Source organism: Pantoea sp. C2G6, from assembly GCF_051336815.1.
Lineage (GTDB): Bacteria > Pseudomonadota > Gammaproteobacteria > Enterobacterales > Enterobacteriaceae > Pantoea.
In genome coordinates, this window is record NZ_JBGMNJ010000005.1 from 1 (window position 1) to 55,720 (window position 55,720).

At 57.9% G+C, this 55,720-nt stretch carries 58 protein-coding genes (1 of these 58 cut by a window edge); 18 read left to right on the forward strand and 40 right to left on the reverse strand.

The features are described 5' to 3' along the window. The 9 genes from ACCW71_RS08715 to fkpA all read right to left on the reverse strand — a co-directional run. A partial coding sequence (locus ACCW71_RS08715; protein WP_240323539.1) for a GTP-binding protein occupies positions 1-311 on the reverse strand: 311 nt, incomplete at its 3' end. A 68-nt stretch (positions 312-379) separates the two neighbouring features. Beyond that, a complete protein-coding gene (gene fusA, locus ACCW71_RS08720; protein WP_436370799.1) occupies positions 380-2,494 on the reverse strand; it encodes an elongation factor G in 2,115 nt (704 codons plus the stop codon). 93 nt (positions 2,495-2,587) lie between these two features. Then, positions 2,588-3,058, reverse strand: coding sequence for a 30S ribosomal protein S7 (gene rpsG, locus ACCW71_RS08725; RefSeq protein WP_006120576.1), 471 nt, complete (start codon positions 3,056-3,058; stop codon positions 2,588-2,590). A 96-nt stretch (positions 3,059-3,154) separates the two neighbouring features. Continuing rightward, positions 3,155-3,529: a 30S ribosomal protein S12 gene (gene rpsL, locus ACCW71_RS08730; protein WP_003852912.1), complete on the reverse strand. Its 375-nt coding sequence runs from the start codon at positions 3,527-3,529 to the stop codon at positions 3,155-3,157. A gap of 124 nt (positions 3,530-3,653) precedes the next feature. Further along, positions 3,654-3,941, reverse strand: coding sequence for a sulfurtransferase complex subunit TusB (tusB, locus tag ACCW71_RS08735; protein ID WP_436370800.1), 288 nt, complete (start codon positions 3,939-3,941; stop codon positions 3,654-3,656). A 9-nt stretch (positions 3,942-3,950) separates the two neighbouring features. Then, the gene (gene tusC, locus ACCW71_RS08740) at positions 3,951-4,310 is read right to left on the reverse strand and encodes a sulfurtransferase complex subunit TusC (protein WP_436370801.1); all 360 of its coding nucleotides are present in this window, start codon (positions 4,308-4,310) and stop codon (positions 3,951-3,953) included. After that, on the reverse strand, positions 4,310-4,696 hold the full coding sequence (gene tusD / locus ACCW71_RS08745) for a sulfurtransferase complex subunit TusD (RefSeq protein ID WP_436370802.1): 387 nt from the start codon (positions 4,694-4,696) through the stop codon (positions 4,310-4,312). The genes tusC and tusD overlap by 1 nt, the downstream gene beginning before the upstream one ends. After that, entirely contained in the window at positions 4,696-5,418 is a 723-nt protein-coding gene (locus ACCW71_RS08750) for a helix-turn-helix transcriptional regulator (RefSeq protein ID WP_436370803.1), read from the reverse strand. The genes tusD and ACCW71_RS08750 overlap by 1 nt, the downstream gene beginning before the upstream one ends. A 165-nt stretch (positions 5,419-5,583) precedes the next feature. Then, on the reverse strand, positions 5,584-6,432 hold the full coding sequence (gene fkpA / locus ACCW71_RS08755) for an FKBP-type peptidyl-prolyl cis-trans isomerase (protein WP_436370804.1): 849 nt from the start codon (positions 6,430-6,432) through the stop codon (positions 5,584-5,586). 269 nt (positions 6,433-6,701) lie between these two features. Here fkpA and ACCW71_RS08760 point away from each other — a divergent pair, with 269 nt between their 5' ends. Beyond that, positions 6,702-6,920: a SlyX family protein gene (locus ACCW71_RS08760; RefSeq protein WP_436370805.1), complete on the forward strand. Its 219-nt coding sequence runs from the start codon at positions 6,702-6,704 to the stop codon at positions 6,918-6,920. A 115-nt stretch (positions 6,921-7,035) separates the two neighbouring features. Here the strand turns inward: ACCW71_RS08760 and slyD are convergent, their stop codons facing one another. From slyD to kefG, 4 genes are all read right to left on the reverse strand, one after another. Further along, positions 7,036-7,596: a peptidylprolyl isomerase gene (slyD, locus tag ACCW71_RS08765; protein WP_436370806.1), complete on the reverse strand. Its 561-nt coding sequence runs from the start codon at positions 7,594-7,596 to the stop codon at positions 7,036-7,038. 197 nt (positions 7,597-7,793) lie between these two features. Next, a complete protein-coding gene (locus ACCW71_RS08770; RefSeq protein ID WP_061063527.1) occupies positions 7,794-7,988 on the reverse strand; it encodes a YheV family putative zinc ribbon protein in 195 nt (64 codons plus the stop codon). Positions 7,989-8,011: 23 nt separating this feature from the next. Further along, a complete protein-coding gene (gene kefB / locus ACCW71_RS08775) occupies positions 8,012-9,817 on the reverse strand; it encodes a glutathione-regulated potassium-efflux system protein KefB (protein ID WP_436370807.1) in 1,806 nt (601 codons plus the stop codon). Continuing rightward, positions 9,818-10,369: a glutathione-regulated potassium-efflux system ancillary protein KefG gene (gene kefG / locus ACCW71_RS08780; RefSeq protein ID WP_436370808.1), complete on the reverse strand. Its 552-nt coding sequence runs from the start codon at positions 10,367-10,369 to the stop codon at positions 9,818-9,820. 112 nt (positions 10,370-10,481) lie between these two features. Between kefG and ACCW71_RS08785 the strand changes: the two genes are divergently transcribed. Further along, entirely contained in the window at positions 10,482-12,386 is a 1,905-nt protein-coding gene (locus ACCW71_RS08785; RefSeq protein WP_436370809.1) for an ABC transporter ATP-binding protein, read from the forward strand. A 42-nt stretch (positions 12,387-12,428) separates the two neighbouring features. Here the strand turns inward: ACCW71_RS08785 and tauD are convergent, their stop codons facing one another. Genes tauD through tauA form a run of 4 tightly spaced genes read right to left on the reverse strand, consistent with a single transcriptional unit; the run spans position 12,429 to position 15,846 of the window. Continuing rightward, positions 12,429-13,268: a taurine dioxygenase gene (tauD, locus tag ACCW71_RS08790; protein WP_436370810.1), complete on the reverse strand. Its 840-nt coding sequence runs from the start codon at positions 13,266-13,268 to the stop codon at positions 12,429-12,431. Continuing rightward, positions 13,265-14,092, reverse strand: a complete 828-nt coding sequence (gene tauC / locus ACCW71_RS08795; RefSeq protein WP_436370811.1) for a taurine ABC transporter permease TauC — start codon at positions 14,090-14,092, stop codon at positions 13,265-13,267. Before tauC ends, tauD begins: the two co-directional genes overlap by 4 nt. Further along, positions 14,089-14,856: a taurine ABC transporter ATP-binding subunit gene (gene tauB, locus ACCW71_RS08800; protein ID WP_436370812.1), complete on the reverse strand. Its 768-nt coding sequence runs from the start codon at positions 14,854-14,856 to the stop codon at positions 14,089-14,091. Before tauB ends, tauC begins: the two co-directional genes overlap by 4 nt. 9 nt (positions 14,857-14,865) lie before the next feature. Beyond that, on the reverse strand, positions 14,866-15,846 hold the full coding sequence (tauA, locus tag ACCW71_RS08805) for a taurine ABC transporter substrate-binding protein (RefSeq protein WP_436370813.1): 981 nt from the start codon (positions 15,844-15,846) through the stop codon (positions 14,866-14,868). Positions 15,847-16,082: 236 nt separating this feature from the next. Here tauA and ACCW71_RS08810 point away from each other — a divergent pair, with 236 nt between their 5' ends. Continuing rightward, positions 16,083-17,063, forward strand: coding sequence for a LacI family DNA-binding transcriptional regulator (locus tag ACCW71_RS08810; protein ID WP_436370814.1), 981 nt, complete (start codon positions 16,083-16,085; stop codon positions 17,061-17,063). Between the two features lies 1 nt (position 17,064). On the opposite strand, the gene ACCW71_RS08815 is transcribed toward ACCW71_RS08810, so the two are convergent. Continuing rightward, the gene (locus ACCW71_RS08815; protein ID WP_436370815.1) at positions 17,065-17,667 is read right to left on the reverse strand and encodes a LysE family translocator; all 603 of its coding nucleotides are present in this window, start codon (positions 17,665-17,667) and stop codon (positions 17,065-17,067) included. Between the two features lie 57 nt (positions 17,668-17,724). Here ACCW71_RS08815 and ACCW71_RS08820 point away from each other — a divergent pair, with 57 nt between their 5' ends. The 3 genes from ACCW71_RS08820 to ACCW71_RS08830 all read left to right on the forward strand — a co-directional run bounded on the left by ACCW71_RS08820 (position 17,725) and on the right by ACCW71_RS08830 (position 19,895). Continuing rightward, positions 17,725-18,741 carry a hydrolase gene (locus ACCW71_RS08820; RefSeq protein WP_436370816.1) on the forward strand — a complete coding sequence of 339 codons (1,017 nt, stop codon included), beginning with the start codon at positions 17,725-17,727 and terminating at the stop codon, positions 18,739-18,741. Positions 18,742-18,745: 4 nt separating this feature from the next. Continuing rightward, the gene (locus tag ACCW71_RS08825) at positions 18,746-18,964 is read left to right on the forward strand and encodes a YheU family protein (RefSeq protein ID WP_009087640.1); all 219 of its coding nucleotides are present in this window, start codon (positions 18,746-18,748) and stop codon (positions 18,962-18,964) included. A gap of 61 nt (positions 18,965-19,025) precedes the next feature. After that, positions 19,026-19,895, forward strand: coding sequence for a phosphoribulokinase (locus tag ACCW71_RS08830; RefSeq protein WP_436370817.1), 870 nt, complete (start codon positions 19,026-19,028; stop codon positions 19,893-19,895). 369 nt (positions 19,896-20,264) lie between these two features. Here ACCW71_RS08830 and ACCW71_RS08835 read toward each other — a convergent pair whose 3' ends face one another. Continuing rightward, on the reverse strand, positions 20,265-20,669 hold the full coding sequence (locus tag ACCW71_RS08835; protein WP_436370818.1) for an OsmC family protein: 405 nt from the start codon (positions 20,667-20,669) through the stop codon (positions 20,265-20,267). A gap of 303 nt (positions 20,670-20,972) precedes the next feature. On the opposite strand from ACCW71_RS08835, the gene crp reads away from it, so the two are divergent. Together crp and ACCW71_RS08845 are read left to right on the forward strand one after the other, a co-directional pair. Next, positions 20,973-21,605, forward strand: a complete 633-nt coding sequence (crp, locus tag ACCW71_RS08840; protein WP_000242758.1) for a cAMP-activated global transcriptional regulator CRP — start codon at positions 20,973-20,975, stop codon at positions 21,603-21,605. Between the two features lie 57 nt (positions 21,606-21,662). Continuing rightward, entirely contained in the window at positions 21,663-23,738 is a 2,076-nt protein-coding gene (locus ACCW71_RS08845) for a YccS/YhfK family putative transporter (protein WP_436370819.1), read from the forward strand. On the opposite strand, the gene argD is transcribed toward ACCW71_RS08845, so the two are convergent. The 5 genes from argD to ppiA form a co-directional block, all read right to left on the reverse strand. Continuing rightward, a complete protein-coding gene (gene argD / locus ACCW71_RS08850) occupies positions 23,735-24,952 on the reverse strand; it encodes a bifunctional acetylornithine/succinyldiaminopimelate transaminase (RefSeq protein WP_436370820.1) in 1,218 nt (405 codons plus the stop codon). The two genes, ACCW71_RS08845 and argD, sit on opposite strands and share 4 nt — an antisense overlap. Positions 24,953-25,033: 81 nt before the next feature. Beyond that, on the reverse strand, positions 25,034-25,609 hold the full coding sequence (locus tag ACCW71_RS08855; RefSeq protein ID WP_436370821.1) for an aminodeoxychorismate/anthranilate synthase component II: 576 nt from the start codon (positions 25,607-25,609) through the stop codon (positions 25,034-25,036). Between the two features lie 41 nt (positions 25,610-25,650). Continuing rightward, positions 25,651-26,244 carry a putative adenosine monophosphate-protein transferase Fic gene (locus tag ACCW71_RS08860; protein ID WP_436370822.1) on the reverse strand — a complete coding sequence of 198 codons (594 nt, stop codon included), beginning with the start codon at positions 26,242-26,244 and terminating at the stop codon, positions 25,651-25,653. Continuing rightward, a complete protein-coding gene (locus ACCW71_RS08865) occupies positions 26,234-26,404 on the reverse strand; it encodes a YhfG family protein (RefSeq protein WP_436370823.1) in 171 nt (56 codons plus the stop codon). Before ACCW71_RS08865 ends, ACCW71_RS08860 begins: the two co-directional genes overlap by 11 nt. Positions 26,405-26,503: 99 nt before the next feature. After that, entirely contained in the window at positions 26,504-27,076 is a 573-nt protein-coding gene (gene ppiA, locus ACCW71_RS08870; RefSeq protein ID WP_436370824.1) for a peptidylprolyl isomerase A, read from the reverse strand. 261 nt (positions 27,077-27,337) lie between these two features. On the opposite strand from ppiA, the gene tsgA reads away from it, so the two are divergent. Beyond that, complete coding sequence (gene tsgA / locus ACCW71_RS08875) at positions 27,338-28,516, forward strand: MFS transporter TsgA (protein WP_436370825.1); 1,179 nt, start codon at positions 27,338-27,340, stop codon at positions 28,514-28,516. Between the two features lie 36 nt (positions 28,517-28,552). Here tsgA and ACCW71_RS08880 read toward each other — a convergent pair whose 3' ends face one another. Then, the gene (locus ACCW71_RS08880) at positions 28,553-29,830 is read right to left on the reverse strand and encodes a cytosine deaminase (RefSeq protein ID WP_436370826.1); all 1,278 of its coding nucleotides are present in this window, start codon (positions 29,828-29,830) and stop codon (positions 28,553-28,555) included. A 221-nt stretch (positions 29,831-30,051) separates the two neighbouring features. On the opposite strand from ACCW71_RS08880, the gene nirB reads away from it, so the two are divergent. The 3 genes from nirB to cysG are packed head-to-tail and all read left to right on the forward strand — an operon-like array spanning position 30,052 to position 34,323. Further along, the gene (gene nirB, locus ACCW71_RS08885; protein WP_436370827.1) at positions 30,052-32,589 is read left to right on the forward strand and encodes a nitrite reductase large subunit NirB; all 2,538 of its coding nucleotides are present in this window, start codon (positions 30,052-30,054) and stop codon (positions 32,587-32,589) included. Next, positions 32,589-32,915, forward strand: a complete 327-nt coding sequence (gene nirD / locus ACCW71_RS08890; RefSeq protein ID WP_436370828.1) for a nitrite reductase small subunit NirD — start codon at positions 32,589-32,591, stop codon at positions 32,913-32,915. Before nirB ends, nirD begins: the two co-directional genes overlap by 1 nt. Before the next feature lie 43 nt (positions 32,916-32,958). Next, complete coding sequence (cysG, locus tag ACCW71_RS08895) at positions 32,959-34,323, forward strand: siroheme synthase CysG (RefSeq protein ID WP_436370829.1); 1,365 nt, start codon at positions 32,959-32,961, stop codon at positions 34,321-34,323. A gap of 57 nt (positions 34,324-34,380) precedes the next feature. On the opposite strand, the gene trpS is transcribed toward cysG, so the two are convergent. From trpS to pilM, 12 genes are all read right to left on the reverse strand, one after another. Beyond that, complete coding sequence (gene trpS / locus ACCW71_RS08900; protein ID WP_436370830.1) at positions 34,381-35,382, reverse strand: tryptophan--tRNA ligase; 1,002 nt, start codon at positions 35,380-35,382, stop codon at positions 34,381-34,383. A 16-nt stretch (positions 35,383-35,398) separates the two neighbouring features. After that, positions 35,399-36,076: a phosphoglycolate phosphatase gene (locus ACCW71_RS08905; RefSeq protein ID WP_436370831.1), complete on the reverse strand. Its 678-nt coding sequence runs from the start codon at positions 36,074-36,076 to the stop codon at positions 35,399-35,401. Beyond that, entirely contained in the window at positions 36,060-36,743 is a 684-nt protein-coding gene (gene rpe, locus ACCW71_RS08910) for a ribulose-phosphate 3-epimerase (protein ID WP_014594778.1), read from the reverse strand. The genes ACCW71_RS08905 and rpe overlap by 17 nt, the downstream gene beginning before the upstream one ends. A gap of 67 nt (positions 36,744-36,810) precedes the next feature. Further along, entirely contained in the window at positions 36,811-37,620 is an 810-nt protein-coding gene (gene dam, locus ACCW71_RS08915; protein ID WP_436370832.1) for an adenine-specific DNA-methyltransferase, read from the reverse strand. A 94-nt stretch (positions 37,621-37,714) separates the two neighbouring features. After that, positions 37,715-38,749 carry an SPOR domain-containing protein gene (locus tag ACCW71_RS08920; RefSeq protein ID WP_436370833.1) on the reverse strand — a complete coding sequence of 345 codons (1,035 nt, stop codon included), beginning with the start codon at positions 38,747-38,749 and terminating at the stop codon, positions 37,715-37,717. A gap of 72 nt (positions 38,750-38,821) precedes the next feature. Continuing rightward, on the reverse strand, positions 38,822-39,910 hold the full coding sequence (gene aroB, locus ACCW71_RS08925; RefSeq protein ID WP_436370834.1) for a 3-dehydroquinate synthase: 1,089 nt from the start codon (positions 39,908-39,910) through the stop codon (positions 38,822-38,824). Between the two features lie 38 nt (positions 39,911-39,948). After that, a complete protein-coding gene (aroK, locus tag ACCW71_RS08930; protein ID WP_003852989.1) occupies positions 39,949-40,470 on the reverse strand; it encodes a shikimate kinase AroK in 522 nt (173 codons plus the stop codon). 362 nt (positions 40,471-40,832) lie between these two features. Further along, a complete protein-coding gene (gene hofQ, locus ACCW71_RS08935; protein WP_436370835.1) occupies positions 40,833-42,104 on the reverse strand; it encodes a DNA uptake porin HofQ in 1,272 nt (423 codons plus the stop codon). Then, positions 42,043-42,426: a HofP DNA utilization family protein gene (locus tag ACCW71_RS08940; protein WP_436370836.1), complete on the reverse strand. Its 384-nt coding sequence runs from the start codon at positions 42,424-42,426 to the stop codon at positions 42,043-42,045. Before ACCW71_RS08940 ends, hofQ begins: the two co-directional genes overlap by 62 nt. Further along, entirely contained in the window at positions 42,416-42,913 is a 498-nt protein-coding gene (locus ACCW71_RS08945) for a hypothetical protein (RefSeq protein ID WP_436370837.1), read from the reverse strand. The genes ACCW71_RS08940 and ACCW71_RS08945 overlap by 11 nt, the downstream gene beginning before the upstream one ends. Beyond that, on the reverse strand, positions 42,906-43,448 hold the full coding sequence (locus tag ACCW71_RS08950; protein ID WP_436370838.1) for a PilN domain-containing protein: 543 nt from the start codon (positions 43,446-43,448) through the stop codon (positions 42,906-42,908). Before ACCW71_RS08950 ends, ACCW71_RS08945 begins: the two co-directional genes overlap by 8 nt. Beyond that, on the reverse strand, positions 43,448-44,254 hold the full coding sequence (gene pilM, locus ACCW71_RS08955; RefSeq protein WP_436370839.1) for a type IV pilus biogenesis protein PilM: 807 nt from the start codon (positions 44,252-44,254) through the stop codon (positions 43,448-43,450). Before pilM ends, ACCW71_RS08950 begins: the two co-directional genes overlap by 1 nt. Before the next feature lie 117 nt (positions 44,255-44,371). Between pilM and mrcA the strand changes: the two genes are divergently transcribed. Further along, positions 44,372-46,924, forward strand: coding sequence for a peptidoglycan glycosyltransferase/peptidoglycan DD-transpeptidase MrcA (gene mrcA / locus ACCW71_RS08960; protein ID WP_436370840.1), 2,553 nt, complete (start codon positions 44,372-44,374; stop codon positions 46,922-46,924). Positions 46,925-46,971: 47 nt separating this feature from the next. Here the strand turns inward: mrcA and nudE are convergent, their stop codons facing one another. Beyond that, the gene (gene nudE / locus ACCW71_RS08965; protein ID WP_436370841.1) at positions 46,972-47,538 is read right to left on the reverse strand and encodes an ADP compounds hydrolase NudE; all 567 of its coding nucleotides are present in this window, start codon (positions 47,536-47,538) and stop codon (positions 46,972-46,974) included. 404 nt (positions 47,539-47,942) lie between these two features. Here nudE and ACCW71_RS08970 point away from each other — a divergent pair, with 404 nt between their 5' ends. The 5 genes from ACCW71_RS08970 to pckA all read left to right on the forward strand — a co-directional run bounded on the left by ACCW71_RS08970 (position 47,943) and on the right by pckA (position 54,066). Continuing rightward, the gene (locus tag ACCW71_RS08970; RefSeq protein WP_436370842.1) at positions 47,943-50,078 is read left to right on the forward strand and encodes an intracellular growth attenuator family protein; all 2,136 of its coding nucleotides are present in this window, start codon (positions 47,943-47,945) and stop codon (positions 50,076-50,078) included. A gap of 55 nt (positions 50,079-50,133) precedes the next feature. Further along, on the forward strand, positions 50,134-50,784 hold the full coding sequence (yrfG, locus tag ACCW71_RS08975) for a GMP/IMP nucleotidase (protein ID WP_436370843.1): 651 nt from the start codon (positions 50,134-50,136) through the stop codon (positions 50,782-50,784). Between the two features lie 13 nt (positions 50,785-50,797). Continuing rightward, positions 50,798-51,199 (forward strand): ribosome-associated heat shock protein Hsp15, encoded by a 402-nt coding sequence (gene hslR / locus ACCW71_RS08980; protein ID WP_436370844.1) that lies wholly within the window; start codon positions 50,798-50,800, stop codon positions 51,197-51,199. A gap of 33 nt (positions 51,200-51,232) precedes the next feature. Next, entirely contained in the window at positions 51,233-52,099 is an 867-nt protein-coding gene (gene hslO, locus ACCW71_RS08985; protein ID WP_436370845.1) for an Hsp33 family molecular chaperone HslO, read from the forward strand. Positions 52,100-52,446: 347 nt separating this feature from the next. Further along, a complete protein-coding gene (gene pckA, locus ACCW71_RS08990) occupies positions 52,447-54,066 on the forward strand; it encodes a phosphoenolpyruvate carboxykinase (ATP) (RefSeq protein WP_436370846.1) in 1,620 nt (539 codons plus the stop codon). A 40-nt stretch (positions 54,067-54,106) separates the two neighbouring features. Here the strand turns inward: pckA and envZ are convergent, their stop codons facing one another. Next, positions 54,107-55,474, reverse strand: coding sequence for a two-component system sensor histidine kinase EnvZ (gene envZ, locus ACCW71_RS08995; protein WP_436370847.1), 1,368 nt, complete (start codon positions 55,472-55,474; stop codon positions 54,107-54,109). Further along, a protein-coding gene (ompR, locus tag ACCW71_RS09000) for an osmolarity response regulator transcription factor OmpR (RefSeq protein ID WP_003853014.1) crosses the window boundary here: on the reverse strand, positions 55,471-55,720 show its 3' end. The gene runs 470 nt beyond the window's last position; the window shows 250 of its 720 coding nt (coding positions 471-720); its start codon lies beyond the right edge, outside the window — the gene reads right to left on this strand; the stop codon is at positions 55,471-55,473. The genes envZ and ompR overlap by 4 nt, the downstream gene beginning before the upstream one ends.

Consider the following 55,720-nt stretch of genomic DNA (forward strand, 5'->3'; position numbering starts at 1 on the left):
AGGATCGCGCCGTCCATCTGCGCAGCACCGGTGATCATGTTTTTAACATAGTCGGCGTGGCCTGGGCAGTCTACGTGTGCGTAGTGACGAGTCGGGGTTTCATACTCAACGTGTGAAGTGTTGATGGTGATACCACGTGCTTTCTCTTCTGGTGCGTTATCGATCTGATCGAATGCACGCGCCTGGCCGCCGTAAGTTTTAGACAGTACGGTGGTGATAGCTGCGGTCAGGGTGGTTTTACCGTGGTCGACGTGACCGATGGTGCCCACGTTTACGTGCAGTTTGTTACGCTGAAATTGCTCTTTCGCCATGGCGATAATTCCTTACGTTGTGCCTTCACCATCTGGGTGAAGGCATCAGTTCAAATTTAAACCGTAGCTTATTTGCTACGAGCTTCAATAACGGCCTGCGCTACGTTGTTCGGCGCATCGTCATACTTCAGGAACTCCATGGAGTACGAAGCACGACCTTTGGTCAGAGAACGCAGCTGAGTTGCGTATCCGAACATTTCAGACAGCGGAACTTCAGCGTGAATCTGAACGCCAGTAGCGTTGGATTCCTGCCCTTTGAGCATACCACGACGACGGCTAAGGTCACCGATGACATCACCCGTGTTCTCTTCAGGCGTTTCAACTTCAACCTTCATGATAGGCTCAAGCAGAACAGGTTTCGCTTGTTTAAAGCCTTGTTTAAAGGCAATAGACGCGGCCAGTTTAAACGCCAGTTCTGAGGAGTCGACATCATGGTAAGAACCAAAGTGCAGACGAACACCCAGATCCACTACCGGATAGCCAGCCAGTGGGCCTGATTTCAGCTGCTCCTGGATACCTTTGTCAACCGCAGGGATGTATTCACCAGGAATCACACCACCTTTGATGTCGTTGACAAATTCGTAGCCTTTCGGGTTCGAACCTGGCTCCAGTGGGTACATGTCGATAACAACATGACCGTACTGACCACGACCACCAGACTGCTTGGCGTGTTTACCTTCAACGTCGGTAACTTTAGAGCGAATCGCTTCACGGTAAGCAACCTGTGGTTTACCCACGTTTGCTTCAACGTTGAACTCACGCTTCATACGGTCAACGATGATGTCGAGGTGCAGCTCACCCATACCGGCGATGATGGTCTGGTTAGATTCTTCATCAGTCCATACGCGGAATGATGGGTCTTCTTTCGCCAGACGGCCCAGAGCCAGACCCATTTTTTCCTGGTCAGCTTTGGTTTTTGGTTCAACGGCGATAGAGATTACCGGCTCCGGGAATTCCATACGCTCCAGAATGATTGGCGCGCTTGGATCACACAGGGTGTCACCAGTGATAACGTCTTTCAGACCGATTGCAGCCGCGATGTCGCCTGCGCGAACTTCGCTGATCTCTTCACGCTTGTTAGCGTGCATCTGAACGATACGACCGAAACGCTCACGTGCAGATTTCACGGAGTTCAGCACGGTATCGCCCGAGTTAACCACACCAGAGTAAACGCGGAAGAACGTCAGGTTACCCACGAATGGGTCGGTAGCGATCTTAAACGCCAGCGCAGAGAACGGCTCTTCATCACTTGCGTGACGCTCAGCTGGGGTATCTTTACCATCGTCCAGCATACCGTTGATTGCCGGTACGTCGGTTGGCGCTGGCAGATACTCAACGACTGCGTCCAGCATCGCCTGAACACCTTTGTTCTTAAATGCAGAACCACAGGTAACCAGGATGATTTCGTTTTTCAGCACGCGCTGACGCAGGGCTTTCTTGATCTCTTCTTCAGTCAGCTCTTCACCGCTGAAGAATTTCTCCATCAGCTCTTCTGAAGCTTCTGCTGCCGCTTCGATCAGCTTGCCGCGCCACTCTTCAGCCAGTTCTTGCAGGTTAGCTGGGATCTCTTCGTAATCGAAGGTCACGCCCGCATCCTGGTCGTTCCAGTTGATGGCTTTCATTTTGATCAGGTCAACAACGCCGGTGAAGTTCTCTTCAGCGCCGATAGCGATCTGCAATGGAACCGGAGTTGCACCCAGACGTGATTCGATCTGACCAACTACTTTCAGGAAGTTTGCACCCATGCGGTCCATTTTGTTAACGAACGCAATGCGTGGAACTTTATATTTGTTAGCCTGACGCCATACGGTTTCAGACTGTGGCTGAACACCACCTACAGCACAGTAAACCATTACTGCGCCATCGAGCACACGCATGGAACGTTCTACTTCGATGGTGAAGTCAACGTGTCCTGGGGTGTCGATGATGTTGATGCGGTGTGGCTCAAACTGCTTAGCCATACCAGACCAGAAAGCTGTGGTCGCTGCAGAAGTGATGGTAATACCACGTTCCTGCTCCTGAGCCATCCAGTCCATGGTCGCTGCGCCATCATGCACTTCACCGATTTTGTGGTTAACACCGGTGTAGAACAGGATACGCTCGGTAGTAGTGGTTTTACCGGCGTCGATGTGTGCGCTGATACCGATATTACGGTAGCGCGCAATGGGTGTTGTACGAGCCATTTTATTCCTCGGTTTTTAGGACGTTCAAAGTTAGTCGACCCCAGCGGGTTGGCTGTTTGAGCGCCCGCTGGTTTAACAACAACTACCTTTCTGTTACCAGCGGTAGTGAGCGAACGCCTTGTTGGCTTCAGCCATACGGTGAACGTCTTCACGTTTCTTCACTGCAGTACCTTTGTTTTCTGCAGCATCAGAAAGTTCGTTCGCCAGGCGTAAAGCCATAGATTTATCACCGCGTTTACGAGCAGCTTCTACGATCCAACGCATTGCCAGGGCATTACGACGAACCGGACGGACTTCAACTGGAACCTGGTAGGTTGAACCACCAACGCGACGTGACTTAACTTCGACAGTCGGACGTACGTTTTCGAGAGCAACCTCGAACGCTTCCAGGCCATCTTTACCAGCACGTTGAGCCAGGGTCTCAAGCGCGGTATAGACGATAGATTCAGCAGTAGATTTTTTACCATCTACCATCAGGATATTTACAAATTTGGCCAGCAGCTCTGATCCGAACTTAGGATCTGGCAGAATTTTACGCTGACCAATGACGCGACGACGTGGCATGGAAATACTCCGTTGTTAATTCAGGATTGTCCAAAACTCTATGAGTTTGTTTTGACATTTAATTTAAAACGTTTGGCCTTACTTAACGGAGAACCATTAAGCCTTTGGCTTCTTCACGCCGTACTTGGAGCGAGCCTGCTTACGGTCTTTAACACCTGAGCAGTCAAGCGCGCCACGAACGGTGTGGTAACGCACACCTGGCAGGTCTTTTACACGACCGCCACGGATCAGGATCACGGAGTGTTCCTGTAAGTTATGACCTTCACCACCAATGTAGGAAGTCACTTCAAAACCGTTGGTCAAACGCACACGGCAGACTTTACGCAGTGCGGAGTTTGGTTTTTTAGGAGTGGTGGTGTACACACGAGTACAAACGCCACGTTTTTGCGGGCAAGCTTCCAGCGCCGGCACGTTGCTCTTTGCAACTTTGCGGACGCGTGGTTTGCGAACCAGCTGGTTAACTGTTGCCATTAAATAGCTCCTGGATTTGCTTTTGCTTCGTAAACACGTAATAAATCGCCTCGTAGAATTACGAGGAGGCAGAATTTTAGGGCTGAGTCAAAGGGGTGTCAAGAAATAACCAGGTTTTAGCCGATTACCAGACCATTTGCTGCTGATGCCTGACCGTTAGCGTGACGAAACCAGTATAGTCCACCGAACGCACATTGGTCGAAATTTGTCCAGCCAGGCCGCGCGCCTGAACATCTTCGTCCAGCACCCACAGCGTCGCTTTACAGGCTGAGAGCTGCGCCAGCGCCCGGCTGCCCGCTAATGCGGCCAGTACGCCATCCTGCAACAGCAGCAGATCATCCCCTTCACTCGCCATCAACAGCAGGGTCTCAAGGTCACTGTGGGCCGGGGAGTGGAATAAGGTATGCAGCATCAACGCCTCTTAAAAGGTCACAATACGGTCGTAACCGGCCAGCGTCTGACGCAGCTCCGGTGCATCCAGCAGCGTCACCGCCAGCAGACGGTCGGCATCAGGCGACAATCCGCGCGCCAGCAGCGACGTCCGGCAGAGATAGCACTGTTCAATATCGTAGAGCGCCAGCACGCCAAAGGTGGCGGCATAGTGACGGCTGTTTATCGCGTCCGGCTGCTGATGGAGATTAAGCTGTAGCACGCCGTCGCCAATAAAGAACAGACCGATGTCGTCACTGAGCGCCCCGGTCGCCAGCACAGCGTCCAGCCCTTCGCGTCCTGCGCTGCTGCCATGCGGCGCCTGGGTAAAGACAAAAGCGACCCGATTCATCAGAACTGCACCATACGTTCACAGCTCAGCGCCGCTTCAGCCAGCGCACCGAGGCCACTCAGGGTAAAGCCTGGCTGGAGATTACTGGCCGGCAGTTGCAGTCGTGCCGCTTCCTGCACATCGGTAACCCCGCGCCGCAGCGCGGCCGCCACACAGATGTTAAGCGCCACGCCCTGCTCCTGATGCAGCGTCTGCCAGCCCCGCACCAGATCGAACTCATCACTGGCCGGTGCGGTGAGCTGGTTAGCGTTGAGCACTCCTTCCCGATAAAAGAAGACGCTTTCAAGCTGATGGCCCGCCGCGATCAGGGCGCGGGCAAACAGCAACGCGCTGGTCGCCTGCTGCGTCCCGTAAGCCGGGCCGGTCACCAGCAAGGTATAACGCATTACCGATCCTGCCCCTGAAAGTCGCCATTTTTGAACTGACGAATATAGAGATAGACGGTGTGCTTTGAAATGTTCAGCCGATCCGCCACCTGGTTGATAGCGTCCTTGATGTCGAAGATCCCTTTCTCATAGAGATTCAGCACGATCTGACGATTCTTGGCGTTGTTTGAGACATTGCGATCGGCGCTCACCTCTTCAATGGTGAACTCCAGCGTCTGCATCACCAGGTCATCCACCGAGCTGGCAAAGTTAACGTTAGAGTCGACCTGCTGCATCTCCGGCGGCATAAAGGTCGACATAATCTGGGAGAACGGCACATCAAGGTTCATGTTAATGCACAGCAGGCCAATCACCCGCTGCTGACGATTACGAATCGCGATAGTGACCGACTTCATCAGCACGCCGCTTTTGGCGCGGGTGAAGTAAGCCCGGGAGACATTGCTGTCGGTGCCATGCATATCATGCAGCATCCGCAAGGCTAAATCGGTGATAGGCGATCCCACTTTACGGCCGGTGTGTTCACCATTGGCGATGCGCACGGCCGAGCACTTAAGATCTTCCAGTGAATGCAGGACAATTTCACAATGCGAGCCGATCAACATTGCCAGGCCATCCACGACAGCCTCGTACGATTTCAGAATATCGTAATCAGTAGGTTCGAACGGATGCTGCTCCAGCAGATCGAAGTCGCTCAGTTCACCCGGATTGAATGGATTAGACATTGAAGAGATCACCCTGAATGGCTGGAGCCTGTCACAGCGGCTTATGGGCAGACTCAATATTGGGATAATTAGGCAGGCGCTAGTCTGGCAAATGTCGTCGGCTTATGCCAGGGGTTTGTCGTGACGCAGGAAGGAAACCGCCGCCCGAAGGCGGCGGTGAGCAGATTACTGCGCTTTTTCAGCCGCAGCGGCAGGAGCAGGTGCCTGCGCTTTTTCGTCTGCTTTCGGTGCTGGTTTGATGTCAAGCAGCTCAACATCGAACACCAGCGTGGAGTTAGCCGGAATACCCGGAACGCCATTTTTGCCGTATGCCAGCTGCGGTGGGATCACCAGCTTGATCTTGCCGCCTTTTTTCACGTGCTTCAGACCTTCAGTCCAGCCTGGGATCACACCATCCAGACGGAATGAGAGCGGCTCGCCACGGGTGTAAGAGTTATCGAACTCAGTACCGTCAATCAGCGTACCTTTGTAGTTTACCACCACGGTATCGCTGTCTTTCGGTGCGTCACCGGTGCCCTCTTTCTCAACTTTATACAGCAGGCCGCTGTCGGTTTTCTTCACGCCGCTCTCTTTAGCAAATTTGGTGGCGTAAGCAGTACCCTTGTCGGCGTTCTCTTTCGCATCTTTTTCCATTTTCGCTGAGGCTGCGCCTTTCACGCGGCCCTCAAAAGATTGCAGCGTCTGCTCGATCTCTTCATCAGAGAGTTTGCTCTTGCCGCCAAACGCATCCTGAACACCGGCAATCAGCTGTTGCTTATCCAGTTTGATACCCAGTTTTTCCTGCTCCTTCAGGGAGTTGTCCATGTAGCGACCCAGTGAAGCACCCAGCGCGTAAGCAGACTGCTGATCTTCATTTTTGAAGGCAGCATTCTTCGGTGCCTGTGGCGCGGATTGCGGTGCCGCTGCCGGTGCAGCCTGTGGCGCAGCAGCGGTTTCTGCCGCCATTGCCAGCGGAGCATTCAGCGCAACAGCCATAGTGGTAGCTAACAATGTGACTTTAAACAGTGATTTCATCCATTCTCCAAAACCGAAGCGTCTAACCTCGGGAATCATTGCGGACTTCAGGGTCCACACTATAACTTTACGTGGCAGTGGCGAACACTCCCACAATGTAATTACCCGGTCAACTTCAGACCTTTTTTGCGTCAGGAAGTTTCATCAGAGATGATACCGCGCGGCGCTTTTTCAAGCGTAACGCCAGAGAGAGTGAAAAAAACAGGTGATTCCCCATATTCAGGTCGTAGAATCACGCCCCGAGTCGCACCTTAACAGAGGAACAGGTCATGCAACAATCTGAGTGGGAACAGCGTCTGGAGACGCTTGAGAGTAAACTGGCCTTTCAGGAGATGACCATTGAGCAGCTGAACAGCGCGGTGGTTCAGCACGAGCTGGAGATGAATAAACTGCGTGAGCAGATGCGCATTCTCACCGACAAGCTCAAAGCCAATGCGCCCTCGATGGTCGCCGAACAATCTGAAGAGACGCCACCGCCACACTACTGATGGCGGGTCAGCTGGCAGCCTGATCAGGCTCTGGCCGCGACGCTGTCAGGTCCGCCCTAACGCTGCCAGCAATAAAAAGGCCACCCGGAGGTGGCCTTTAAACGTACGCTGAGACTTAGTGGCTGCAACCGCAGCCGCCATTGCCACAACCGCCTTTACCGTGATCGTGGTCATGACCGTGATCATGGTCGTGGTCGTGATGATGACCATCTGCGCCGTGAACGTGGCCATGAGCCAGTTCTTCTTCAGTTGCTGCGCGGATAGCGACCACTTCAACGTTGAAGTTCAGGTTCTGGCCCGCCAGCATGTGGTTACCATCCACCACGACGTGGTCATCTTCCACTTCGGTGATTTCAACCGGTACCGGACCCTGGTCAGTTTCCGCCAGGAAACGCATGCCAACCTGTAATTCATCCACGCCCATAAAGACATCTTTAGGCACACGCTGCACCAGGTTGTCGTCATACTGACCGTACGCATCGTTCGCCGGGATATGCACATCAAACTTGTCGCCGGCAACGTGGTTTTCCAGCGCATTTTCCAGACCAGAAATCAGGGAACCATGACCGTGCAGATAGTCTAACGGTGCGCTCACCGGTGACTCGTCAACTAACACGCCGTCTTCTGTACGTACCTGATAGGCCAGGCTTACCACCAGGTCTTTTGCTACTTTCATGATATCTCCTAACCGTTGAGAGCTGAGATCCCGTCTCATTGGTCTATTCTTGCGTGCAATAACACCAACCAGAAAGGTTCGGGGCTGGGTACAAGAGGTTATTGGCTTTCTCTTGCGACCACAGCGTTAATGGCGCCAATTGTAACGGAATTCAATCCCGCTGTAAGTTTAAGCTTAAAAAAAGCTGCGCCATTCCGCTACTCAGGATGGAAAATACCGATCACCTGCTCGTGGGTACGCACCTGATCGCGCGCCTGCTTATCCGCCTCACGCATCTGATGACCACACTTCACGCACTCCACCACATCAACATTATTTTCACGCCACATCGCCAGCGTGTCCTTCTCCTGGCAGTGCGGGCATGTCGCACCAGCAATAAAACGTTTACGCATTATCGTCTGCCTGTTTCATTAAGTTATTGATCATCATCCCAGCCGTCGATCTGCCGCTTTTCATGCTGCATTTCACGCTGGAAAATATCTTCCAGTTCACGCCGTGCTTCACGCACGCGGGACGCCTGGGCACTCTCCGAGAGATTCGGCATCAGCTCGCGCAGCATCCGCATATCGAGCCGACGGAAATGCTGCTGAGCACGATGCGCCTGATGAGGATGCATCCCCAGCGTCATCAGCGTTTTGCGCCCTAACTCCAGCGCACTGGAGAAGGTTTCACGCGAGAACTGCGTCACACCCGCCTGTAACAGCTCATGGGCTTCAACACGCCCGCGCGCCCGCGCCTGAATCTGCAACTGCGGGAAGTGCTGCTGGCACAGATGCACAATAGTCATCACATCTTCCGGTTCATTGCAGGTGATAACAATCGCCTGAGCACTGCCCGCACCGGCCGCCCGCAGCAGCTCCAGCTCGGTGGCGTCGCCGTAATAGACCTTATAGCCATATTTACGCATCAGGCTCACCGCACTAATATCGCGCTCCAGCACGGTGATGCGTTTGTTATTGGCCATCAGTAAGCGCCCTACTACCTGTCCGAAGCGGCCAAAGCCGACCACAATCACCTGCGGCTGATCGTCCTCCACAAAATGCTTCTCGGCCTGATCGTCCGGTTCGTTGAAGCGGCGCGCCAGCAGTCGGTCGACTCCCTGCATCAGCAGCGGCGTGGTCATCATCGACAGCGTGACCGTCACCAGCAGCATCGGCAGCTGATCGCCGGAAAAGAGCTTCGCGGAGGAGGCCGCTGAAAACAGCACAAAGGCGAACTCGCCGCCCTGACTCAGTACCCCCGCAAACTGCTGTCGCTCGGAACTGCGTAAGCCATAAATACGCGCCAGCAGGTAGAGCACCAGGGTTTTTACCGCCACCAGCGTCACTACGCCCAGCAGAATGGTCACAATATGGGTATAGAGCACGCCGAGGTTGAGCGCCATGCCAACCGAGATAAAGAACAGTCCCAGCAGTAACCCTTTAAACGGGTCGATGGCGACCTCCAGCTCATGGCGATATTCACTCTCCGCCAGCAGGATCCCGGCGATAAAGGTTCCCAGCGCCATCGACAGTCCCAGCGCATCCATAAACAGCGCCGAACCCAGCACCAGCAGCAGTGAGGCCGCGGTAAAGACTTCGCGCACCCCTGACGCGGCGATGTAGCGGAAGATCGGCCGCAGCAGATAGCGGCCTCCCACCAGCATGCCGGCAAAGGCCAGCACCTTCATGCCCACTTTCATCCAGTCGATATGGCCACTGTCGGTGCCAGCCAGCAGCGGGATCAGCGCCAGCGCCGGGATCACCGCGATGTCCTGAAACAGCAGCACGGAAAAGCCCAGCTGCCCCGCTTCACTGCGGTTCATGCCTTTATCCAGCATCAGCTGTAACGCCATGGCGGTGGAGGACATCGCCAGACCAATGCCGCCAATCACCGCCGCCTGCCAGCTAAAATCAGTCAGCCACAACAAGCCGCCCAGAATGGCCGCCGAGAAGATCACCTGCGCCGCGCCGACGCCAAAAATAGAGCGGCGCAGCGCCCACAGCTTTGCCGGGTTCAGCTCCAGCCCGATGATAAACATCAGGAACACCACGCCGAGTTCCGAAAAGTGCAGGATCTCGTCGACGTCGCTGATAAAGCCTAATCCCCAGGGACCGATGGCGATACCCGCCACCAGATAGCCCAGAACCGCACCAATACCGAGGCGCGCCGCCACCGGTACGATCAAGACCGCCGCGACCAGATAGATCACCCCGGCGGTCAGCAGCGTTTGTCCTTCCATTTATACCCCTCCATTCGGCAGCGGCGCTGCCAGCCAGTCGCCATAAGCGCGGGCATAATTTTTCATGACGTCAGCACTCTGCCGACGCGCCCAGTAGACAATCATTGGTGGCATCCAGTGCATACGGCACATCTGCGCGGTCAGCTCAAACGGTCGCATAATGTCATTCAGTGAATAGCGGTTCAGTCCATGCTGCTTAAAGGCGCTCTCTGGTTCGCCGGTGGTGACCACGCTACGCCAGTATTTCCCTTCCAGCGCATTGCCATCCACACCGTTGGCGAAACCGCGCGACAGCACCCGATCCAGCCACTCTTTCAGCAGCGCCGGACAGCTATAGGTGTAGAGCGGGTGCTGGAAAATAATGACGTCATGGTCGCGCAGCAGCTGCTGTTCATGGTGAATATCGATAAAAAAATCGGGATAGGCCGCGTAGAGATCGTGCACGGTCACATGCTCCAGCGCCTGAGCCGGCTGGAGTAAAATCCGATTCGCAATTGAATCCTGTGATTCAGGATGAGCGAAAAGCAGTAAAACGCGGGGTGGCTGCGACATCCTTTCCCTCCAGGGCGTCGTCATTGGTGCGGTTTTCCGCTACCATGCACGACGCAGCAAAATCTCATTATGTTGCCAGTAAATTAACATATTCTGACGATACGGCGCTTACATGATTGTCTTCTCTGCCTTACAAATTCGCCGCGGCATCCGCGTACTGCTCGACAACGCCACCGCCACCATCAATCCCGGTCAGAAAGTCGGGCTGGTGGGTAAAAACGGCTGCGGTAAATCCACGCTGCTGTCGCTGTTAAAAGGTGAGATCACCAGCGATGCCGGCACCGTAAACTTCCCTGCTCACTGGGCGCTGGCCTGGGTGAATCAGGAGACGCCAGCGCTGGATAAAGCCGCGCTGGAGTATGTGATTGATGGCGATCGCCACTATCGCCAGCTTGAAGCTCAACTGGCGGAGGCCAATCAGCGGGATGACGGCAACGCCATTGCGCTGCTGCACGGCCAGCTTGACGCGGTGCAGGCCTGGAGCATCCACGCACGCGCCGCCAGCCTGCTGCACGGCCTGGGCTTCAGTCAGGAGCAGCTGCAACGCCCGGTCAGCGACTTCTCCGGCGGCTGGCGGATGCGCCTGAACCTGGCGCAGGCGCTGATCTGCCGCTCCGATCTGCTGTTACTGGATGAACCGACCAACCACCTCGATCTCGATGCGGTGATCTGGCTGGAGCGCTGGCTGAAGAGCTATGAAGGCACGCTGATCCTGATCTCCCACGATCGCGACTTCCTCGATCCGGTGGTCGACAAAATCATCCATATCGAACAGCAGTCGATGTATGAATATACCGGCAACTACAGCTCGTTTGAGCGGCAGCGCGTCGCCAAGCTGGCTCAGCAGCAGGCGCTGTATCAGAGCCAGCAGGAGAAAGTGGCGCACCTGCAAAGCTACATCGATCGCTTCCGCGCCCAGGCCACCAAGGCGAAACAGGCGCAGAGCCGCATCAAGATGCTGGAGCGAATGGAGATGATCGCCCCGGCTCATGTCGATAACCCCTTCAGCTTCAGCTTCCGCAAACCGGAAAACCTGCCCAATCCGCTGCTGAAGATGGAGAAGGTGACGGCGGGTTACGGCGATCGCATCATTCTTGACGCCATCAAGCTCAACCTGGTGCCGGGTTCACGTATCGGCCTGCTGGGACGTAACGGTGCCGGTAAATCGACGCTGATCAAGCTGCTGGCGGATGAACTGGAGCCGATGGCGGGCAAAATTGGTCTGGCGAAAGGGATCAAGCTCGGTTACTTCGCTCAGCATCAGCTGGAGTTTCTGCGGGCCGATGAGTCTCCGCTCCAGCATCTGGCGCGCATCGCGCCCAACGTGCTGGAACAGCAGCTGCGCGACTATCTGGGCGGCTTCGATTTCCGCGGCGATAAAGTCACCGAAATCACCGAGCGCTTTTCCGGCGGCGAAAAAGCGCGGCTGGTGCTGGCGCTGATCGTCTGGCAGCGCCCTAACCTGCTGCTGCTCGATGAACCCACCAACCACCTGGATCTCGATATGCGCCAGGCGCTGACCGAAGCGTTAATCGACTTTGAAGGCGCGCTGGTGGTGGTGTCGCACGACCGGCATCTGCTGCGCGCCACCACCGACGATCTCTACCTGGTGCATGATGGCAAAGTAGATGTGTTTGAGGGCGACCTCGAAGATTACCAGCAGTGGCTGAGCGATCTGCAAAAGCAGCAGGCGCAACAGGATGCCGCACCAAAGCAGGACAACGGCAACAGTGCCCAGGCGCGTAAAGATCAGAAACGGCGGGATGCCGAGCTGCGCACCCAGACCCAGCCACTGCGTAAAGAGATCGAGAAGCTGGAAAAACAGATGAGCAAATGGCAGAGCCAGCTGGCCGAGGCGGAGGCGCAGCTCTCCGACAGCGCTATCTATGAGCAAAGCCGTAAAGCGGATCTCACCGCCGCGCTTCAGCGTCAGGCCGAAAGTAAATCGGCGCTGGAAGAGGTGGAAATGGCGTGGCTGGAGGCGCAGGAACAGCTGGAACAGCTAATGGCGTCATAAACCACCGGGGTTCTCTCTGGCCTCAGGGAGAACCCCGGCGTGTCAGAAGGGTTTGTCACCCAGTACCGTCGCCCGTTGCATCACCCGGCGGGCGGGATAGTAGTCGGCATTGGCATAATGCTGCGTCACCCGATTATCCCAGATCGCCAGATCGTCTGGCTGCCAGCGCCAGCGCACCTGAAACTCCGGTTTGGTGGCGTGCGCAAACAGCAGGTTCAGCACGGCCTCACTCTCCTTCTCGCTTAAATCCACGATGCGCGTCGTAAAGCCCTCATTCACAAACAACGCTTTTTTGCCGCTGACCGGATGGGTGCGGATCACCGGATGCTGCACCGGCGGATGTTTTGCCACCGCCTGCTGCCAGCGCTGATGCTCCGCTTCCGTTTTACGGTATTTGTACTCCTGGAATGACTTTTTGAAATCATGCTCAGCGCGGAGACCGTCCAGCAGCTGCTTAAAGGGCTCTGAGAGCGCCTCATAAGCCGCGATGCCGCTGGTCCAGAGCGTGTCACCGCCCGCCTCCGGCAATACCTTTGAGGCCAGCAGCGCGACGGCGGGTGGTGTTTCGATAAAGGTGACATCAGTGTGCCAGTTGTCATTATCCGGCGGATTATCCCGATGGGTATCCAGCACGATAATCTCCTCAACTCCCTCCGCATGGGGATAGACCGGATGAATATGCAGGTCACCAAAGCGGATCGCCAGCGCCCGGTGCTGTTCCGGCGTAATTTTCTGGTCACGCAGAAACAGCACCTGATAACGCAGCAGGCCGTGATAGAGCTGCTCAAACTGGGCATCACTTAATGGGCGTGAGACATCCAGGTTTGACACCTGCGCCCCAATCCACGGGCCAAGCGGGGTAAAACTGAGACGTTCATTCATGACTGTTCTCCACTCCAGGGCGTCAGACGGCGCTGTAACGCACGCAGCCCAAGTTCTAAACTAAAAGCGATGAGGGCAATCACCGCGATACCGGCCAGCACCACATCGGTGGCGAGGAACTCCCCGGCCGACTGCACCATAAAACCAAGCCCGCGCGTGGCGGCGATGAGCTCGGCCGCCACCAGCGTGGACCAGCCCACCCCCAGCCCGATGCGCAGGCCGGTCAGAATTTCAGGCAGCGCGCCAGGCAGGATCACCCAACGCAGCAGCTGCCAGCGGGTCGCGCCCAGCGAACGGGCGGCGCGGATGCGCACCTGTTGCGCATTGCGCACGCCGGCTAAGGTGGAGAGCGTAACCGGCGCGAAGATCGCCAGCGTAATCAGCAGGATTTTTGAGGTCTCACCAATGCCGAACCAGATCACCATCAGCGGCAGATAGGCGAGCGGCGGGATCGGACGGTAAAGCTCAATCAGCGGATCGAGCAGCCCGCGCGCCACCGGGCTGAGCCCCATCAGGATCCCCACCGGAATGCCAATAACGGACGCGACGCTGAGCGCGATCACGATGCGCGTCAGGCTGGCGGCCAGATGCTGCCACAGCGTGGCATCCATAAACCCCTGCGCGCTGGCAATCAGCAGCAGCTTGCTTAACACCTGCTGGGGTGGCGGCAGAAACAGCGGCGCGATCAGCCCCAGCGCGGTCACGCCCCACCAGAGCAGCAACAGCAGCGAGAGACTCAGCAGGCTCAGCGTCAGGGCGGTTGAAAACGGCCAGCGCAGGCGGCGCGGCACCGGCAGCGTTTTATCGTTGATTAACGCGCTCATACAAACGCCTCCCGTTGCTCAAATACCCGGCTCAGCACATACTCGCGCTGCGCGATAAACTGCGGATCGGATTTGATGCTGCGGCACGACTCACCCGCGGCAAAGCGCTGACCAAAATCGGGCCGCAGCCGCTCCACGATCCGTCCCGGCCCCGGTGACAGCAGGATCAGCTCGCTGGCGAGGAAAATCGCCTCCTCAATGTCATGGGTAATCAGCAGGATCTGCTTGCCGCTATCACGCCAGAGGGTCAGCAGCAGAGTCTGCATCTGCTCACGAGTGAAAGCGTCGAGAGCACCGAACGGCTCGTCCAGCAGCAGCAGTTGCGGATCGGTAGCCAGCGCGCGCGCAATGCCGACCCGCTGGCGCTGACCGCCTGACAACTGCCAGATGGCACGCTTTTCCGCCCCTTCCAGCCCCACCTGTCTGATTAAGCGACGAGCCACGGCTTCACGCTGTGCACGCGGCATACCGGCCAGTTGCAGGCCAAAAGCGACGTTCTCCAGTACGTTGCGCCACGGCAGTAATCCCTCATGCTGAAACACCACGCCGCGCTCCGCACCCGGTCCGCGGACCGGCTGGTTATCCAGCGTGATGCTGCCTGACTCCAGCGGCAGAAAACCGGCAACCAGATTGAGCAGGGTGGTTTTGCCACAACCCGAAGGACCGAGCACCACCAGCAGCTCGCGGTGATCCAGTTGCAGATTAATATCCTGAAGTACCGGCTGCCCGGCATAGCGTGCGTTGAGATGAGCGATGCGCAGCATGGTGGCTCCTTAAGGTCTGGTTAATGGCTCGACAAAACGGGAGGTCACGTAGCTGCTGTAGTCATTATCCGCCTGCGGCACCCGGCCCTGGGCTTTCAGAAACTGCGCGGTATCGACGATCGCTTTATTGACCGGTTTGCCGAGCTGCTCAACCTGCTGCTGCGCCGTCAGGTAGGTGTTGCCTTTCACCAGGCCCGGCACCTGCGCCTCCGGCACCCCGCTCAGCCGGGCGAGTTTGCTGAGATTTTCCGGCTGCGTCAGCCAGCTATCGGGATTATTGAGATAGGCCTGCTGCGCCGTCAGGGCGCTGCGGGCAAAAGCGGTGACAATCTCCGGGTGCTGTTGGGCGAAATCTTTCCGCACCACCCAGACATCCAGCGTCGGCGATCCCCAGCGCCCTACTTCAGCCGAGTCCGTTAACACCTTGCCGCTTTTTTCCAGTTCATTAACGGCGGGTGCCCAGACGTAGGCCCCATCGATGTCGCCACGCTGCCAGGCCGCGATAATCGCCGGTGGCTGTAAATTGACCAGCTGGAGCTGCGAAGGCTTAATCCCCCAGTGTTTCAGCGCCGCCAGCAGGCTGTAGTGGGTGGTGGAGATGAACGGCACCGCGATGCGTTTACCGATTAAATCCTGAGGGCGGGTGATACTTTTCTTCACCACCAGCGCTTCCGAGTTTCCCAGCTGCGAGGCGAGCAGGAAGGCTTCAATCGGCAGCTGCTGGGCGGCCGCCACCGCTAACGGGCTGGAGCCGATATTGCCGATCTGCACATCACCGGAGGCCAGCGCCCGCAACACCCCGGCGCCACTGTCAAACTTGCGCCAGTCGACACTGGCCCCGCTCTCTCTGGCAAAGCTATTGTCAGCCTGCGCCACTTTTGCGGGTTCAGCGGAGGTCTGGTAAGCCACCGTGACATTGACCGCCTCCGCCTGAAAGGCCAGCAGCCCCAGCGCTGCGGCTAAAAAAGATAAACGTACTGTTGCTGCCATGATCGCTACCCCACCGTTATTATCGTGGAGGCAGTGTCACCGGGCACCAGGACTTCACCAAGGAATTAAAAATTATCCCTAATAAAAAGAAGTTCTTAGATAAGGATCTGCAAAAGTTAGTTAAAAAGCGCAAATGCTGAAAATGAGTAAAGTAAGCAAAAATGTCAGGCGCTCACATTTCAGCTGTGTTATTCATATGCGTTCCCATTTTCTGCTTGCGAAGGTCTCTGTACCCGATGTCGATTGAGAAAGTCGCTCAGCTGGCTGGCGTCTCCAAAGCCACGGTGTCGCGGGTTCTCAACGCGCATCCCGGTGTCAAACCCGATACGCGTGAGAAAGTACTGGCGGCGATCTCCGCCTGCGACTACCAGCCCAATTTACTGGCGCGTCAGCTGCGTACCGCGCAAAGCCACATGCTGCTGGTGTTGATCTCGGATATTACCAATCCCTTCTGCTCGCGCGTGGTTCAGGGGATCGAAGCCGAGGCCGAACTGCACGGCTATCACATCCTGCTCTGTAACTCCGCCTCGCAATTACAGCGTGAAGCCGCCTATCTTTCGCTGCTGACCGGTAAAGTGGTGGATGGGGTGATCACCATGGATGCGGCTTCCGGGTTACAGGATCTGGAGGCGCTGATCGCCGGTGCGCCCTGGGTGCAGTGCTCAGAGTTTGATCCCGACATCCCCGCCTCCTCCGTCACCATCGACCACCTGGAAGCGGCGCGCGATACCGTGCACTACCTCGCCGGTAAAGGACGTAAACGCATCGGACTGGTGAACGGGGATATGCGTTACCTCTATTCGCATCATCGTGAAAAAGGCTACCGGCAGGCGATTGAGGAGCTGGGATTTGCCTGGTCAGGCGTCGCCTATGCCAGTGACATCTCCTGCGAAGCGGGTAGTCTGGCGCTGCGGGAGCTGATGGCGTTGCCTCAACCGCCGGATGCGGTATTTGCGGTGTCCGATGTGCTGGCGGTGGGCGTGATGCATACTGCGCTGGAGGCGGGCCTGCGCATACCGGAAGATTTGGCGGTGGTCGGTTTTGACGGCGTCTCCTTTACCCGCAGTCTCAATCCGCCGCTGACCACCATTGAACAGCCGATGAATCAGCTGGGCGCGCGCAGCGTACAACTGCTGTTGCAGAAAATACGCCAGCCGAACGCGCCGGTGATGCGCGAAGTACTGCCCTGGACGCGCGTCGAACGCGCATCCAGTTAACTCAGCGCCAGATTAACAGCACGCAGGCGGCGGTCAGCAGCCCCATCGAGAAGTTAAAGATTTTCCAGGCGCGGCGGCTGCGCAGAATATGGCCGATCATCGCGCCGAATCCCATCCAGATCACGCCTGATACCAGGTTGACCAGAAACATCCCCAGGCTGATCGCCATCACCGAATGACGGTAGGCGTCACCGGCCAGGCTGAAGCTGGCCACCGCACCCAGCGCCATCAGCCAGGCTTTGGGATTGATCAACTGCAACAGTCCACCCTGCCAGAACGGCATCGGCGCCTCGGGCGCACGGTCGGTTTCCAGCTTTTCATAGCGGGACGTCGCTATCTTCCAGGCCAGCCACAGCAGATAGAGGCTGCCGCCGATTTTCAGCACCAGATGCAGTGAGGGATAGAGCAGGATCAGGCCGCCAACGCCAAACGCCACCATCAGCAGCATCACCTGCATGCCGATCATGATGCCGATCATCAGCGGAATGGTGCGCAGAAAGCCAAAGTTGGCACCTGAGGCGGTGAGTAACATATTATTAGGGCCTGGCGTGATTGCCGCGACCCAAAGAAATCCCAACATCGATAAGAAAAGACTCAGTTCCATGGCAAGCGGGTACTCCTTCCCCTGCAAGAAAAAACTTATCGAAGCTAACAGTGTGATATGGAACAGACAAGCATTTACCACATGAAATTTACCGGACCGGAATCGGAGCAGTTCACGCCGCTGCGCAGCCTGCGTAATGCGCATCTGCAAACCCTGTTGCCCCGCCTGTTACGGCGCCGGATTACGCTGGAGCCGCACTGGCAGCGTCTCGATCTGCCGGATGGTGACTTCGTCGATCTCGCCTGGAGCGAAGATCCGCAATTCGCGCAGCATAAACCGCGCGTGGTGCTGTTTCACGGGCTGGAGGGCAGCTTTCACAGCCCTTACATTCATGGACTGATGGCGACCTGCCGCGCACGCGGCTGGCTGGCGGTGGTGATGCATTTTCGCGGTTGCAGCGGTGAACCCAACCGGCTGAACCGGATCTATCACTCCGGCGAAACGGAAGATGCCCGCTTTTTCCTGCACTGGCTGCGCACCCGCTGGGGTCATGTGCCTACCGCCGCGGTCGGCTTTTCGCTGGGCGGTAATATGCTGGGCTGTCTGCTGGGCCAGCAGGGGGCGGCCGCGGATCTGGACGCGGCGGTGATTGTCTCGGCACCGCTGCTGCTGGAGCCATGTAGTGTGAAACTGGAACGCGGTTTCTCCCGTTTCTATCAACACTATTTGCTGGCGCAGCTGAAGAAAAATGCCCGCCGCAAACTGCACGCCTGGCCGGAAACGCTGCCGGTCAATCTGGCGCAGCTCAGGGCGCTGCGGCGGCTGCGCGATTTTGATGATGCCATTACCGCCCGCGCCCACGGTTTTACCGATGCGGCTGATTACTATCAGCGCGCCAGCGCCCTGCCGTGGCTGAAGCACGCAGAGAAACCGCTGCTGATCATTCATGCCAGAGATGACCCGTTCATGAGTGATGAGGTGATCCCCCACAGCAGCCAATTATCTGCCACTATTACTTATCAACTGACACCCCACGGCGGCCACGTTGGTTTTGTCGGCGGGACGTTGCGCCAGCCTGAAATGTGGCTGGAGCAGCGCATCCCGCAGTGGATCGCCCCTTTTCTGGATAACTGATCGCGTGATTATTCCCTGGCAACAGGTCTCCCCGGAGACCCTTGAAAATCTGATTGAAACCTTTGTGCTGCGCGAAGGCACCGACTATGGCGAGCAGGAACGCAGCCTGGTCGACAAGGTGGCCGATGTGCGCCGCCAGCTGGAGAGCGGTGAGGTGGTGCTGGTGTGGTCGGAGCTGCACGAATCGGTCAACATCATGCCGCGCAAAGAATTTCGCGGCTGATGCGCCCACGGCCATTTCGTGTTAACAATGCTCATCGCCTGATTTCACAGGGAGCTTTTCTATGTCTGCCCGTCATCCCATTATCGCAGTGACCGGTTCCAGCGGCGCGGGAACCACCACCACCAGCCTCGCCTTTCGGAAAATCTTCCAGCAGCTTGATCTCCATGCGGCGGAGCTGGAGGGCGACAGCTTTCACCGCTTTACCCGCCCCGAAATGGATATGGCGATTCGTAAGGCGCGCGATTTAGGTCGTCATGTCAGCTACTTCGGCCCGGAAGCCAACGACTTTGGTTTACTGGAGCAGAGCTTTAAAGAGTATGGCCAGAGCGGTCAGGGCCAGTCGCGTAAATATCTGCACACCTATGATGAGGCGGTGCCGTGGAATCAGGTGCCCGGCACCTTTACGCCGTGGCAGCCGCTGCCACAAAATACCGATATTCTGTTCTACGAAGGGCTGCATGGCGGCGTGGTGACGACGCAGCACAATGTGGCGGAACATGTCGATCTGCTGGTTGGCGTGGTGCCAATTGTTAACCTGGAATGGATTCAGAAACTGGTGCGCGACACCGGTGAGCGCGGTCATTCACGTGAAGCCGTCATGGATTCGGTGGTGCGCTCGATGGAAGATTACATCAACTTCATCACCCCCCAGTTTTCCCGCACCCACATCAACTTTCAGCGTGTCCCGACCGTGGACACCTCTAACCCGTTTGCAGCGCGGGCGATCCCCTCGCTGGATGAGAGTTTTGTGGTGATCCACTTCCAGGCGCTGGAAGATATTGACTTCCCCTATCTGCTGGCGATGTTGCAGGGTTCGTTTATCTCGCACATCAATACGCTGGTGGTGCCGGGCGGCAAAATGGGTCTGGCGATGGAGCTGATCATGGGACCGCTGGTGAAGCGGCTGATGGAAGGGAAACGCATTGAGTAAGAGGTCCGTCATAGCCCATTGGACTGATGACAAAGCCAAAGCAGAGTAGGCCTGAACGCAACGCCGTCGCTCAACGCGCAGGGAGCCGGGTCAGAAGAGGAAAGCGTCCCGCGCCTGGGACAAAAACGCCGGGAGCGTTTTTGAACAACGCAAAGCGTTGGCCCGGCAACGGGCGCACCTCAGGGATGAGGTGCGTAATCGCGCGGGCCGAGCACGCCATGGATGGCGGTTTTGCGACTTTCCGATCTGACCCGGTTCTCTGCGCAGGCACAGTCTAAAAGCGGATTACCTGCCCAGACACGGTCTTGAAGCAACCTGCATCAGATACTGGAAGTGAAGTTAGCAGGTCAGCAATGACTCTTGCAGTTACTACAACTCAATCACTTCATAGCTGTGGGTGATGGTAACGCCTTTGCCCAGCATGATGGCCACCGAGCAATATTTTTCAGCAGAAAGATCCACCGCGCGTGAGACCGCTTTATCCTGGAGCGCTTTGCCGCTGACGATAAAATGCAGGTTGATGTGCGTAAAGATTCGCGGCGCCTCTTCACGACGTTCTGAGGTCAGTTTTACTTCACAATCAGCCACATCCTGACGGCCTTTTTGCAGAATTGAAACCACGTCAATCGCACTGCAACCACCCGCCGCCATCAGAACCATCTCCATTGGGCTGGGCGCTTTATCACCTGAATTTCCATCCATGAGTATCTGATGGCCGGATGAAGATTCCCCGAGGAATGTCAGCCCTTCTACCCATTTCACTCTTGCCTGCATGATTTTTGCTCCAGAATACGCTGTTTTGTCGTCAGAGTACGCTTTCGCCTGGTAAACAGCAATCCAGAGAAATCCACCCCAAGCTGAAGCGAGACAACACAAGACAGTCGGCAAAAGCTATGCTACAAACAGTGCTGAAAATATTTTTCGTCACCCAATGGCGAAGCCGGGAAGAATGATGCGCACTGCGCCGAATGCGGCCCGAATAATTTCCTGAAAAGGAAACGCTTGAAGCTTTCATCGCCTGACAGGGAAAACTGCCCCCTGTATTTTGGGCACGATTACAACAGAGGATAATAGCGAATGGTTCTCGGCAAACCGCAAACAGACCCTACACTCGAATGGTTCCTGTCCCATTGCCATATTCATAAGTATCCATCCAAAAGTACGCTGATTCATCAAGGTGAAAAAGCAGAAACGCTTTACTACATCGTGAAAGGTTCCGTCGCGGTTCTGATTAAAGATGAAGAAGGCAAAGAGATGATCCTTTCCTATCTGAACCAGGGCGACTTCATTGGTGAGCTTGGCCTGTTTGAAGAAGGTCAGGAGCGTAGCGCCTGGGTACGGGCTAAAACCGCGTGCGAAGTGGCGGAAATCTCCTATAAGAAATTCCGTCAGCTGATCCAGGTCAACCCCGACATCCTGATGCGACTCTCCTCGCAGATGGCACGTCGCCTGCAAGTCACGTCGGAAAAAGTAGGTAACCTCGCTTTCCTCGACGTCACCGGACGCATTGCGCAGACCCTGCTCAACCTGGCGAAGCAGCCCGACGCGATGACTCACCCCGATGGGATGCAGATTAAAATCACCCGTCAGGAGATTGGTCAGATTGTGGGTTGCTCACGTGAAACCGTGGGCCGCATTCTGAAGATGCTGGAAGATCAGAACCTGATCTCCGCACACGGCAAAACTATCGTGGTATACGGTACCCGCTAACTCCTGTCATCCACGGCGTGCTGGCAACATCACGCCGTTATTGTTTGTGTTGAGCCAATGTGGCGTCGAATTATTTACCATCCTGAAGTCAACTATGCCTTGCGGCAAACGCTGGTACTCTGCCTGCCGGTGGCGCTGGGCTGGCTGGCGGGCGACCTGCAAAAAGGTCTGCTGTTCTCCTTAGTGCCGGCCTGCTGCAACATCGCCGGTCTGGATACCCCGCATAAGCGCTTCTTTAAACGCCTGATTATTGGCGGCAGCCTGTTCGCACTCGGCAGCTTTCTGATTCAGTGGCTTACCCTGCATGCGATACCGCTGCCGTTGATCCTGTTCGCCATGCCGCTGCTGCTCGGCGTAACCGGTGAGATCAGCCCGCTGCATGGCCGCCTGCTGCCCGGCACGCTAATCGCCGCTATCTTTACCCTGAGCCTGGTCGGCCGGATGCCCATCTATGTCACCCCGCTGCTCTACATCGGCGGCACGCTCTGGTATGGGCTGTTTAACTGGTTCTGGTTCTGGCTGTGGAAAGAACAGCCGATGCGCGAGAGCCTAAGCCTGATCTATCGCGAGCTGGCTAACTACTGCGACGCCAAATATACCCTGCTCACCCAGCTGACCGACCCGGAAAAAGCGCTGCCGCCGCTGCTGGCTCGTCAGCAGAAAGTGGTCGATCTGATCACCACCTGCTATCAGCAGATGCATATGCTGTCGGCCAATCGCGATCACAGCCATAAACGGCTGACGCGCGCCTTTCAGGTGGCACTCGACCTTCAGGAACATATCTCGGTCAGCCTGCATCAGCCGGAAGAAGTGCAGAAGCTGGTGGAGCAGAGCCATGCCGAAGCGGTGATCCGCTGGAACGCCAAAACCATCTCAACCCGACTGCGGGTGCTGGCGGATAACATCCTCTATCACCAGTTGCCCGATCGCTTTGCGATGGATAAACAGCTCGGCGCGCTGGAGAAGATCGCCCGCCAGCACCCTGACAACCCGGTCGGTAACTTCTGCCTCTATCACTTCAACCGCATCGCGCGGGTACTGCGCACCCAGAAACCGCTCTATCAGCGCGATCTGATGGCGGACCGTCAGCGCCGCCTGCCGCTGTTACCGGCACTGCGCAGCTATCTCTCCTGGCGATCGTCGGCCCTGCGCACCGCCGCGCGCTTTGCGGTGATGCTGATGCTCGGCAGCGCGCTGGCGCTGTTCTTCAACATCCCGAAACCCTACTGGATCCTGATGACCATCATGTTCGTCAGTCAGAACGGCTACGGCGCGACCCGCGTCCGCATCCAGCACCGGGCGCTGGGCACCTTCGCCGGCCTGGTGATTGCGGCCGCCGCCCTGCGTCTGGCGGTGCCGGAGTCGCTGGTGCTGCTGATCATGCTGGCGATCACCTTTATCAGCTATCGATTCACCCGCCAGTTCTACGGCTGGTCGATGATTGGCTTCACGGTGACGGCGGTCTACTCACTGCAACTGCTGTCGCTGAACGGCGCGCAGTTTCTGCTGCCGAGACTGATGGATACGCTGATGGGCTGCCTGATCGCCTTTGGCGGCATGCTCTGGCTGTGGCCGCAGTGGCAGAGCGGCCTGCTCCGGCAGAACGCGCATGATGCGCTGGAGACCTATCAGGATGCACTGCGGCTGTTGCTGGGTGCGGAGCAGTCGCCGGAAAAACTGGCTTATCAGCGCATCAGGGTCAACCAGGCCCATAACGCGCTGTTTAACTCGCTGAATCAGGCGATGCAGGAGCCCGCTTTCAACGCCCAGTATCTTAAAGATATGCGCCTGTGGGTGACGCACAGCCAGTTCATCGTTGAGCATATCAATGCGATGACAATACTGGCGCGGGAACACACCATGCTGACCGACTCACTGGCGGAACGCTATCTGCGATCCTGTGAAATTGCGCTCCAGCGCTGCCAGCAGCGGCTGGAATATGATGGGGCCAGTACCCAGGTCAATCTGCTGGATGAGCTGGACAATATCAGTGAGGGACCGATAACGGTGGTCGAGCAGCATGTGCGACGTATTCTGGATCATCTGAGCGTGATGTACACCATCTCATCACTGGCGTGGAGCCAGCGACCACAGCATGGCCGCTGGCTGATCCGACGTTTACGTAAAAACTAATTGAGCACTTTGCCGACGGCGGTGGCGAAGCGGCTCATGCCCTCTTCGATGTCCGCCGGTTCAATAATCAGCGACGGGGCAAAACGCATCACGTCGGTGCCGGCGACCAGCACCATTACGCCTTCAGCGGCGGCGGCATTCAGAATGTCGCGTGCTTTACCGGCATGCTGCGGCTTCAGGGCGGCCCCAATCAGCAGCCCTTTACCGCGAATATCACTGAACAGATCGTACTTCGCATCAATCGCCTGTAGCGCCGTAACAAAGTGCTGACGCCGCATCTCAACGCCCGCCAGCACCTCTGGCGTATTGATGATGTCCAGCGCGGTTTCGGCGATGGCGCAGGCCAGCGGATTGCCGCCGTAGGTGGTGCCATGCACGCCAGGCGCCATGGTCGAGGCGATCTCATTGGTGGTCAGCATGGCGCTGACCGGGAAACCGCCGCCCAGCGCTTTGGCCGAGGTCAGAATATCGGGCTGAACGCCATAATGCTCATAGGCAAACAGCTTGCCGCTGCGCCCCATGCCGCTCTGCACTTCATCCAGTACCAGCAGCGCCTGATGCTGGTCGCAGAGTTCACGCAGACCCTGCATAAATTCCTGCGTCGCGGGCACCACACCGCCCTCACCCTGAATCGGCTCCACCACGATGGCGCAGGTATGATCGTCAATCACCGCTTTCACTGCATCCAGGTCGTTGAACGGCACATGGACAATATCCGCCGGTTTCGGGCCGAAGCCGTCAGAATATTTAGGCTGCCCGCCGACCGTCACGGTAAACAGCGTGCGGCCATGAAAGGCGTTATGGAAGGCGATGATCTTACTTTTAAACGGGCTGTGACGTTTGCAGGCGTAGTAACGCGCCAGCTTAAAGGCGGCTTCATTGGCTTCGGCGCCAGAGTTAGCGAAAAAGACCCGCTCCGCAAAGGTCGCGCTGATTAACTTGCTGGCGAGACGCAGCGCCGGTTCGTTGGTAAAAACGTTACTGGTGTGCCACAGGGTTTCGCCCTGGTTTTTCAGCGTCTCCACCAGCGCAGGATGGCAATGGCCGAGCGCGGTGACGGCGATCCCGCCAGAAAAGTCGATATACTCTTTGCCCTGCTGATCCCATACGCGACTGCCCTTGCCTTTTACCGGCACGAACTGCGCAGGTGCATAAACAGGCAAAATAACGTTATCGAACGTTTCCCGCGTGACCGCAATTTTTTCCGCTGCCATTGATGACCCCATTTGAATGATTGATGTATCAGCATGAAATAATAATCACGAAATATGCATAAAAAATCACTCAAAGGCAAATTATTGCTCAAGGAAATTGCGCAGCAGCTGATGCCCCTGCTCGCTGAGAATACTCTCGGGATGGAACTGCACGCCCTCCAGCGCCAGGGTTTTATGGCGGAAGCCCATAATTTCGTCCGGCTCACCATCGCGCAGACTCCAGGCAGTGACCTCGAAGTCGTCGGGTAAGGAGTCGCGCTGCACAATCAGCGAATGGTAGCGGGTGACGGTAAGGGGATTATTCAGATTGCGGAACACGCCCTGGCCGGTGTGCTGAATCGCGGAGGTTTTGCCATGCATCACCTGACGGGCACGCACCACCTGCGCGCCGTAGGCCTGAGCGATCGCCTGATGTCCGAGACAGACGCCGAGCAGCGGCACCCGTCCGGCGAAGTGACGGATCGCCGCCAGCGAGATACCTGACTCCGCAGGCGTGCAGGGGCCAGGTGAGATCACCAGATGGGTCAGCGGCAAAGCGTCCATCTGCGCCAGAGTGATGGCATCATTGCGCACCACCTGCACCTGCGCGCCCAGCTCGCAGAAATATTGATAAAGATTCCAGGTAAAGGAGTCGTAGTTGTCGATAAGCAGCAGCATGAGGCGTCCAGAATGATAAACCGCGCCGCTATTCTACGCGGTTAAGCTGCCTCACTCACCACTTTCGCGAATACCTGCTCCAGCGGGGCCAGGTCTCCGGCGGCCCCCGCCTGATTAGCCGCGTGCCAGCTTTCAGCGTCAATCGCCTCCCACGCCAGCAGATAACCGGCATGCAGCGCCAGCTGTTCAAAGAAAATGCGCTGTGTGCGGCCGTTACCGTGGCGGAAAGGATGCAGCATATTGATTTCGCAGTAGTAGTGAGCGATACGCCGCACAAAGTCCTCGGGCGGGAGATCGGCCAGCCCATTCTCCTCTTCCAGCGCGGCCATTAACGCATTGCCCTCTTTTTCGAGATACTCGAAATGGCAGAACGGCGTCTCATCACGCCATATATCGATGGTGCGCAGCTCACCGGCCCAGCTGTAGAGATCCTGAAACAGTGTGCGATGGATCTGGCGCAGATAGGGAAAGCCAGGATTACGCGGCCCCAGCTCCAGGGTGGCGAGACGCGCGGCGCTGAAGCTCAGCTCCGCTTTGCGCAGCTGCGCCGCGTCATGAATATCGGGCAGATTTTTCAGCACCTTGTCATGCTGCCACAGGTAGGGGTCCTGACTGACGGCGATATTAGAGTCCATATTGCCTCCTCAGTGACGCCAGGCGGGCCGCGGCATCTTCACTTCTGACGCTGGTTTCAGTGGGCGTCAGGCCCTCCAGCCGACAGCTGGCCTGATAGCTGGCGCTACGCCGCTGTTGCCACAGGGTGACCTTCTGTTTTTCGGTGAGTTTGTTCGCCATGCCGCCTCCTGCTCAGGTTTTTGCCCTAAGTATAAGAGCAAATTCTGGCTTTGCCGGAGACGGCAGGCGGTCGCCCTGCACAGAGGGCGACGAATGCGCTTAAGGCAGCACTTTGGCGGAGAGGATAACTACCGGTTTGGACGGAACATTCTGGTAAGGACCGACATCTTTGGTCGCCACCTGAGAAATTTTTTCAACCACATCCTGACCTTTCACAATCTTACCGAATACGGCATAGCCAAAATCGCGCTGGCCGTGGTCGAGGAAGGCGTTATCCGCGACGTTCAGGAAGAACTGGCTGGTGGCACTGTCTTTATCCGCGGTACGCGCCATGGAGATGGTGCCCCGCAGGTTACGCAGGCCATTGTCCGCTTCATTTTTGATCGGCGCGTTGGTCTGCTTCTGCTGCATATCGGTGGTAAAGCCGCCGCCCTGCACCATAAAGCCTGGGATCACGCGGTGGAAAATGGTGTTGTTGTAGAAACCGCTGTTGACGTAGTCAACGAAGTTTTTCACTGACACCGGCGCTTTCTGGTTATTCAGTTCGAGTTCGATATTGCCGGCGGAGGTGGTAAGCAGAACATGGGTATCGCCTTTGGCAGCCAGCGCCTGGGCAGAGACCGAAGAGAGTGCTAACAGAGTAATTGCCGCGGTTAACGTACGTTTAAACATAGAAGATTCCTTACCCTGGAGAGCGGGAGCGAAAAAAGTGATTTAGTGTAGAGAGCCTGCAATCCAAGAGCCAGCGTTTTACTTATATTTACGCTGCTGAAGTAAAAGAGGCGCACACCGGTTTAACCCGCGATAAGACGTGACTGGAATCACACAACGCATGAAATATGGATCTGCCGTTTCACTGGTTGTTTATTAAGATCACGGTTCCGTTTACACTTTCTGACACTTTTTGCCTCCGGTTCTCAATAGGTTCAGCACATGACAAACCGTAATCGTATTGGCCTCACCTGGATAAGCTTTTTCTCCTATGCGCTGACCGGCGCACTGGTGATCGTTACCGGCATGGTAATGGGCGACATCGCGAAAGATTTCCAGATCCCCGTTTCCAGCATGAGTAACACTTTTACTTTCCTTAACAGCGGCATCCTGGCGGCGGTGTTCCTGAACGCCTGGCTGATGGTGATCGTGCCTCTGAAGCGCCAGCTGATTTTTGGCTTTGTGCTGATGGTGCTGGCGATTCTCGGCTTGATGACCAGCCGCGATCTGACGGTCTTCTCGCTCTGCATGTTTGTGCTGGGCGTGGTCAGCGGCATCACCATGTCGATCGGCACCTTCCTGATTACCCATATCTATGAGGGCCGTCAGCGTGGCTCGCGCCTGCTGTTTACCGACTCCTTCTTCAGCATGGCGGGAACGCTGTTTCCGGTGCTGGCGGGCATTCTGCTGGCGCGTCAGCTGCCGTGGTACTGGGTTTATGTCTGCATCGGCTTTATCTACGTCGCGATTTTCATCATGACGCTGTTTGTCGAGTTTCCGGTGCTGCGTAAGCCGGAAAACAGTCCGACCGTGGAAAAAGAGAAATGGGGCGTTGGCGTGCTGCTGCTGGCAGTGGCCGCCCTCTGCTACATTCTGGGCCAGCTCGGCTTTATCTCCTGGGTGCCGGAATATGCCACCAAAGTGATGGGGATGAATATCGATAACGCCGGACAGCTGGTGGGCAGCTTCTGGACCGCCTATATGGTCGGGATGTGGGCCTTCAGCTTCCTGCTGCGCTTCTTCGATCTGCAACGGATCCTGACGGTGCTGGCCGGACTGGCAACGGTGCTGATGTACTGGTTTGTCAGCAGCCAGGATGCCGGCATGCTGAAGTGGATTATTATGCTGCTCGGCTTCAGCTCCAGCGCCATCTACACCACTATCATTACTCTGGGCTCGTTGCAGACCCGGGTGGCCTCACCGAAGCTGGTGAACTTCATCCTGACCTGCGGCACCGTCGGCACCATGCTGACCTTTGTGGTCACGGCACCCATCGTGGAGAAAAGCGGAGTGCATACCGCGCTGGTTACCGCGAACGGCCTCTATGCGGTGGTGTTTGTGATGTGCGGCCTGCTCGGGTTTGTCACCCGTCACCGTTCACACGGTCACGTGACCCATTAAACCGTCAGGGCGGCGCACTGTTCGCCGCCCTGCTGTTTAGCGCCGGAAATCGACCCGTTCCCTTCCCCGCCAGTAAATCTCACTTTCCGCCGGTTGTGTCGCCGCCACCACCACGCCGTGACGCAATGAGTAGCGCACCGGCACCTGCCTTCTGAGTGCATCAAAACCACTCTCTGCCGGCAAAATAATCAGGCTGGCGTCGTGACCAACCTCAATGCCGTAGCCCGCGAGTTGCAGCGTCCTGGCGCTGTTATGGGTGATCAGATCCAGCCCGTCATTAATCTGCTGATAGCCCATCAGCTGGCAGACATGTAACCCCATATGCAGCACCTGGAGCATACTGGCGGTGCCCAGCGGGTACCAGGGATCAAACACGTCGTCGTGGCCGAAGCAGACGTTAATCTCCGCCTCCAGCATCTCCTTCACCCGCGTAATCCCGCGCCGCTTAGGATAGGTGTCGAAGCGACCCTGAAGATGAATATTGACCAGCGGGTTAGCCACGAAGTTAATGCCGGAAAGTTTCAGCAGGCGAAACAGCCGCGAGGTGTAAGCGCCATTATAAGAGTGCATGGCGGTGGTGTGACTGGCGGTGACGCGCGCGCCGTTGCCATCCCGATGCGCCAGCGCCGCCACGGTTTCCACAAAGCGGGACTGCTCATCATCAATCTCATCGCAGTGGACATCGATCAGCCGGTCGTAGCGATTCGCCAGCGCAAAGGTCTTATGCAGCGACTCGACGCCATACTCACGGGTGAATTCGTAGTGCGGAATCGCCCCCACCACATCCGCGCCAAGGCGCAGCGCCTCCTCCAGCAACGCTTCTCCGTTGGGATAGGAAAGAATGCCCTCCTGCGGAAACGCGACAATCTGCATGGTGATCCAGGGAGCCATCTCTACTTTCAGCTCCAGCATCGCCTTCAGCGCGGTCAGCGACGGATCTGACACATCCACGTGGGTGCGCACAAACTGGATACCGTTGGCGATCTGCCACTTCAGCGTCTGTAACGCCCGCTGCTTTACATCATCATGGGTCAGCAGCGCCTTGCGTTCCGCCCAGCGCTCAATGCCCTCAAACAGCGTGCCGGAGTGGTTCCAGGCCGGTTCACCGGCGGTCTGAGTGGTATCCAGATGAATATGCGGTTCAACAAAGGGGGCACAGGCCAGGCCGCCCTCACCGTCCAGCGACTGCTCCGCCGGTGAAGCCGTCTGAGGCTGCGGTGATAGCGCGGCGATTTTGCCGTCGGTGATCTCAATCTGCCACAGCCCTTCGCGCCGGGGCAGACGCACGTTATTGATCCACTTGGGTGATCGCATGGCCGATTCCTTATCCGTTTCGCATGGGAGGTTAAAACTAGCACACTTCCCCGGCTCAGCGGCAACGCCGGATTTTCAGCAGCTTAGCCTCACTGAAGAAACTTAATTCAAATCAACTATATACCTCTTAATGGGTATATGACGTGGCGGTTGATGTATATCAATAAGCCTCAGAAGCGGCGCGCTATTGTAGCGGCAGATATCGCAAATTTGAGGCAAAAATGAGCAAGCACAATGTCGTCATTATCGGTAACGGCATGGTCGGCCACCGCTTCATAGAAGAACTTATTGAGAAAGCGGAACCTGATCACTTTTCGCTGACCGTCTTTTGTGAAGAACCCCGCGTCGCCTACGATCGTGTCCACCTGTCCGCCTACTTCTCTCATCACACTGCTGAAGAGCTTTCGCTGGTTCGCGAGGGCTACTACGACAGGCATCAGGTCAACCTGCTGCTGGGTGAACGCGCCATCACCATTAACCGCGATGAGAAGCTGATCCACTCCAATACCGGTCGCGCGGTCCATTACGACACGCTGATTTTTGCGACCGGCTCTTATCCGTGGATCCCGCCGATCAAAGGTGCGGAAGGCAGCGACTGCTTTGTCTACCGCACCATCGAAGATCTTAACGCCATCGAAGCCTGTTCGCGCCGCAGCAAACGCGGCGCGGTGATCGGCGGCGGCCTGCTGGGACTGGAGGCGGCGGGCGCGCTGAAAAATCTGGGTATTGAAACCCACGTGATTGAATTCGCGCCGGTGCTGATGGCGGAGCAGCTTGATCAGCAGGGAGGCGAACAGCTGCGCCGCAAGATTGAGCAGATGGGTGTGCGGGTGCACACCGGCAAAAACACCCGGCAGATTGTGCATCACGACCACGGCGGTAAAACGCTGGAGTTTGCCGATGGCAGCGCGCTGGATGTCGATTTTATCGTCTTCTCAACCGGTATCCGTCCTCAGGACAAGCTGGCGAAGCAGTGTGGCTTAGCGCTGGGTCAACGTGGCGGCATCGCCATCGACGACCAGTGCCAGACCAGCGACCACAACATCTACGCGATCGGTGAGTGCGCCGCCTGGCAGAACCGGGTCTATGGGCTGGTGGCGCCGGGCTATAAAATGGCGCAGGTCGCCAGCGACCATCTGCTGGGCCGCGCCAACGCCTTTACCGGCGCGGACATGAGCGCCAAACTCAAGCTGCTCGGTGTGGATGTGGGCGGCATCGGCGATGCACGCGGCACCACGCCGGGCGCACGCAGCCTGGTCTGGCTGGATGAGAGCAAATCGACCTACAAACGCCTGGTGATCAGCGAAGATCAAAAAACCCTGCTGGGTGCGGTGCTGGTGGGTGACACCAGCGACTATGGCAATCTGCTGCAACTGGTGCTGAATGCTATTCCGCTGCCGGCTAACCCGGAAGCGCTGATTCTGCCTGCTGGCAGCGGCGAAAAACCGGCTATCGGTGTGGACTCTCTGCCCGACAGCGCGCAAATCTGCTCCTGCTTCGACGTCAGCAAAGGCGACATCGTGAAAGCGGTTCAGGGCGGCTGTCACACCGTGGCCGCACTGAAAAGCACCACCCGCGCCGGCACCGGCTGCGGTGGCTGTATTCCGCTGATCACCCAGGTGCTGAACAGCGAACTGAGCCGTCAGGGCATCGAAGTGAATAATCATCTCTGCGCCCACTTTGCCTGGTCCCGCCAGGAGCTGTATCACCTGATTCAGGTGGAAGAGATCAAAACCTTTGATGAGCTGCTGGCCCGCTACGGCCAGGGCTACGGCTGTGAGGTGTGCAAACCCACCGTTGGCTCGCTGCTCGCCTCCTGCTGGAATGAGTATGTTCTGAAGCCACAGCACGTGCCGTTGCAGGACAGTAACGACCTCTACCTCGGTAACATCCAGAAAGATGGTACCTATTCGGTGATCCCGCGCTCACCAGGCGGTGAGATCACCCCACAAGGATTGAAAGTGATTGGCGAGATCGCCGAGCGCTATCAGCTCTATACCAAAATCACCGGCTCGCAGCGTATCGGCCTGTTTGGCGCACAGAAAGACGATCTGCCCGCCATCTGGTCACAGCTGATCGACGCCGGCTTTGAAACCGGCCAGGCCTACGCTAAAGCGCTGCGCATGGCGAAGACCTGCGTCGGCAGCGCCTGGTGCCGCTATGGGGTTGGCGATAGCCTGGGCTTTGGCGTGATGCTGGAGAACCGCTACAAAGGCATCCGCACGCCACACAAAATGAAGTTTGGCGTCTCAGGCTGTACCCGTGAATGTGCGGAGGCCCAGGGCAAAGATGTCGGCATTATCGCCACGGAAAAAGGCTGGAACCTCTATGTCTGCGGCAACGGCGGGATGAAACCCCGTCATGGCGATCTGCTGGCGGCGGATCTCGATCAGCAGACGCTGATCACCTATCTCGACCGTTTCATGATGTTCTATATCCGCACCGCTGACCGCCTGCAACGCACCTCGCTGTGGCTGGAGAGCCTGGAGGGTGGCATCGACTATCTGCGTAAGGTGATTGTGGATGACAAACTCGGCCTGAACAGCCAGCTGGAGCAGCAGCTGGCCGGACTGCGCGCCAGCGTCAGCTGTGAATGGAAAGCCACCCTGGACGATGAGCGTAACCTGCCGCGCTTCGCCCACTTCATCAACTCGTCTCAGCGCGATCCCGCGGTGCAGTGGGTGGCCGAACGCGCTCAGCACCGCCCGGCCCGTCCTGAAGAGCGTATTGCCGTGACCCTGATTGAGGAGGCTGAATAATGAGCCAGTGGAACCCGGTATGTCAGCTGACGCAGATCCTGCCCGCCACCGGCGTCTGTGCGCTGGTGAAAGGTCAGCAGGTTGCCATCTTCCGTCCGCGCGACGATGAGCAGCTCTATGCCATCAGCAATATTGATCCGTTTGCCAATGCCAGCGTCCTGTCACGCGGTATTATTGCCGAACATCAGGATGCGCTATGGGTAGCCAGCCCGCTGAAAAAACAGCGTTTTCGTCTCAGCGATGGCTACTGCATGGAGGATGAAACGCGCTCGGTGGCCGCCTGGCCGGTGCGGGTCAACGCCGGACAGGTCGAAGTCTGCCTGTAACTGTTCAACAGCCCGCATTCGCGGGCTTTTTTAAGGACCGCTTATGGAGTACTTCCCTCTCTTCTGCCGCCTGCGGGGCCGACGCTGCCTGCTGGTTGGCGCGGGTGACGTGGCGGAGCGTAAAGCCCGTCTGCTGCTGGAGGCGGGTGCTGAGCTGCTGGTCGGCGCTCCCGATTTCTCCCCGGCGTTCCGGCAGTGGGCGCAACAGCAGGCGGTGACGCTGCTGCCAGGAGATTTCGATGCGCGCTGGCTGACCGGCTGCTGGCTGGTGGTGGCCGCAACAGACGACGATGCGGTGAATCAGCAGGTCGCCGAGGCCGCGGAAAGCCAGCAGATCTTCTGTAACCTGGTGGATGCGCCACAGCAGGCCAGCGCCATTATGCCGTCGGTTATCGACCGTTCACCGCTGATGGTGGCCGTCTCATCGGGTGGACGCGCGCCGGTGCTGGCGCGTTTACTGCGGGAAAAGCTGGAGGCGATGCTGCCACAGCATCTGGGGCAGCTGGCGAAGCTGGCCGGAACCTTACGCAGCCGGGTGAAAAAAGAGTTCAGTTCGATCAATGCGCGTCGCCACTTCTGGGAGCGCTTCTTCAGCAGCGAGCGGCTGGCGCAAACGCTGGCAAACGGCGACAGCGCGCGTGCGCAGCAGCTGACTGACACCCTGTTTAGCGCGGATCTGCCGCAGCAGGGAGAAGTGGCGCTGGTGGGTGCCGGTCCAGGTGATGCCGGATTACTGACGCTGAAAGGGCTTCAGCTGATCCAGCAGGCGGATGTGATTGTCTATGACCGGCTGGTGTCGGATGAGATCCTCAATCTGGTGCGCCGTGATGCCGAACGCCTGTTTGTCGGCAAGCGCGCCGGGCATCACTGCGTGCCGCAGGAGGCGATCAACCAGCTGCTGCTGGAGCAGGCGCAGCGCGGTAAACGGGTGGTGCGGCTGAAAGGCGGCGATCCCTTTATCTTTGGTCGCGGCGGCGAAGAGCTGGAGGCGCTGGCGCAGCATCAGATCCCGTTCAGCGTGGTGCCCGGCATTACTGCCGCTTCGGGCTGTGCGGCTTACAGCGGCATTCCCCTGACCCACCGCGATCACGCGCAGAGCGTCAGGCTGGTCACCGGCCATCTGCAAAAAGAGGGCACGCTCGCCTGGCAGACGCTGGCGGCGGAACAGCAGACGCTGGTGTTTTATATGGGACTGACGCAGGCCGCAGAGATTCAGCAGCAGCTGCTGAAACATGGCATGCGCAGCGATATGCCGGTGGCGCTGGTGGAAAACGGCACCAGCAGCGCTCAGCGCGTCGTCACCGGCACCCTGACGGAGCTGGAGAGCTTAGCCAGTCAGGTGGTCAGCCCAAGCCTGATGATCATTGGCAGCGTGGTGAGCCTGCGCGACAGCCTGCGCTGGTTCTGAAGCCGATAAAAAAACGGCGGGCACTGCTGCCCGCCGTTTTACTGGTCTGCCGCTCCGTTAAGGCGCGGCGACAAAGCCCACCGCTTCGTAGACTTTTTTCAGCGTTTCCTGCGCCTGGGCACGCGCTTTTGCCGCGCCATCGCGCATTACCTGCTCCAGCAGCGCTTCGTCGTTGCGGAAAGCGTGATAGCGCTCCTGAAGCTCAGCCAGCATCCCCGACACGGCATCAGCCACCGCGCCTTTCAGGTGGCCATACATTTTGCCTTCAAACTCCTGCTCCAGCCCGGCGATGGTTTTGCCGGTCACGCCTGACAGAATATCCAGCAGGTTCGACACGCCCGCTTTCTCTTTCACGTCGTAGCGCACCACTGGCGGCTCTTCAGAGTCGGTGACGGCGCGTTTAATCTTCTTCACCACCGCTTTCGGATCTTCCAGCAGGCCAATCACGTTATTGCGGTTATCGTCCGACTTGGACATTTTCTTCGTCGGCTCCAGCAGCGACATCACGCGCGCGCCAGACTTCGGAATGAACGGCTCAGGCACCCTGAAAATATCGCCATACAGCGCGTTGAAACGCTGCGCAATATCACGGCTCAGCTCCAGATGCTGTTTCTGATCTTCCCCCACCGGCACCTGATTGGTCTGATACAGCAGAATATCGGCCGCCATCAGCACCGGATAGTCAAACAGACCGGCGTTGATGTTCTCTTCGTAGCGCGCCGATTTATCCTTAAACTGCGTCATGCGGCTCAGCTCACCGAAGTAGGCGTAGCAGTTCAGAATCCAGCTCAGCTGGGTGTGCTCTGGCACATGCGACTGAACGAAGATGGTGCTTTTTTGTGGATCGATGCCACAGGCGAGATAGAGCGCCAGCGTGTCCAGCGTCGCTTTACGCAGTGCAGCAGGGTCCTGACGCACGGTAATGGCGTGCAGATCAACAATGCAGTAAATGCAGTGGAAATCATCCTGCATCTGCACCCACTGACGCAGCGCTCCCATATAGTTGCCAATGGTGAGTTCGCCGGACGGCTGTGCGCCGCTGAAAACGATGGGTTTCATACTTGTGTCCTGATATTTACCGCCCCAGAGCGGGCAGAAGTTCGTCAAAAGAGTCGAGGGTTAAATCGGGCTGGCTGGTGGCGATCGGCTCGCCATAGTTATAGCCAAAGGTCATGCCGACATTGCGCACGCCCGCCGCCTGGGCCGCCTGAATGTCATTGCGGGAATCGCCGACAAACAGCAGCTGCTCCGGCAACAGGCCAAAGTTGCCCAGCACCATAAAGATTGCCGCCGGGTGCGGTTTTTTAACCGGTACATCGTCGCCACCGATAATCAGTGAAAACGCATCGGCAATGCCCAGCGATGCCAGCAGCGGTGCCACAAACGGCGTCGGCTTGTTCGTCACAATCGCCATCGGCAGCCCGGACGCCTTTAAGGCCTCCAGCGTCTGCTTCACCTGAGGGAACAGCGTGCTGCCCGCCTCCACGGTATCGGCGTAATGGCGGTCAAACAGCGCCCGCGCATCGCGCTGCTCTTCCGGCTGCGGCTCGCGGCCCAGCGCGAAGGTCAGCGCACGCGCCATCATAATATCGGCCCCGTTACCAATCCAGGTTGACACCCGTTCCACGCCCGCCTGCGGCAGCGAGAGATCGTTCAGCGTCCGATCAATCGCGGCGGCAAGGCCAGGGGCGCTATCCACCAGCGTGCCATCCAGATCAAACGCCAGCGCACGAATATCAGTGAAATGAGCCATTAGCTTTCTCCAGTTCGTTGCGCATATCGTCGATCACTTTTTTGTAGTCAGGGTGGCCGAAGATCGCGGAACCGGCGACAAACATGTCAGCACCGGCGGCGGCGATCTGGCCGATGTTGTCGATCTTCACGCCACCATCCACTTCGAGACGAATGCTGTAGCCGCTCTGATCGATACGTTTGCGCGCTTCACGCAGCTTATCCAGCGTGCCGGGGATAAAGGACTGACCGCCAAAGCCAGGGTTGACTGACATCAGCAGAATGATGTCCAGCTTATCCATGACGTAATCGAGGTAGCTCAGCGGGGTCGCCGGGTTAAACACCAGACCCGCTTTGCAGCCATGCTCTTTGATCAGTTGCAGGGTGCGGTCAACGTGCTCGCTGGCTTCGGGATGAAAAGTGATATAGGTCGCGCCCGCTTTGGCGAACTCCGGGATCAGCGCATCAACCGGCTTCACCATCAGATGCACATCGATAGGGGCGGTGATGCCATAGTCGCGCAGCGCTTTTAACACCATCGGTCCCATAGTCAGGTTAGGAACGTAGTGGTTATCCATCACGTCGAAGTGAACCACGTCACCTCCGGCCGCCAGCGCTTTGGCCGTGTCTTCGCCCAGGCGGGCAAAGTCCGCCGACAGGATTGAAGGGGCCAGCAAATATTGTTTCATCCGATTCTCCCACTGTTGTGCGCCAGCACTCAGGCTGGCGTAATGCGTTGGTCGCGGACGAAACAGACTAGCGAAAGAGTGCCAGCAGTTCGTCGACCTTGGTGCGACCGCTTATGCTTCGGCTAATGGAACGCCGCGCTTTGACCACATATAACTCTGCCTCCTGATACCACAGGCGGGTCAGGGCAGTGTCGTGGTTAGAAATCAGTACCGGAATCCGGCTCGAGGCCAGCTGTGCCGCTAACGTCGCCAGATGCTCCTGCTCACGCAGACTAAAGCTGTTGGTGTGGTAAGCCGTAAAGTTGGCCGTTGCCGACAGCGGCGCGTAAGGCGGATCGCAATAGACCACCGAGCCTTTACGCGCGCCGTTCAGAGTATCATTGTACGATTCGCAGACAAACGTCGCTTTTTGCGCGCGCTCGGCAAACCATAACAGTTCTGCTTCAGGAAAGTAGGGTTTGCGATAGCGGCCAAACGGCACGTTGAACTCACCACGCAGGTTATAGCGGCAGAGGCCGTTGTAACAGTGACGGTTCAGATAGAGGAACAGCAGCGCGCGCTGGTAGGCGTCTGTGCTGAGGTTAAATTCGGTGCGACGCAGGTAATAACAGGCTTCGTTATTCCCTTCTGGCGTAAACAGCAGCTGCGCGTCACGGATAAAATCCGCCGTGCGTGTTTTGACAATATTGTAGAGATTAATCAGGTCACTGTTGATGTCGGCGAGATGGTAGCGATCAAATTCGGTGTTCAGAAACACCGAACCCGCGCCAACAAAGGGCTCGACCAGACAGTCGCCCTGCGGCAGATAGCGATGGATCTCTTCTACTAAGGGAAATTTTCCCCCTGCCCATTTCAGGAAAGCGCGATTTTTTTTCATGCTGTCGTGGTTATTACATCTTATTGTGAGGCTGTGGCTGGACCGACAGCAGATCTGCGCTTAAAACGGGGCCAGCAGACTGGCCCCACATCCACTATTGGCTGGCTTCTTTCTTGACCTGGCTTACCGGTTTAACCCAGGGGTTCTTCGCACGCACTTCCGCAGGCAGTGATGCCACAGCGCGTCTGGCGTCTGCCGGAGTGGCATAGGAACCGCTCACCAGCACGTACCAGGACTGGCCGTTACGGGTCGTTTTGTAGACGTGATAGCTGCTCAGATTCTGCTGTTTCGCCCAGGCGTTCAGACTTTCCGCTTTCGACGCACCACTCAGTTGCAGCGTATAGCTGCCGCCTGGCAGGGATTTGCTGGCTGAACCGCTGCCGGTCGCCGGGCTGGAGGCCACAGCGCTGGTTGGCGTGCGCGCCGGGGTCGTATGCGTTTTGGTGTCGCGGGTCGCGGGCTTCGAGGCGGCTTTATTATGCGCTGACTCATGAGCCTGACGCACCGGCGTTACCGTTTTGTTCGGGCTCTGACGGCTGACGGGGGGTTTCACCGGATTGGCGGCGCTGCCGGCATTGCCGCTGACGGTCGCAGGCGCGGTCGGCAGTGAACTGCCACCCTGAGCCCCCATCGCGGTGGTATCGACCTGCTGCTGCTGATTGCTCAGCGCACTGTTGAGATCGCCTGGCAGGGTTACACGCTGTTGATTGGCCGGAGCCTCAACGGGTGCCGCCTGAGTCGGGGTCGAAGCAACAGGCGGCATCGAAATATCGCGCGACGGATTGCCCGCAGTTTCACCACCGGTCGCGGCGCTGTTTTCAGTCGCGGCTGGTGTGTTCTGTGCGCCAGACATGGAGGAGGAGCCGGTCAGATCGATATTCTTCTCGCTGCCGGAGCTGCCATTAGCCGCAGGGGTATTGCCTGCCGGGGCAGATTTCTTCTCATCCGGGCCATTCAGCGCCGAACCAATTCCCAGCACCAGTAACAGCAGCACCAGAATCCCGACGCCCATCATGATGCGCTGGCGCGGAACCGGTAATCTGGCGGTGGCAGACGATTTACGAGGGCGCGAGGGACGGCGGTCGCTGGCGTCAGGTTTTAACTCGTCTTCCGGTTTAAACTCATCCATTTTAGCTCCTCCGTAAAGCGGCATTCCGCACTGCGCACCCTGCGCGCCGCGTCACCACTCAACTGCTTAATATCAGGGTTGCTGACAATCGTTAATTGCAGCCAGCACCATATCATGGGCCACGCCGCCACGCACTTCAGAGCGACCGATCGACAACGGCAGTATCAGCCGCAACTCACCGGCCAGCACTTTTTTATCGCGCATCATATGCGGCAGATACATCTCCGCACTCATCGCCTGGGGTCCATCTACCGGCAGACCGGCACGCTGTAGCAGAGCAATAATGCGGTCAGTATCCTGCGGCTGGAACTGCCCCAGACGTTCAGCGGTACGCGCCGCCATCACCATACCGGCGGCGATCGCTTCGCCATGCAGCCAGTTGCCATAGCCCATGTGCGCTTCAATCGCGTGACCAAAAGTATGGCCGAGATTCAGCAGCGCACGCTGGCCCTGCTCCCGCTCATCGGCCGCCACGACCTCGGCTTTCAGCTCACAGCAGCGACGAATACAGTACGCCAGTGCCTGTTCATCCAGCGCCAGCAGCGCATCAAGATTCTGCTCCAGCCACTCAAAGAACGCACCGTCGAGGATGATGCCGTACTTAATGACTTCCGCCAGACCGGACGCCAGTTCACGCGGAGGCAATGTGCGCAGGCAGGCCGTATCAATCACCACCGCGGCGGGCTGATAGAATGCGCCAATCATGTTTTTGCCAAGCGGATGGTTAACCGCCGTTTTGCCGCCAACCGAAGAGTCAACCTGGGAGAGTAAGGTGGTAGGCACCTGAATAAAGCGTACGCCACGCTGGTAGCTCGCGGCGGCAAAACCGGTCAGATCGCCAATGACGCCGCCGCCTAAGGCAATCAGCGTCGTATCACGACCATGCGGCTTTTGCAGCAGCGCGGTAAACACCTGATCCATCACCGCCAGCGTTTTGTATTGCTCACCGTCGGGTAAGATCACCTGATCGACATGGACGCCCGCCGCCGTCAGCCGCGCCGACAGCGTATCGAGATAGAGCGGTGCCAGCGTCTGGTTTGTCACCACCATGGCGTTTTCGCCCGCCTTTAGCGGCCAAAAAGAAGCCGGATCGTTAAACAGTCCGGCGGCGATAGTGATGGGGTAACTGCGTTCCCCCAGTGAGACGGTGATCTTCTCCATGATGCTCAATACCTGTCAAAGAGCCTTTGAACGTTGGATCAACTTTTTTCCAACATGTGGATAATCTGATTCGCCACCACTTTCGCACTCTGATCATCGGTGCGGATGGTGACATCGGCGATCTCTTCGTAGAGCGGGTTACGTTCGCCAGCCAGCGCTTCGAGCACTTCACGCGGCGGTGAATCCACCTGCAACAACGGACGTTTTTTGTCACGTTGGGTGCGCGCCAGTTGCTTCTCAATGGTGGTTTCAAGATAAACCACTACACCGCGGGCGGAGAGACGATTACGTGTTTCCCGGGATTTAACGGAACCACCGCCTGTCGCCAGCACGATGCCTTGCTTCTCGGTCAGTTCGTTGATGATTTTTTCTTCGCGATCGCGAAAGCCAGCTTCGCCTTCGACATCAAAAACCCAGCCCACATCCGCTCCGGTGCGTCGCTCAATTTCCTGATCGGAATCGAAGAACTCCATGTTGAGTTGCTGAGCCAACTGACGGCCAATAGTGCTTTTGCCGGCACCCATCGGCCCAACCAGAAAGATATTGCGTTTCTCTGCCATTTTGTCGGTATTACTAAGAATTCGTTAATGATACCCCGCGTTCAGCATTTGCTGGCGGGACAGGAACTGAGACCTCATGAGCGTTAGCAAGAGTCAGACGAAAAATTATCTCAACACTCAAGGCTGTTTGGCAACCGATTATATTGCCTTCAGCACATCCATTTCTGAATTGGCCTGTGTTCGCGAAACTGTAACGCGCCAGCGCTGCGTCTTTACAACGCTGCTTACAGAGGAGTTTGCTAATCTGTTTGCCGGAATTTACCCGACATAGACGGTTACACCGTAATTAAAATCGCTAAACCTTGTAAGCTAATTCCTCTCCTGCGTCAACGCAGATGACCCGAAGGGGCGCATTTTCCGTTTTATCCCGCCGTAAGCGCTGCTTCCCTGACCAATCGCGGGGTAATGAAGATCACCAGCTCGCGTTTTTTGCGTTGGTCCGACTGCTGGCGAAACAATCCGCCCACCAGCGGCAAATCTCCTAACAGCGGCACCTGATTCTGCCCATGCGTTCGCTGCTGCTGGAAGATACCGCCCAGCGCCAGCGTCTGCCCGTCGCTGACCGTGACCTGGGTCTCAATTTCCTGTTTATCGATGGATAATATCTCGCTGTCCCCCGTTCTGACGCTGCGGCCCGGCATATTCTGGCTGATATGGATTTTCAGCTGGATGCGACCCTGACCGGAAATGCTCGGCGTCACCTTCATTCCCAGCACCGCCTCTTTAAACTCAATACTGGTGGCCCCGCTGTTGCCCGCCGACACCGCATAGGGAATTTCCGTGCCCTGCTTAATCGAGGCCGTTTGCTGATGCGAGGTAAACAGACGCGGACTGGCGATGATCTCAATCTGGTTCTCCTGCTCCAGCGCGCTTAACTCCAGATCCAGAAGCTGGCCGCCGATGCGCGCCAGCGCCATGCCGACACTGATGCCCGGCGAACTCACCGCCAGCGGAATCGACAGCGTCGGGTGATGCAGCAGGTCTGTCACCGCCGCATCGCCTGCCGCTAAGCCCCAGCGTACCCCCAGCTCCTGCAAATGCTCTTCGCTGATGGTCACGATATGCGCTGACAGCTCTATCTGTTCCAGCGGCAGATCCAGCGCCCGTATCCAGCGCTCGGTCTGCTGCAAGGCTGGGGCGGTATCGCGCAGTAACAAGCTGTTGGTGCGTTTGTCGACGGTGACGCTGCCGCGCGGCGTCATCAGGGACTGACGCTCTGCCAGCAGACTACTGTGCACCTCGCTGGCGCTGGCATAGCGCAGCACCACGGCGCGCTGTTGCAACGGCGTCTGCTGCAACTGCGCCTGCTGCTCAGCCGCCCGTGCCTGCCGCTGCGCCTGCTGCCAGCTCTCCGGGTAGACCAGCAGGACATTATCCTGCTCTATCAGCGTCAGCCGGGCCATGCGCGCCACCAGATCCAGCGCCTGACGCCACGGCAGATTATCCAGCCGCAGGGATAACGACCCTTCGACCTCCGGCGCAATCATCAGGTTGATCTGCCGGTAGTCCGCCAGCGCCTGTAAAATGCGCGCGACCGGGGCGTCATCAAAGGTCAGGCTGAGCGGCTGCCGTTCAGCGGCGTGAACCGGCAGCAGGCAACTCAGCGCCACCAGCAGAATAACTATCCTTATCATCGGAACGTCCTTTTAAATGAAATGTGATGCGTTGTGCCGTACAGCTCTTTTCCACCACCAGGGTGAGAGTGCGCCGGGTAACGGCAACGAGCTGCCAGGGTGAGAGTGGAAAAGGCTCGCCGCTGCGGGCTGTGACGCTCTCCCCGGTGGGCGTCAGCAGCCAGGCGGTGAAATGGGCTTCGCGGCCAATAATGCCCTGCAAACGCCAGCCTGCCAGCGGTTCGACCGGTGCGAGACAGAGCGACTGCGCAACAGGCCGGAACGGATCCCGCGCCACGACGCCGCCACAGCACAACAGCAGAATCAGCAGGCTATGGCGCATCGTCAGGCTCCAGCCAGAGCTGCGCCACCAGATGCTGCGGCTGCGCCAGCAGCTGGAAATGGCGCGGTAGCGGCGCAGCTACCTGGGCCAGCTCACCGAACAGGGGCTGAAACGCCTGCCACGGCAGATGCAGCGTCAGCATCGGCAGATCAGCGCCGGGCTGCCACTCCTCCAGCTGATCGCGGCGGGCTGCCAGAATCGTCTCAACGGCTCGCACTGACTCCCCCGGACGCTGCACTCTGGCCTGGAGGGAGAGCAGCTGCGACTGCAATGCAGCATTATCGGGATGCTGCTGCCAGCGCTGCTGGTGCTGTTGCAGAGTACGGGTCAGCTGAATCAGCGCCTGCTGTTCTGTGTCCAGCCTCTGCTGCTGCGGCCGGAGCCACAGCGCCCATAGCAGCAACCACAGGCCGGATAAGCCGGGTACCAGCAGGCTATAGCGCGGGATGGCCGCCATCTGCCACCAGCGATCCCACCACTCATTCATCTCTCACCTCGCGCACCTGCGCCCGCAGAGAAAAACGGTAGCGGCCGTCCGCCTGACGCTTAACCGCGCCCTGCTCCGGTGGCTCCAGCAACGCGACCCTGGCTAACTGCTGTCGGAAATGCCGGATGTCGGCCATATCCTGCGCCTGTCCTTCCAGCGTCAGGCGGCGTTCACGCTTCTCCAGCCGGGTTAACCAGGCGGTGTCGGGCAGCAGCGCGGGTAAATCCAGCCAGAACTGCTGCCAGGCGGCCAGCTGCAACGCCCGCTGACGCCGCTGCTGCTGGCGGGTTTGCAGCAGGGCGATCTGCTCCAGTAACTGCGTCTGCAACACCCGCTGCTCCGCCAGACTTTCCACTGCCTGTTGTAACCGCCTCTTCTCCCGCGCCGTGCGCTGCTGCGCTTCGTGGATCTGCCACGCCTGCTGGGTTGCCACCAGCAGCAGCCCGCTCGTCAGCACGATGAGCACCACCAGGCTATGTCGCTGCTGCTGTTGCCGCCGTCGCTGCCGCCAGGGCAGCAGATTGACCGCCACCATCAGCAATCTCCGGCACGCAGCGCCAGCCCGGCTGCCAGCGCAAAATCTCCTGGATTCTCCGGCAGCGGCGGCTGCGTAAAGCGCAGCAGATCAAACGGGGAAAAAGCGCGGCTATCCGCGGGCCGGGTCGCCTGCGGCGAGGCGCACCAGACGAGGGTGGTGGTCTGGGGAAAAGCCTGCTGTTGCAGCGCGGCCAGCGTGATCGATTCCGTGACCCCGGCCGCCGTATGCCCGTCGCTCCAGATCCAGCCGCTCTCCTGTTGCAGCACCAGTACCGCGCCGCTGCCCAGCGCCGCCTGCTGCGCTAACCGCTTCAGCGCCTCGCTGGTGAGTTCAAAAACCTGCGGCTTTAAGCCCGCCTGCAACAGCGGCGCGGCCCACTGGTCGATGATTTCCAGCCGCGCCGCCGTCACGCAGAGCTGGCCGCTGTGGGCATCGTGCCGGTAATCGAGCGCCAGCGCGTCAGGCTCCAGCGGGAACAGGCGGCGCGCGGCCGCCTGCACATAGTGTCCCAGCGCTGGCTCTTTCAGCGCGTGTGCGGGCAGAGGAAGCTGGCGCTGAAGCACCAGCTGAGCGGGCAGCCCGACGCGCAGTGAATAGCGGCGCGGCAGCCGCTGACGCCAGGCGGTCAAGGCCGCCAGTAATTCAGGTGAAGATTGCAGCACGCCGTTTCTTAACGTATCTTGCGGCAGCCGCTGCTGCCACCAGTGGCGTAGCTGCCAGCCATCACGACGAGGCTGGAGGGCCAGGGCACAAATCTGCCTATTCTGAATATCCAGCCCGATTTGCCAGGGTTTAAAAGCCATGCGCGCGATCTCCTTATCGTCCGGGGAAAATGGACATATCCAAGCGTCTGGCTTGCCTTTATACTACCGCGCGGTTGTTTATAAACTGCTCAAACGACAACAGATGGGAAATTCCAGGTGAAGTTCGTAAAGTATTTATTGATCCTTGCAGTGTGTTGCATCCTGTTGGGAGCTGGCTCGATTTATGGTTTATACAAATATATAGAGCCGCAGCTACCCGATGTGAATACGCTGAAAGATGTCCGGCTACAGACGCCGATGCAGGTCTATAGCGCAGACGGCGATTTGATTGCCCAGTATGGTGAGATGCGCCGTATCCCGCTGACGCTGCAACAGGTGCCGCCGGTGATGGTGAAAGCGTTTATTGCAACCGAAGATAGCCGTTTTTATGAGCACCACGGCGTCGATCCGGTCGGCATTTTCCGTGCCGCCAGCATCGCGCTGATGTCAGGTCATGCGTCACAGGGTGCCAGTACCATCACCCAGCAGTTGGCCCGTAACTTCTTCCTGAGCCCGGAACGCACCCTGATGCGTAAAATAAAGGAAGCGTTCCTGGCGATCCGCATTGAGCAGCTGCTGAATAAAGATGATATCCTTGAGCTTTACCTGAACAAGATCTACCTCGGCTACCGCGCGTATGGCGTGGGTGCCGCCTCACAGGTCTATTTTGGTAAGCCGGTGGATCAGCTGTCGCTGAGTGAAATGGCGATGATTGCTGGCCTGCCGAAAGCGCCATCCACCTTTAACCCGCTCTACTCCCCGAGCCGGGCGCTGGCACGTCGCAACGTGGTACTGGCGCGGATGCTGGACCAGAACTACATCACCCAACAGCAGTATGATGAGGCGCGCAACACGCCGCTGGTGGCGAAGTATCATGGCCCGGAAATCGCCTTCTCGGCTCCCTATCTCAGCGAGATGGTGCGCCAGGAGATGGTGAAACGCTACGGCGACAATGCCTACACCGACGGTTACAAGGTCTACACCACCGTGACCCGTCGTTTACAGGAAGCGGCGCAGACTTCGGTACGCAATAACGTCATCGCCTATGATATGCGCCACGGCTATCGCGGTCCGACCAGCGTGCTGTGGAAAGTGGGTGAACCCGCCTGGGATCAGACAAAAATTGAGAAGGCGCTGAAGGCGCTGCCGGTCTATGGCCCGCTGTTTCCTGCGGTGGTCACCGAAGCGAGCAGTGATGAAGCGACCGCGATGATGAAAGATGGCAGCAATGTGTCGCTGACTCTGACCGGTGTGCGCTGGGCGCGTCCTTATAAGTCTGACACGGTGCAGGGCCCGACGCCGAAAAGCGTGTCGCAGGTGTTGCAGCCCGGCCAGCAGATCTGGGTGCGTAAAGTGGGCGATGCGTGGTGGCTGGGCCAGGTGCCGGATGTCAACTCGGCGCTGGTGTCACTCGATCCACAGGATGGCGCGGTGCGTGCGCTGGTGGGCGGTTTCGCCTTCAACCAGAGCATGTTTAACCGTGCGACCCAGGCGCTGCGCCAGGTCGGCTCTAACATCAAGCCGTTCCTCTACACCGCCGCGATGGACCGCGGGCTGACCCTCGCCTCTATCCTCAACGATGTGCCGATTTCACGCTGGGATGCGGGTGCAGGTGCCGACTGGCGGCCGAAAAACTCACCGCCCACCTACGATGGTCCGATTCGTCTGCGTCAGGGATTAGGGCAGTCGAAAAACGTGGTGATGGTGCGGGCGATGCGGGCGATGGGCGTGGATTACGCCGCTGAGTATCTGCAACGCTTTGGCTTCCCGGCGCAGAACATTGTGCATACCGAGTCGCTGGCGCTGGGTGCGGCCTCGTTCACCCCGTTACAGGTGGTGCGCGGCTACTCCGTGATGGCCAATGGCGGCTTCCTGGTCGATCCTTACTTCATCTCCCGCATTGAGAACGAACAGGGCGGCACGGTGTTTGAAGAGAAACCGAAGATCGCCTGTCCGCAGTGCAATCTGCCGGTGATCTATGGCGAGACCAAAAAAGCGCTGGCGCTGAACGAAGAGAGCGTCGAGAACGTCGCCGCCTCTGACAGCGGCCAGAATCAGGCGGTGCCGCAGCCTGAACTGGAGCAGGTGCCGGCACAGCCACAGCCGGGCAGCGATCAGCAGTACGCTCCGCACGTCATCAACACCCCGCTGACCTTCCTGATCAAGAGCGCGCTGAACAGCAACATCTTTGGCGAGCCAGGCTGGATGGGGACCGGCTGGCGTGCCGGACGTGACCTTAAGCGTAATGACATCGGCGGTAAAACCGGTACCACCAACAGCTCGAAAGATGCCTGGTTCTCCGGTTATGGTCCTGGCGTCGTGACCTCCGTCTGGATCGGCTTTGATGACGCGCGCCGCAATTTAGGCCGCAGCACGCTGTCGGGTGCGATTCCCGATCAAATCTCAGGCTATGAAGGGGGGGCGAAGAGTGCCCAACCGGCGTGGGATGAGTTTATGAAGAGCGCCCTGGACGGGGTGCCGGTGCAGCCGTTAACGCCGCCGGAAGGGGTGGTGACGGTGACGATCGATCGCAGCACCGGTAAGCTGGCCAATGGCGGCGGCAACACCCGTCAGGAATACTTTATCGACGGCACGCAGCCCACCGAATATTCGGTCCACGATGTGGGCACCACCATTATGGATAATGGTGAGAGCCACGAGCTGTTCTGACAGAACCGCAGAGAAAAAACAGGCCGACGCAAGTCGGCCTTTTTTATTCAGTAACGCAGACGTCCCTGTTTCACCAGCCATTCGCGCGCCATAAACAGCGCACTGACGTTACGCGCCTCGCGGAAGTCCGGCTCCTGCAACAGCGACAGCATATCGCTCAGCGGCCAGCGGTGAACAATCAGCGGTTCCGGCTCATCCCCTTCCAGCTTTTCAGCGTAGAGACCTTCCGCCACCACGATGTTCATCTTGCTGGAGAAATAGGAGGGCGCCATCGTGAGCTTGCCCAGCGTCGTCAGCTGACCCGCCCCAAAGCCGACCTCTTCTTTCAGTTCGCGATCGGCCGCCTCGTTAACAGACTCTCCGGCGTCGATCAGACCTTTGGGGAAACCCAGCTCGTAGCTTTCCAGCCCGACGGCGTACTCCTGAATCAGGATCAGATGGTCATCAATAATCGGCACAATCATCACGGCTTCCCGTTCTGAGGGCTTCATGCGCTCATAGACGCGCCGCGCACCATTGCTGAAGGCCAGATCGACCGATTCAATGGTAAATAACCGTGAACGCGCCACGGCGGTGACATTGAGGATGTCAGGTTTGGTTAACGGGTTTTTCATATCAGCCTCAAACTTTACAGCGCCGCTCTCAGGAACGAATTAGCATACCTAACCGCAGGCAATTGTGCGACAGTCAGGCCAGGGCATTATTGCTGCGCGCTTCCGCCCGATGACATCGCCGCATCGGGCTGGCAGCAGGACTAAATTTGGTAAGACTGAATTTGCATTAGTCAATATGCTGCTTTTGTTTTCAGATAATACCGATATTTAATCCACTCTGAGGCGGTTACCATTTGGACAAGGCAGAGTGTAATAAATGCTAATCAGATGAATCCCGGCACTATTTCATCTGGTGCCAGACTCGTCAGGGTTATTTAATTTCCCACAATTCGTCTTTTATAGTGGGCGTATCGGGGAACATAAGTTTACAGTGAAGGCAGCATTTTGGCTGAATTGAGCAGAGCATGAGCACAATCTTGACGATCCTGGCCCTGGTGCTGACCTGTTCAATCGTGGCAGGCGTGGGGTTCTGGTACGCTATGCGGCATCGCCCGCCGTTGGCGAAACCCCTGCCATTTATCAGTCCGCCCTGCCGTAAACTTTCCGATCGGGAGCGCGAGGCGGTTGATAAATACGTCGCCTCGCTGGAAAAGCAGCCCCGTGCCGTGGTGACGACCGGCAAACGCAGCAGCGCTGAGCGTTTGACGCTGACGGCGCAGAGCAACAATGTCTATCCGGTTACCCGCGCCATCACCCGCTATGGCCTCTCCACCGACGATCCCCACAAATGGCGCTACTACCTGGATGAAGTTGAAGTTCATCTGCCGCCGCTGTGGGAGCAGTACATCACCGACGAAAACTATGTCGAGCTGATCCGTACCCAATCTGTTCCGCTGGTTATCTCACTGAATGGCCACTCGCTGGTCGATTACGCCGTGGATCAGCAGGCCCTGCCCACGCTGATGCGCCCGGTGTCGACCAACGCCTCTATCCGTAAGGCGGAAACGGAAAATGTCGAGCTGTTGCAGGTGCGCAAAGAGACGCCGGAAGAGTATCGGCTGTCGCGCCCCGACGGCACGCGGGAAGCGGTGATGATCTCGCTCGCCTTTTTACTGTTCTTCTTCAGCCTGCTGGTGCCCGCCACCCTGATGATCTGGCTGGTGCTGACCGGGGCGGTAATGATCGCCGTCAGCCTGTGGCTGCTCTATCGCGTGCCGGGTGAGCAAGGCCTGCGCGATATTCACTGTCTGCGCGGCGCGCCAAAGCGCTGGGGCCTGTTCAGCGAGTCGAATCAGGAGCAGAGCAATATCACGCTGGGGATTATCGACCTCGCCTACCCGCCGCACTGGCAGCCTTATGTGGCGCACGATCTCGGTCAGGTGACCGATGTGGAGATCTACCTGAATCGCCACGTGGTGCGTCAGGGTCGCTTCTTGTCGCTACAGGATGAGGTGAAGAACTTCCCTATCCAGCGCTGGCGCAAAAATGTGGTGCTGGCGGTGGGCTCCCTGATGGTGCTGACCCTGCTGGTCAGCTGGATCCCGCTCGGGATGCCGATCAAACTCAGCCTGGCCTGGGCGAAAGGCACCGACAGTCTGGAAGTCAGCAGCGTCGATCAGCTCAACAAGGTGGCGCTGAATATTGGTGACAACCTGAAAGTCAGCGGCACCGGCATGTGTTCCGTGCCGGACAACTATCAGAGCAACCGCAGCTATGCCTTTATGCCGTTCGACTGCTCGGCGGTCTACTGGAATAACGCCACGCCCCTGCCGCAGCCGCAGTCAGATATTATCGATAAAGCCTCGGCCCTGCTGGATACCACCACCCGACAGCTGCATCCGGAAACCAACACCGATCCCAAACTCAATCCGCAGCTCGCCTCAGCGATTCAGAAATCGGGCATGATCCTGCTGGATGATTTCTCCGATCTGGTGCTGAAAACCCAGGATCTCTGCAATCAGCCGCAGGACTGTATGCGGCTGAAGAACGCGCTGGTCAATCTGGGTAACGCCAAAGACTGGGAAGCGCTGATGCGCCGGGCCGATTCCGGTCAGCTGAACGGCATGAATGTGCTGCTGCGTCCGGTCAGTGCGGAAGCGCTGGAGAATCTGGTGAATACCGCCACCTCCACCTTCTTCTACCGCGAAACCCGCCGCGCCGCTGAAAACCTTAATAGCCCGCCGCCCGGTGGTTTCCTGATCGTCAGCGACGAAGGACGCCAGCTGGTGAATCAGCCTCAGCCGAGCGTGTCGCTGTTTGATCTCGATCCACCTTCCCAGTGGCACGAGCTGCAACGAATCTCCGCCATGCTGCTGCATACCCCTTTCAGCGCCAGCGGCATTATTACCAGCCTCTCAACCGACGCCAACGGCACGCGCCATATCGCGCTGCATAATGAACCGGACGCGATGGCGCAGTGGCGCTATCTCGGCACGGTGCTGCTGCTGCTGGTGCTGCTGACCTGCGGTTTAATCAACGGTTTGCTGGCGCTGCGCCGCATACATCGCAACCGTCAGCGCATGGCCGATATTCAACACTATTACGACAAGTGCTTTAATCACAACCTCGGCACCTTGCAGGGCGCACGCTCGTTATTCTGAGCCCCGCCCTTCTGTGCTACCCTGTCGCCCGGTTTTTTTACAGGGTGAACCCACCATGCTGCCCGACTGGTCTGAAATTGATACCGTGCTGCTCGATATGGACGGCACGCTGCTGGATCTGGCGTTTGATCGTCACTTCTGGCTGGAGCATGTGCCTGAACAGCTCAGCCAGCAGCGCGGCATCAGCCGGGCTGAAGCGGAACAGATCATCGCGGAAAAGTATCAGGCCGTCGCCCATACGCTAAACTGGTATTGTCTGGACTACTGGGCAGAGGCGCTGGCGCTGGATATACGCGCCATGACCTGGGCACAGCGCAGCCGGGTCGCGCTGCGTGACGATACCCTGCCCTTTTTGCAGGCGCTGCGCCGCGCGGGCAAGCGCACCATCCTGCTGACCAACGCGCATCCTTACAATCTGGACGTCAAACTGGCGCAGACAGGTTTAGCGCCACACCTTGATTTATTACTTTCCACCCATACCTTTGGGTATCCGAAAGAAGACCAACGTTTATGGCAGGCGGTACAACAGCACACCGGCTTTTCTGCGCCGCGCACGCTGTTTATCGATGATAGCGAAGTGATTCTGGATGCCGCGACGTTATGGGGCATCGGCTGGTGCTTAGGCGTAAAGAATCCCGATTCGGGCCGGCCTGAGCAAACCTTTCAGCGACACCCCGCCACCGGCGATTACCGGTCGCTGATCTGAGTCAGGAGCAGCAATGAAAGAGAAAGAGAGCGAAGCGGTACGCCTCGATAAGTGGCTGTGGGCGGCGCGCTTTTACAAAACCCGGGCGATCGCGCGGGAGATGATTGAAGGCGGCAAAGTGCACTACAACGGTCAGCGCACAAAACCGGGCAAGGTGGTGGAGCTGAATGCGGAGCTGACGCTGCGTCAGGGCAACGATGAGCGCACCGTGGTGGTGGCGGATGTCAGCACCCAGCGCCGTCCCGCCAGTGAAGCGCAGCAGCTCTATCAGGAGACCGCCGCCAGTATCGAAAAACGCGAAAAAATGGCGCAGGCGCGCAAAATGAATGCGCTGACTATGCCGCATCCCGATCGGCGACCTGACAAAAAAGAGCGTCGTGATTTGATGAAGTTTAAATTATCGGGCGATGAGTAACCTCGCCGCCCCGTCCCAAAGAGAGAAAAAAATATGTCAGTCCAGGATCAACTGCACCGTTATCTGTTTGAAAATGTCGCCGTGCGCGGCGAGCTGGTGAACGTCTCTAATACCTGGCGCGAAACCGTGAAGAACCACGACTATCCGGCAGCGGTGAAAACGCTGCTGGGTGAGATGCTGGCGGCCACCAGCCTGCTGACCGCGACGCTGAAGTTTGATGGTGAAATTACCGTCCAGTTGCAGGGTGACGGTCCGCTCTCGCTGGCGGTAATCAACGGCAATAACAACCAGGAGCTGCGCGGTGTGGCGCGGATCAAAGGCGACATCCCGGATGACAGCACGCTGAAAAGCATGGTCGGCAACGGCTATCTGGTGATCACCATTTCACCCGATAAAGGTGAGCGCTATCAGGGCGTCGTCGGTCTGGAAGGCGAAACGCTGGCGGAGTGTCTGGAGGATTACTTCATGCGCTCAGAGCAGCTGCCCACGCGGCTGTTTATCCGCACCAGCGAGAAAGGCGCGGCCGGTATTCTGTTGCAGGTGATGCCTGCGCAGGAGACCGAGCAGGAGGCGTTCGACCATCTGGCGACCCTGACCGAAACCATTAAAACCGATGAACTTATCGAGCTGCCTGCCAACGAGGTGCTGTGGCGTCTCTACCACCAGGAAGAGGCGACCCTCTACGATCCGCAGCCGGTGATCTACAAATGCACCTGCTCGCGCGAACGCTGTGGCGAAGTGCTGAAAACCCTGCCGCAGGAAGAGGTGGATGAGATTATTGCGGAAGATGGCAAAATCGACATGCACTGTGACTACTGCGGCTCAAACTACGTGTTTGACGCGGTGGATATTGCGGGCATTCGCAACCACTCGCTGGAGAACAGCGATCGTCTGCACTGATTTATTGGGCGGCGCTGGCCGCCCTTTTTTCCCGCCGTCTGCCTATCCCCATAATTTTTCTGACAAATTATCTTTTTTTACTTTCATAACATCTTTTAAACGTTCGAAACATGGCCTTAACGCGCCCTGAGTCGCATTTTTAGATCACTACCCTTTTTCCCCATACGCAGAAGAGTAAACTGCGCGCGATCGTGCACCCGCCCGAAAGCTGAAGGCAGATGCCCTGAACAGCCGGTTAAGTCAGCCAGGCTGACGCAGCGCTTCACCCCAGCCGGCGCGACACCGGGCGACGCGATCCCAACTTCTCTCTGCTTTGCAGAACAGACACCGATTTAAGGAGCAGTAAAATGCGCGTTAACGGCCTGACCTCGCAAGACCTTGCCGCTTTGGGCATCGTGGATACCACGGAAGTGGTTTACAACCCTGATTACGACACGCTATTTCAGGAAGAGACGCGCCCGGACCTCGAAGGTTTTGCTCGTGGCACCCTGACGCAGAGCGGCGCGATTGCAGTGGACACCGGCATCTTTACCGGGCGATCGCCAAAGGATAAGTACATTGTGCGTGACGACACCACGCGCGATACCCTGTGGTGGAACGACCAGGGCACCGGCAAAAACGATAATCAGCCGCTGTCGCAGGAGACCTGGAGCGCGCTGAAAAGCTGCGTCACCCGTCAGCTCTCCGGCAAGCGTCTGTTTGTGGTCGATGCCTTCTGTGGTGCCAACGCCGATTCCCGTCTGAGCGTGCGCTTCGTCACCGAAGTCGCCTGGCAGGCGCACTTCGTGAAGAACATGTTCATTCAGCCAACCGAGGCGGAACTGGCCACCTTCACCCCTGACTTTGTGGTGATGAACGGGGCCAAATGCACTAATCCCGACTGGCAGGCGCAGGGTCTGCACTCGGAAAATTTCGTCGCCTTTAACCTGACCGAACGGATGCAGCTGATTGGCGGCACCTGGTACGGCGGCGAAATGAAGAAAGGGCTGTTCGCCATCATGAACTACCTGCTGCCGCTGAAAGGCATCGCCTCGATGCACTGTTCCGCCAACGTGGGTAAAGCGGGCGATGTGGCGGTCTTCTTTGGCCTCTCCGGCACCGGCAAAACCACCCTCTCCACCGACCCTGAGCGCCAGCTGATCGGCGATGATGAGCACGGCTGGGACGATGACGGCGTATTTAACTTCGAAGGCGGCTGCTACGCCAAAACCATCAACCTCTCGGAGCAGGCTGAGCCGGAGATCTACCGCGCTATCCGCCGCAATGCGCTGCTGGAGAATGTGGTGGTGCGCGAGGATGGCAGCGTCGATTACGACGACGGCAGCAAAACCGAAAACACCCGCGTCTCCTATCCGATCAATCACATCGACAATATCGTGCAGCCGGTTTCCAAAGCGGGCCACGCGAAGAAGGTGATTTTCCTGACCGCCGATGCGTTTGGCGTGCTGCCACCGGTTTCACGCCTGACGCCGGAGCAGACGCAGTACCATTTCCTCTCTGGTTTCACCGCTAAACTGGCCGGCACCGAGCGTGGCGTCACCGCGCCGACCCCGACCTTCTCCGCCTGTTTCGGCGCGGCGTTCCTGATGCTGCATCCGACGCAATACGCGGAAGTGCTGGTGAAACGGATGGAGGCGTCCGGTGCGCAGGCCTATCTGGTGAACACCGGCTGGAACGGCAGCGGCAAACGTATTTCGCTGAAGAACACCCGCGCCATCATCAATGCGATCCTCGCCGGTGAGCTGGATGATGCGCCAACCGAAACCCTGCCGATTTTTAATCTGCAAATGCCGGTCTCGCTGGGTGAACTCAACGCCGAAATGCTCGATCCGCGTCGCAGCTGGGAGAGTGAAGAGAAGTGGAGCGCCGCCGCCGACGATCTGGCGCAGCGCTTTATCGATAACTTCGCTAAATACACCGACAACGCCGCCGGTGCGGCGCTGGTGAAAGCGGGTCCGCAGCGCTAACCGATCCGGCGCGGCAAGCGTGTCGCCGCGCCGGTTTTTATCAGCCTGAAACGCTGTTACTGCTGTTGTTATGGCTCAGCGCCAGGGTTTCCACCAGCGGCAGCCAGGCGCGAATGCGTAAACCACCGCGTTCGCTCTCGCCAATCTCCAGCGATCCCTGATGCGCATCGATAATGCGCTGCACAATCGCCAGCCCCAGACCGGTGCCGCTGGTACTGCGCGCGCTGTCACCCCGCACAAACGGCTGGAACAGATGTGCCAGCTGATCCGGCTTGATGCCCGGACCGTCATCCTCCACCTGGAACCAGGCGCGATGCAGCTCCCGACCGCTGCTCACTTTAATCCAGCCATTGCCGTAGCGGGCGGCGTTAACCACCAGGTTCGCCAGCGCCCGTTTGATCGACAGCGGATTAATATCCAGCATCAGCTCTTCCGGCATTACCGCATTTTCAATCTCACGCTCATAGCCACTTTCGGCGGCCACCACCTCACCCAGCACGCTGTTGAGATCGGCACGCTCGGTCTGCATCTCCTGACCGGTGCGCAGATAGTCGATGAACTGTTCGATGATGGCGTTGCACTCTTCGATGTCTTTATTGATCGATTCGGCCAGATAGCCATCCTGCTCGCTCATCATCTCGGTGGCGAGACGAATCCGGGTCAGCGGTGTGCGCAAATCATGGCTGACACCCGCCATTAACAGCGTGCGGTCATCCGCCAGCTGCTTCACCCCGGCCGCCATCTGGTTGAAGGCGCGGGTCACGGAACGCACTTCTGACGCGCCATACTCGCGCAGCGGCGGCGGAATAATACCGCGCCCGACCTGTAAGGCGGCATGCTCCAGATCGACCAGCGGCCGGTTCTGAATGCGGATAAACAGCCAGGCCCCGCCAATCGCCAGCAGCATAATCGCCAGGGTGTAGCGGAACAGCGGCGAGAAGTCGCCCTGATGAATCTCCGTCAGCGGTACCCGCACCCAGATGTCGGGTGACAGCCAGGTTTTCAGCCAGACCACCGGCGAGTTTTTGTTCACCTCTACCCGTACATCGGTCGGCCCGCCGAGCTGCTGGCCCATCTGCTCGCTCAGAAATTCATAGTGCTGCGCCCAGCGCAATCCGCTCTCCTCCGCTGCCGCATTGGTGTAGAGCGAGATCCCCAGTTCGCGGTAGATTTCCCGGCGAAACGCCGGTGGCACTTCCAGCTGCGTGCCATCTTCCAGCTGCAACCGGTCGGTCATCAGCATACGGACTTCGTAAGCGAGCACCTTATTGAACTGTTGCAGGCTGGGAAGAATGGCGAAGTTCAGCACCACCAGATAGGTCGTTACCAGGCTGACGAACAGCAGGGTAACGATCAGCAGCAGGGTGCGGGCAAATGAACTGCGTGGCGAGAAGCGCAGTCGCTTCATGCTTTACTGCCGTCCGGCACAAAGACGTAGCCCAGACCCCAGACGGTCTGGATATAGCGCGGATGCGCCGGGTCCTCTTCCACCATACGACGCAGGCGGGAGATCTGGACGTCAATCGAACGTTCCATCGCGCTGTATTCACGGCCACGCGCCAGGTTCATCAGCTTGTCACGCGACAGCGGCTCGCGCGGATGGCTGACCAGCGCTTTCAGCACCGCGAACTCACCGCTGGTGAGCGGCATCGGC

Excerpts from the sequence above, each read along its gene's own strand:
- fusA (WP_436370799.1), bottom strand. The coding sequence starts at position 2,494 with ATGGCTCGTACAACACCCATTGCGCGCTACCGTAATATCGGTATCAGC.
- rpsG (WP_006120576.1), bottom strand. The coding sequence starts at position 3,058 with ATGCCACGTCGTCGCGTCATTGGTCAGCGTAAAATTCTGCCAGATCCT.
- rpsL (WP_003852912.1), bottom strand. The coding sequence starts at position 3,529 with ATGGCAACAGTTAACCAGCTGGTTCGCAAACCACGCGTCCGCAAAGTT.
- tusB (WP_436370800.1), bottom strand. The coding sequence starts at position 3,941 with ATGCTGCATACCTTATTCCACTCCCCGGCCCACAGTGACCTTGAGACC.
- tusC (WP_436370801.1), bottom strand. The coding sequence starts at position 4,310 with ATGAATCGGGTCGCTTTTGTCTTTACCCAGGCGCCGCATGGCAGCAGC.
- tusD (WP_436370802.1), bottom strand. The coding sequence starts at position 4,696 with ATGCGTTATACCTTGCTGGTGACCGGCCCGGCTTACGGGACGCAGCAG.
- ACCW71_RS08750 (WP_436370803.1), bottom strand. The coding sequence starts at position 5,418 with ATGTCTAATCCATTCAATCCGGGTGAACTGAGCGACTTCGATCTGCTG.
- fkpA (WP_436370804.1), bottom strand. The coding sequence starts at position 6,432 with ATGAAATCACTGTTTAAAGTCACATTGTTAGCTACCACTATGGCTGTT.
- ACCW71_RS08760 (WP_436370805.1), top strand. The coding sequence starts at position 6,702 with ATGCAACAATCTGAGTGGGAACAGCGTCTGGAGACGCTTGAGAGTAAA.
- slyD (WP_436370806.1), bottom strand. The coding sequence starts at position 7,596 with ATGAAAGTAGCAAAAGACCTGGTGGTAAGCCTGGCCTATCAGGTACGT.
- ACCW71_RS08770 (WP_061063527.1), bottom strand. The coding sequence starts at position 7,988 with ATGCGTAAACGTTTTATTGCTGGTGCGACATGCCCGCACTGCCAGGAG.
- kefB (WP_436370807.1), bottom strand. The coding sequence starts at position 9,817 with ATGGAAGGACAAACGCTGCTGACCGCCGGGGTGATCTATCTGGTCGCG.
- kefG (WP_436370808.1), bottom strand. The coding sequence starts at position 10,369 with ATGTCGCAGCCACCCCGCGTTTTACTGCTTTTCGCTCATCCTGAATCA.
- ACCW71_RS08785 (WP_436370809.1), top strand. The coding sequence starts at position 10,482 with ATGATTGTCTTCTCTGCCTTACAAATTCGCCGCGGCATCCGCGTACTG.
- tauD (WP_436370810.1), bottom strand. The coding sequence starts at position 13,268 with ATGAATGAACGTCTCAGTTTTACCCCGCTTGGCCCGTGGATTGGGGCG.
- tauC (WP_436370811.1), bottom strand. The coding sequence starts at position 14,092 with ATGAGCGCGTTAATCAACGATAAAACGCTGCCGGTGCCGCGCCGCCTG.
- tauB (WP_436370812.1), bottom strand. The coding sequence starts at position 14,856 with ATGCTGCGCATCGCTCATCTCAACGCACGCTATGCCGGGCAGCCGGTA.
- tauA (WP_436370813.1), bottom strand. The coding sequence starts at position 15,846 with ATGGCAGCAACAGTACGTTTATCTTTTTTAGCCGCAGCGCTGGGGCTG.
- ACCW71_RS08810 (WP_436370814.1), top strand. The coding sequence starts at position 16,083 with ATGTCGATTGAGAAAGTCGCTCAGCTGGCTGGCGTCTCCAAAGCCACG.
- ACCW71_RS08815 (WP_436370815.1), bottom strand. The coding sequence starts at position 17,667 with ATGGAACTGAGTCTTTTCTTATCGATGTTGGGATTTCTTTGGGTCGCG.
- ACCW71_RS08820 (WP_436370816.1), top strand. The coding sequence starts at position 17,725 with ATGGAACAGACAAGCATTTACCACATGAAATTTACCGGACCGGAATCG.
- ACCW71_RS08830 (WP_436370817.1), top strand. The coding sequence starts at position 19,026 with ATGTCTGCCCGTCATCCCATTATCGCAGTGACCGGTTCCAGCGGCGCG.
- ACCW71_RS08835 (WP_436370818.1), bottom strand. The coding sequence starts at position 20,669 with ATGCAGGCAAGAGTGAAATGGGTAGAAGGGCTGACATTCCTCGGGGAA.
- crp (WP_000242758.1), top strand. The coding sequence starts at position 20,973 with ATGGTTCTCGGCAAACCGCAAACAGACCCTACACTCGAATGGTTCCTG.
- ACCW71_RS08845 (WP_436370819.1), top strand. The coding sequence starts at position 21,663 with ATGTGGCGTCGAATTATTTACCATCCTGAAGTCAACTATGCCTTGCGG.
- argD (WP_436370820.1), bottom strand. The coding sequence starts at position 24,952 with ATGGCAGCGGAAAAAATTGCGGTCACGCGGGAAACGTTCGATAACGTT.
- ACCW71_RS08855 (WP_436370821.1), bottom strand. The coding sequence starts at position 25,609 with ATGCTGCTGCTTATCGACAACTACGACTCCTTTACCTGGAATCTTTAT.
- ACCW71_RS08860 (WP_436370822.1), bottom strand. The coding sequence starts at position 26,244 with ATGGACTCTAATATCGCCGTCAGTCAGGACCCCTACCTGTGGCAGCAT.
- ACCW71_RS08865 (WP_436370823.1), bottom strand. The coding sequence starts at position 26,404 with ATGGCGAACAAACTCACCGAAAAACAGAAGGTCACCCTGTGGCAACAG.
- ppiA (WP_436370824.1), bottom strand. The coding sequence starts at position 27,076 with ATGTTTAAACGTACGTTAACCGCGGCAATTACTCTGTTAGCACTCTCT.
- tsgA (WP_436370825.1), top strand. The coding sequence starts at position 27,338 with ATGACAAACCGTAATCGTATTGGCCTCACCTGGATAAGCTTTTTCTCC.
- ACCW71_RS08880 (WP_436370826.1), bottom strand. The coding sequence starts at position 29,830 with ATGCGATCACCCAAGTGGATCAATAACGTGCGTCTGCCCCGGCGCGAA.
- nirB (WP_436370827.1), top strand. The coding sequence starts at position 30,052 with ATGAGCAAGCACAATGTCGTCATTATCGGTAACGGCATGGTCGGCCAC.
- nirD (WP_436370828.1), top strand. The coding sequence starts at position 32,589 with ATGAGCCAGTGGAACCCGGTATGTCAGCTGACGCAGATCCTGCCCGCC.
- cysG (WP_436370829.1), top strand. The coding sequence starts at position 32,959 with ATGGAGTACTTCCCTCTCTTCTGCCGCCTGCGGGGCCGACGCTGCCTG.
- trpS (WP_436370830.1), bottom strand. The coding sequence starts at position 35,382 with ATGAAACCCATCGTTTTCAGCGGCGCACAGCCGTCCGGCGAACTCACC.
- ACCW71_RS08905 (WP_436370831.1), bottom strand. The coding sequence starts at position 36,076 with ATGGCTCATTTCACTGATATTCGTGCGCTGGCGTTTGATCTGGATGGC.
- rpe (WP_014594778.1), bottom strand. The coding sequence starts at position 36,743 with ATGAAACAATATTTGCTGGCCCCTTCAATCCTGTCGGCGGACTTTGCC.
- dam (WP_436370832.1), bottom strand. The coding sequence starts at position 37,620 with ATGAAAAAAAATCGCGCTTTCCTGAAATGGGCAGGGGGAAAATTTCCC.
- ACCW71_RS08920 (WP_436370833.1), bottom strand. The coding sequence starts at position 38,749 with ATGGATGAGTTTAAACCGGAAGACGAGTTAAAACCTGACGCCAGCGAC.
- aroB (WP_436370834.1), bottom strand. The coding sequence starts at position 39,910 with ATGGAGAAGATCACCGTCTCACTGGGGGAACGCAGTTACCCCATCACT.
- aroK (WP_003852989.1), bottom strand. The coding sequence starts at position 40,470 with ATGGCAGAGAAACGCAATATCTTTCTGGTTGGGCCGATGGGTGCCGGC.
- hofQ (WP_436370835.1), bottom strand. The coding sequence starts at position 42,104 with ATGATAAGGATAGTTATTCTGCTGGTGGCGCTGAGTTGCCTGCTGCCG.
- ACCW71_RS08940 (WP_436370836.1), bottom strand. The coding sequence starts at position 42,426 with ATGCGCCATAGCCTGCTGATTCTGCTGTTGTGCTGTGGCGGCGTCGTG.
- ACCW71_RS08945 (WP_436370837.1), bottom strand. The coding sequence starts at position 42,913 with ATGAATGAGTGGTGGGATCGCTGGTGGCAGATGGCGGCCATCCCGCGC.
- ACCW71_RS08950 (WP_436370838.1), bottom strand. The coding sequence starts at position 43,448 with ATGGTGGCGGTCAATCTGCTGCCCTGGCGGCAGCGACGGCGGCAACAG.
- pilM (WP_436370839.1), bottom strand. The coding sequence starts at position 44,254 with ATGGCTTTTAAACCCTGGCAAATCGGGCTGGATATTCAGAATAGGCAG.
- nudE (WP_436370841.1), bottom strand. The coding sequence starts at position 47,538 with ATGAAAAACCCGTTAACCAAACCTGACATCCTCAATGTCACCGCCGTG.
- ACCW71_RS08970 (WP_436370842.1), top strand. The coding sequence starts at position 47,943 with ATGAGCACAATCTTGACGATCCTGGCCCTGGTGCTGACCTGTTCAATC.
- yrfG (WP_436370843.1), top strand. The coding sequence starts at position 50,134 with ATGCTGCCCGACTGGTCTGAAATTGATACCGTGCTGCTCGATATGGAC.
- hslR (WP_436370844.1), top strand. The coding sequence starts at position 50,798 with ATGAAAGAGAAAGAGAGCGAAGCGGTACGCCTCGATAAGTGGCTGTGG.
- hslO (WP_436370845.1), top strand. The coding sequence starts at position 51,233 with ATGTCAGTCCAGGATCAACTGCACCGTTATCTGTTTGAAAATGTCGCC.
- pckA (WP_436370846.1), top strand. The coding sequence starts at position 52,447 with ATGCGCGTTAACGGCCTGACCTCGCAAGACCTTGCCGCTTTGGGCATC.
- envZ (WP_436370847.1), bottom strand. The coding sequence starts at position 55,474 with ATGAAGCGACTGCGCTTCTCGCCACGCAGTTCATTTGCCCGCACCCTG.